We start from the raw sequence: 57,671 nt of genomic DNA on the forward strand, positions 1-57,671 counted from the left end.
CCTGCCCACGGCTCGGTCCACCGCTCCGAAATCATCGCGTCCGGCCGGCCGCCGGGTCGTGCCGCATCTGGTCCTCGACGTCCGTCCGGCCGCCCCGGGCCGGAGCGGGCCTCAGCCCCCGTACGGCCGCTTCCCCCTGGCCTCCTTCAGCGCCCTTGCCCACCAGCCCAGTTGGTCCAGCATCGTCTTCGCCGCCGCCGCGGGGCCCACGGCGTCGCGCGGGTGGCCGGCCTCGTCGAAGGCGGCGCCCGCGCCATGGAAGGACACCGTGTCCCGTACGGTCACCGCGTGCAGTTCGGCGAAGACCTGACGCAGGTGCTCCACGGCCCGCAGGCCCCCGGACACTCCGCCGTACGAGACGAGGGCGACGGGTTTGGCCCGCCACTCGCCGTAGTGCCAGTCGATGAGGTTCTTCAGGCCGGCGGGGAAGGAGTGGTTGTACTCGGGGGTGAGGACGATGAAGGCGTCCGCGTCGGCGAGGGCGGGGGTGACCTTCGCCAGTTCGGCGGCCACCGCGGGGGACGGGGAGTGGGACAGGGCCGTGGGGAGCTCGACGGAGGCGACGTCGAGGACCTCGGGGAGGAAGTCGTCCCGTTCGCCGATGCGGTCCAGCAGCCAGCCCGCGACGACGGGACCGAAACGCCCCTCGCGATTGCTGCCGACCACGACGGCGACCCGTACGGGCGACTCGGACATCTGCTCGGGGACAGTGGATTCAGCTGTGGCTGTCTTCATGAGGGACAGCCTCGTACCTCAACCATTCTTGAGGTCAAGCCGAACCGCGCCCGCCCCGCCCCGGCCTCCGCACGCCGGTCCACATCCGCCCATGCCCCTCGCCTCCCTCCGCCACCACACCCCGCTTCCCGCGCGTCCCGGTCACCCGTTCACACCCCCGGCCCCGCGCCCTTCGGGTTCTCCCGCGCGACACGCCACGCGCACACCGATGACCTGCCGGAATGCCGAGGGCTCCGCCCTTTCCGGCGCCCCGCCTGACACCCGTTCACATCATTTCTGACGATCCATCAGAGAGCGGGCGGGGGCATGTGCCACTTACCTCGGTAAGGCAGGGGTTCGACCGACGCAGCGGCACTTGGGGGTGTCGCGGGCCGCGCCCCCTCGGAGGAGCTAGCACGATGCGACGTACCGCCCGTCTGATGACCGGTACCGCGCTCGCCGTCGCCGCCGCGGGTCTGGCCGCCGCGCCCGTGTACGGCGGAGACACCGGGAGTCTGGAGGTGTTCCCCTCCGCCGTCGTCCCGGGCGCCGAGGTCACCGTCAACACGGCCGCGTGCGGTTCGGACGGCACCGCGAACGGGGACGCCGGGGCGGTGGGCGGCGGTATCTTCACACTCGCCGCCAGCGCACACGAGCAGGACGCGATCGGGCAGTTCCGGGTGCCGCCGAGCGCGCAGCCGGGGACGTACGAGATCGTCGCGCGGTGCTCCCACGGCCGGCGGGTCACCGGGGACCTGATGGTGACCCTGACCTCCACGCGCGAGCAGGTCCAGCCGCGCGGGCATGTGAACACAGGTGTCGGCGGCGCGCTGGGCCCCGACCCCGTACAGACCGCGGCGGGAGTGGCGGCGCTGGCCGTCGCCGCCGCGGGCGGTACCTGGCTCCTGCATCGCCGGGCGAGAGGCGACGGGATCTGACGGGCACCCTCCGCTGCCCGTCCGCCGGTACCGCCGTCCCTCCCCCTCCGTGGCCCGACGCCCCTCGCGGCCCGGAGGGGGACGGGACCGACCCCATCAGCACCCCGGCCGGCACCCTCGGCCGCCGGGGCCCGGCCGGCCGCGGCCCGGGAGAGGAACCGTGAGGAGGCTCGCGTGCGCCGGGTCAGCAATGTCGCCATAGCGTCGATCACCGTCGTCGCCCTCTGCTCCGGTGCCTGGCTGCTGCGCAGCGGCGCCGAGCCGCACCCCCCTCCCCAGCCGTCCCCGGCACAGGCGGCGACCGCCGGGGACGGCGCGCGGTCCGTCGCCCCCGCGATGCCGCACTCCCCGCCGGACCGCATCCGCATCCCCGCGATCGGCGTGGACGCCCCCCTGATGGGGCTCGGCCTCACTCCGCAGGGCAGCCTGAACGTGCCGCCCGCGGAGAAGAAGAACCTGGCCGGCTGGTACGAGGCCGGGACCACCCCCGGTGAGCGCGGCACGGCCGTCGTCGCCGGGCACGTCGACAACGCCGACGGCCCCGCCGTCTTCTACGACCTGGGCGCGCTCCGCAAGGGCGGCACGGTCGAGGTGGACCGGCTCGACGGCAGCACGGCCCGCTTCACCGTCGACGCGGTCGAGGTGTACGACTCCCGCGCCTTCCCCGACGCGAAGGTGTACGGCGCCGCGCGCCGGCCCGAGCTGCGCGTCATCACCTGCGGGGGCGGCTACTCGGAGACGACGGGCTACCAGGGGAACGTGGTCGTCTTCGCCCATCTCACCGGCAGCCGCTGAGCGTTCAGGCGAGCCACTGCTGGTACGCCAGATTCGCCACCAGTGCGAACACCACCGTCAGCAGCACCACCCGGACGAATCCGCTGCCCTTCTTGAGCGCGGTCCGCGCCCCCACCATGCCGCCCGCCAGGTTGAACACGGCCATCAGGGCGGCAAGTTGCCAGAACACCGTGCCCTTCCAGGCGAAGGTCGCGAGGGCGCCCGCATTGGTGCAGCAGTTGACGATCTTGGCGGTGGCGGAGGCGGTCACCAGGTCGAGGTGGAGCAGCGCGGTGAGCGCGAGCACGAGGAACGTTCCCGTGCCGGGGCCGATGAGCCCGTCGTAGAAGCCGATGCCGAGGCCCGCGAGACCGATCGCGGCGAGGACGCGGCGCGGGGAGACCGGGGTGGTCGGCGGCGCCGTGCCGAAGGCGGGCCGCAGGATCACGAAGGTGCCGACCCCGACCAGGACGACCATGACGACCGGCTTGAGCACGTCGGTGCTCAGCCCGGCCGCGACGAACGCCCCCGCCGTGGAACCGGCGAGCGCCGCGACCCCGATCCGTACGGCGAGGCGCACATCGACGGGCGCCTTGCGCGCGTACGTCACCGCGGCTCCCGTCGTACCGACGATCGCCACCGCCTTGTTCGTGCCGAGCGCGTAGGCCGCCGGGGTGCCGCCGGGCAGCCCGAGCAGCATGGCGGGCAGCAGGAGCAGCCCTCCGCCGCCGACCACGGCGTCGATCCAGCCGGCCGCCAGGGCTGCGGCGCAGAGCACAAGGACCATGGTCAGGGATATGTCGGGCATGATCGCGACCCTATGAGACCGGATAGGTGCGCCGGCCACGGGCCCCGGAATCTTGAGCGACTTCTGAGGTTCGCCCCGGCGGGTTCCCGGCACGGCCGTCCCGGGCGCGTGCACCGCATCCGCCAGTTCGGAGCGTCCCGGCCAGGGTGGAACCCGTCCCCGCATTCCCGGACCACGGACACGATCCGTGCCGCCCGGCCGCGGAGCGAACACGGGGAACCAGAACGCCCAGCACCGTTCGGGGCGTTCGGCTGAGCACGGATCCTGGCAACAGGACCCGCAGGCGCCCAGCCCTCAGGAACGGTTCGGCTGACCCCACCTTCCCTACCTCCCGACCCCTCACAGCCCGCCGCCCCCGCCCCCCGAACCTCACAGCCCGCCCCGCACAGGCCCCCCGAACCCTCACACCGCGGTCCCGCCCCCGCTGAGGGCAGCGTTCCTCCCGGGAAACAGACGTGATGCCACCGGGTAACACCGGCACCGCACGGTGTGGGCATGACCTCGAATACGCGTGTGGTGGTGATCGGCGCCGGACTGGCGGGCGTCCGGCTCGCCCGGCGGCTCGACGAGCTCGGCGCGACCGGCGGCGCCCGGTCCGCCGCCTCTCCCGTCTCCGTCACGCTGATCGGCGACGAGGACCACGCCCCGTACAACCGTGTGCTGCTCGCCGAGGTCCTGGCGGGACGGTACGCCCCCGAGGTGATCGCCCTTCCCGGCGTCGACCGCCTCACCCGGGCCCGGGTCACCGGTATCGACCGCGTCACGCGCACGGTGCGCTGCGCGGACGGCGCGGTGATCGCATACGACACGCTGGTCCTCGCCACCGGCTCCAACCCCGTCCTTCCGCCGCTGCGCGGCCTGTTCACCCAGGGTCGGCACGAACTCCCGGAAGGCGTGCACGCGTTCCGCACCATGGACGACTGCCTGGGCCTGTCGAAGGCCGTCCGGCCCGGCACCCGCGCCGTCGTGATCGGCGGCGGACTGCTCGGAGTGTCGGCCGCGCGGGCGCTGGCGTTGCGCGGGGCCCAGGTGGTCCTGGCGCAGCAGGCCGAGCGGCTCATGGAGCGTCAGCTCGACCCGGCCGCGTCCCGTCTGGTGCACCGGCACCTCACGGAGCTGGGCGTCGAGGTGCACACCGAGTGCCGGGTGCGCGACGTGCGCTCGGTCGGCGGCGCGGTCCGCTCGGTCGAGATGGCCGACGGATACGCCCTGGACGCCGACCTAGTCGTACTGGCCTGCGGCGTCCATCCCCGCACGGGCCTCGCCCAGGAAGCGGGGCTCGCCGTCCACAAGGGCATCCTCGTCGACGACGAACTGCGGACGTCCGACCCCCGCATCCGGGCCGTGGGCGACTGCGCCCAGCACGACGGCACGGTCTACGGGCTGGCGACCGCCGCTCTCGAACAGGCCGACGTCCTGGCCGAGTCGATAGCGGCCGAGGCGCTGCCGGCGCAGCGCGCGGCCACCCGCTCCCCCGCCCGCTACACCGGCACCCGTTCCCTCACCCGCCTCACCCTGGCGGGCGGCACCGCCCCCTTCGACCTCGCCGCGTTCGGCGAGACCGATCCCCTGCCCGGCGACGACGTCGTCCAGCTCGCCGACGCCACCCGCGGCACCTACCGCAAGGTCGTGGTCCGCGCCGACCGGCTGGTCGGCGGCGTGCTCGTCGGCGAACTCGGCACCGTCGGCGCCCTCGCCCGCGCCTGGGAGGGAGCGGAGCCGCTCCCCTCGGACGGCGCACCGCTGCTCCACCTGCTCACCAACGACGGAGGCTCCTGAATGTCCCCGGACACGACGACGATGACAGCGGCGGCGACGGCCCCGGACGCCGGGATCGCACCCACGATCGTGCTCGTCGGCCACGGCATGGTCGGCCAGCACTTCCTGGAATCGCTCGCCGAACGCGGCCTGACCGCCACGCACCGCGTGGTCGTGCTCTGCGAGGAGCCCCGCCCGGCCTACGACCGGGTCCAGCTCACCTCGTACTTCTCGGGCCGCACACCCGAAGAACTCTCGCTCACGGACGCGGAGTTCATCAAGGAGCACGGCATCGAGCTGCACCTCGGCGATCCGGCCGAGTCGATCGACCGGGTCGCGCGCACCGTGACCGCCCGGTCCGGTCTGACGGTCGGCTACGACACCCTCGTCCTCGCCACCGGCTCCTACCCCTTCGTTCCGCCGGTGCCCGGCAAGGACGCCGAGGGCTGCTTCGTCTACCGCACGATCGAGGATCTGCTCGCCATCGAGGAGTACGCGAAGGCGCGGGCGACGACCGGCGCCGTGGTCGGCGGCGGCCTGCTCGGTCTTGAGGCGGCCGGCGCGCTGAAGGGACTCGGACTGACCACGCACATCGTGGAGTTCGCGCCGCGCCTGATGCCGGTGCAGGTGGACGAGGGCGGCGGCGCCGCGCTCCTGCGCACCATCGAGGACATGGGCCTGAGCGTGCACACCGGCACGGGCACCCAGGAGATCGTCACCGGCGACGACGGCGCCGTGACCGGCATGAAGCTGTCCGACGGGTCCGAACTCCCCACGGATCTGGTGGTGTTCTCGGCGGGAGTCCGTCCGCGTGACCAGCTCGCCCGCGACATGGGGCTCACGGTCGGCGAGCGCGGCGGCATCACGGTCGACGAGCAGTGCCGCACCTCCGACCCGTCCGTGTTCGCGATCGGCGAGTGCGCCCTGGCCGCCGACGGCCGGGTGTACGGACTCGTCGCCCCCGGCTACGAGATGGCCGCGACGGCCGCCGCGACGATCGCCGCCGACGAGGCGAGCTTCACCGGTGCCGACCTGTCGACGAAGCTGAAGCTCCTCGGTGTCGACGTCGCCTCGTTCGGCGACGCGCACGGAGCCACCGCCGACTGTCTCGACGTCGTCTACGCGGACTCACGCTCGGGCACCTACAAGAAGCTGGTCATCGGCCGGGACGGGCGGCTCCTCGGCGGCATCCTGGTCGGCGACGCGGACGCCTACGGCACCCTGCGCGCCTTCACCGGCTCGGTGCCGCCGATCTCCCCCGAGCAGTTGGTGCTGCCGGCGGGCGCGGGGGCCCCGGTGGCCCTCGGCCCCTCCGCGCTCCCCGACGCCGCGGTCATCTGCTCCTGCCACAACGTCACCAAGGGCACGATCCGGGGAGCGGTCACCGAGCACTCCTGCACGACCGTCCCCGAGGTCAAGAAGTGCACCAAGGCCGGTACGGGCTGCGGGAGTTGCGTCAAGGTCCTCGGTCAGCTCGTCAACGAGGAACTGGCCGCGAGCGGCGTCGAGGTCGACCACGGCCTGTGCGGCTGCTTCGGGCAGACCCGCGAGGAGCTGTACGAGATCGTCCTGGCGCTCAGGATCACCTCGTACCGGACGCTGCTCGACCGGTACGGCCGCGAGGACGCCCGGGGCGGTGACGGCTGCGAGGTCTGCAAGCCCGCCGTCGGCTCGATCATCGCCTCCCTCGCCCCGACCATCGGCGCCGACGGCTACGTCCTCGACGGCGAACAGGCCGGGCTCCAGGACACCAACGACCACTTCCTCGCCAACCTCCAGAAGAATGGCTCGTACTCGATCGTGCCGCGCATCCCCGGCGGCGAGATCACCCCCGAGAAGCTCATCGTGATCGGCGAGGTGGCACGGGACTTCGGGCTCTACACGAAGATCACGGGCGGCCAGCGGATCGACCTGTTCGGCGCGCGGGTGGAGCAACTCCCGCTGATCTGGGCGCGACTGGTCGACGCCGGCTTCGAGTCCGGGCACGCGTACGGAAAGTCGCTGCGCACCGTCAAGTCCTGCGTCGGGCAGACCTGGTGCCGGTACGGCGTGCAGGACTCGGTCCGGATGGCGATCGACCTGGAACTGCGCTACCGGGGTCTGCGCTCCCCGCACAAACTCAAGTCGGCGGTCTCCGGGTGCGCCCGCGAGTGCGCCGAGGCCCAGTCCAAGGACTTCGGCGTGATCGCCACGTCGAACGGCTGGAACCTGTACGTCGGCGGCAACGGCGGCGCGACCCCGCGCCACGCGGACCTGCTGGCCCAGGATCTGAGCGACGCCGAACTGATCCGCCTCATCGACCGCTTCCTGATGTTCTACATCCGCACGGCGGACCGCCTGGAGCGCACCTCGACCTGGCTGGAGCGGATTCCCGGCGGCCTGGACCACGTCCGGGAGGTGGTGGTGGAGGACTCGCTCGGCATCTGCGAGGAGCTGGAGTCGCTGATGACCGCGCATGTCGCGAACTACCGCGACGAGTGGGCCGAGACCATCAACGACCCCGAGAGGCTGGGCCGGTTCGTTTCCTTCGTGAACGCCCCGGACACCCCGGACCCGGTCGTCGGCTTCGTTCCCGAGCGCGACCAGATCAAGCCCGACCTGCCGCTGCTGACCATCGGACACCGTCCCCAAGCTCTCGGCTCCGCTCGAGCAGGGGAGACCCCATTCCTGGAAGGAAGTGCCCAGCGATGACCCTGGCACCCGAGACGACCCGGACGACGGCCGCCCTCACGCTCCAGCTCCTGCTGGAGGACGGCTGGTTCACGATCTGCGAGCTGTCCCTGCTGCTCCCCGGCCGGGGGGTCGCCGCGCTCCTCCCGGACGGCCGCCAGGCCGCCCTGTTCACCGACCGCGCGGGACGGACGTACGCCATCGACAACCGTGACCCGTTCAGCGGGGCGGCGGTGCTCTCCCGCGGGCTGACCGGAACCCATCGGGGCCGCCCGTTCGTGGCCTCCCCGCTGCTCAAGCAGCGCTTCGACCTGGAGTCGGGGCGGTGCCTGGACGACGAGGACGTACGGGTGACGACGTACGAGGTGCGGGCGGCCTGAACCGGGCCCCGCGCGCCGGACCGGGCCGGGACGGACGACCGGGCCTGGACGGACCGGGGCATCCGCCAGGAGTCGGCGTCGCCCGCCGGCCCTCGCGGCGCCGGTGTCTGTCGGCCCTCGCGGCGCCGGTGTCCGCCCTCGATACCCTCGCAGCGGCGCCGGTGTCAGGCCTTGAGCCCCTCGTAGGTGACGCCCGTCAGCCGCTCCGAGGCGGCCCAGAGCCGTTCTCCCGCGAGGTCGTCGCGGGTCCAGCCGGCCCGCCAGGATGTCGCGGGCGAGCCGCGCCACATCGCGAAGGACGGTCCGACGAAGGTGCCGGGCCGCACGCCGGGCGCGGTGGCCGCGTACAGCGTCGGCAGGGCTCCGGCCTCGGCGCTCTGCGCGAAGACGCGGTTGCCGATCTCCATGAACCGCTCGGCGCCCCTGCGCCCCTCCAGCCGGGGACCGGCGGTCTGCAGGTTGGTGGAGGCGTACCCGGGGTGCGCGGCGGCCGCGACGGCGTCGCTCCCCGCGCGGGACAGCCGCCGCGCGAGTTCGTGCGTGAAGAGGAGGTTGGCGGTCTTGGACCGGGCGTAGGCGATCCAGCGGCGATAGGGCCCCTTCTCGCTGTTGAGGTCGTCGATGTCGATGTTCGAGAGCGCGTGGACCATGCTCGACAGCGTGACGATCCGCGCCCCGGGGGTCTCGGCGATCATCGGGAGCAGCAGCCCGGTGAGCGCGAAGTGCCCGAGGTGGTTGACGCCGAACTGGATCTCGAACCCGTCGGCGGTGCGGCCGAGGGGCAGCGCCATGACCCCGGCGTTGTTGACGAGGAGATCGAGCCGGTCGAGCGTCCGCTCGCAGACGCTCGCGAACTCCCGCACGGAGTCCAGCTCCCCGAGATCCAGCCGTATGAACTCGACGTCCGCGCCCGGCACTTCGGCCACGAGCCGGTCCACGGCCTCGGTGCCCCGCACCTCGCTGCGGCAGGCGAGGACGACCCGGGCGCCCTGGCGCGCGAGCTCGCGCGCGGTCACGTACCCGAGGCCGCTGTTGGCCCCCGTGACGACGGCGGTGCGCCCGCGCTGATCGGGGACGGCCTGCGCGTTCCAGCCGGACATGGCGGATTCCTTCCACGGGGGGGGTGAGGGCGGCTCCAGCCTAGAGCGGGTGTCGCAAGGTCGAATTCTGCCGGGGCACGGCCCGTTGCGTCGCCGACCTGGGATTTTCATCCCGGGGAGGCGTTCCGTTCGTCCTCGGGCCTCTTGTCCGGGGCCGTTTGTGTGAGTGGAGTGGCCGAACGGTCATGAACGGTCGTTGCGTCGGTACACCGTCACCCTGCGGCCGCGGACCTGCTCGTCCGCCACCGGCGTGAAGTACTTCTTCAGTACTGAGGTCTTCATGCGGTCTCGTTTCGCCGACACCGGTCTCGCGACCTTCGGTGCGTCCGTCACCAGGAGGATCCGCCGCTGGGTCAGCATCGCGGCGCGGATCCGAGCCGGGCCGGCCTCCACGCCCTTCAGCGTTCCGGACTTCCGCGGGCTCTCGGTCAGCGCTATGTCTCCCAGGCCGGTGAAGGCGTGCGGGGAGACCAACTTGGTGTCGCGGCGCGCTGCCGGTACGAAGAGGACCGCGTCTCCAGGCTCCTTGAGCCGTCGTACGTCCGCCGCCACGGACAGGACGTCGTCCACCCGGCTCGCCGCGGAGCGCTTGGCCAGCGACTGGGGCAGCAGTGCCGTCATCGCCACGGCGATGGTCACGGGGAGGATCCACGGGGCCGCCTTCGGGAGGCGCCGCGCGGCCACCCGTATCGCCGTGCCCAGCGCTGTTCCGATCAGCAGTGCCAGACCCAGCAGGCTGAACAGGACGTACCTGTCCAGGAACAGCGGCTGGACCAGGGAGAGGCCGATCAGGATGAGCTGCGGCACCGCGAGCAGCGGCAGCCCCACGGCCGCCACCGACAGTCGGCCCACGCGCGGGCGGTCCACCAGGACGCCGAGGCCGCCGATCGCTCCCGAGCGAGCGCCTCAACCTAGGTATCCCATGCCGCATCGAGGTATACGTTTCGTCCACGCCGCCGTTCTGGCCTTCTCCGCAGTACTGGCCTTTCTGTTCCTGCGGAGCCTGGACGAGGGCGGGGTCCTGGGAAACTCGGCTCTGATCGACGTGATGGATTCCGACGATTCCGTCAGCAGTGCTCAGGTCGTCCGGGACATCACGGCGTTCTCCGCCGAGCACTCGGTCGGGGTGGCTCGCGAGGTGCCCGATCTGAAGAACTCCGACGGGGTTCGGCATCTGTATCTGGCTCCGGGCGGGCCCCATTCCATGACAGCGGAATGGCTGGACAAGGGATACCCGGAGTTCAGCGGGACCTATGAAACGCGCGTGCATCCGATCTCCGAGATCGGACAACAGGACCCGCGCGGTTCCTACTACGTGTTCGGGCCGCCCGCGGCGGCCGATGCCCTGCGGGCCGAGTTCGAGGATCTCGGCATGACCGTGGCCGTCACCCACCCCTTGTCGTACCGGGAACTGGTCGACCAGTACTCGGGCGATCCCCTGTACCAGGCCCTCTGCGTGGTCGCCCTCGCGGCGCTGACGATGACCGGCGCGAGCGTGCTGCTCAACGCGAAGGCGTACGGAGTCCTTCGGATGCAGGGCCTGTCCTTCGCCGGCATCCTGCTTCGCGATCTGCGGCAGCTGGCGGTGTTCTGGTCGGCGGCGGTCGCCACCGTCACGGTCGCGGCGCTCGCCTTCCTCGGCCTCTACAACGGTCTCGCCTGGCTGGGGCTGTTCGCCTCGCTGGCCGCGGGCATCGCCGCCCTGCTCGGCACCCTGGCGCTGGCCACGCACGCGGCCGCGCTGGCCCTGACGTACAAGGTCGACGTACTGGGCGCCCTGAAAGGCGAACTGCCTTCGCGGGCGGCGTCCATCAGCGTCTACCTCGTCCGCGTCCCCGCGCTGCTGCTCGCTCTCGGTATCGCCACGAATGTCACCCTCGCGAGCCGGGACGTACTGACGCGCCAGGAGAACCGGGACCTCTACGGCACGGTGGGCGACGCGGTCTCGATCCGTCTCAACGGAGCTTTCGCCATGCACATGGACCAGTTGAACGACCATGTCGGTCCGTGGCTGCGCCAGGCCGACAGGCGGGGCAGGGTGATTGTCGCCGGGCGCCGGGATCTCCCGGTCTCCGCCCCCGACGCGCGGCTACCGGCCGGCGAGATTCTCATCGTCAACGACACGTATCTCAGCGAGCAGCCGGTGCTCGACCCGTCGGGACGGCGTCATACCTCTGAGGCCAGGAGCGGAGAAGCGCCGGACTCGCGTCCGGTACGGGTCATCATTCCCGATTCCCTTTCCTCCCACCGGCGGACGATCACCAAGGCGGCCGCCAGGATCATCGACCCGGATCTCAGCCGGCACATCCCGATCGAAACGCGCAACAGCAGGACGGGACAGCGCCTCTTCGGCTACAGCACCGGCACCTACGCCTACAACTCGGCGCACAGTGCGGACGAGGACAGGTCCCTGGTACGCGATCCGATTCTTGTCGTCGTCCCCAATGGTTCGCGTTTCCTCACGAACGACGCCTACACCTCGTTCGCCACTCAGGATGGAGTGATCTTCCCCGACCCCGATGACGTATTCCATGCCATCGAGTCGAAACAGGTCAGCAACTACGTGAATTCTGTGAGTCCGGTCGGACAGAAAACCGCTCTGGACCTCCGGAACTCGGTCAACAAACTTCGCCTTCAGACCTTCAACCTCGTCGTTGCCGTCATCGTGCTCCTCATCGCCGGGGTCGGCGTCTGCCTCATCTATTCGCGAAAGAACGCGCAAAGCATATTCATACGACACATCGGCGGCTGGAGATATGTCGCCAACCATCGCTTTATTCTCGCCGTGGAAGTGGCTGTCGCTGCCGTCTTCGCCACGCGAGTTCCTCTTCAGGCGTGGCAGCGGAATCAGGAACTGGAGAAGTACGCGGCGGCCGGTGCGCCTGCTCCCTTCCAGGCAGCTCACATCACTGCACTGGATCTCACCGTCATCACCGGTCTTGTTGTTTTCGAGCTGGGGGCCGTGCTTCTCGCCCTCGCTTTTTTCCATCGCCGCATCGTGAAGGAAGGGGCGACGGAGACATGAGCCCCGCCGGTACGAAGGCCCCTCTACCGAGCCGGAGTATGTTGTGATCGATATCGAGAATCTTTCGAAGGTCTTCGGCGCCCGGACCCTGTGGCGCGACGTCGACCTCACCGTCCATCGCGGTGAGATGCTCGCCCTCGTGGGACCGAGTGGATCCGGTAAATCGACCCTCCTCAACTGTCTTGGACTGCTCGACAAGCCGAGTACCGGGACCATTCGGTACGAGGGGAAGGACATCACACGATTCGGCCGAGGCGACGTCCGTCGGTTCCGCCGCGACACTCTCGGCCATCTGTTTCAGCACTATGCGCTGATCGAGAACGCGACGGTCGCGGAGAACCTGGACGTGGTGGTCAAGCCACGGCGGTCGGCGCGGAGCGACGGCAGGGGCAAGAACACGGACAAGGGCCGTGCGGCTGTCACCGAAGCCCTTGACCGTGTCGGTCTGGCGGGGCGGGAGAAGGAGAGGATCCACCATCTCAGCGGTGGGGAACAGCAGCGCGTGGCGCTGGCCCGTCTGATGGTCCAGCAGCCGGCCCTGGTGCTCGCGGACGAGCCGACCGGTGCGCTCGACGATGCCAACAGCGCTGTTGTCGTCGACATCCTTCGGGAGATGAGCGACGCCGGATGTGCCGTGGTCATCGCCACCCACGATGCCGGTGTCCGGGACCGGTGCGACGCCGTGTTCGCTGTGCACGAGTCGTCCCTCGTCGGCTCCCGGGCATCGGCCGGCGCGATGGGGTGACCACCCGTCCGCGGTAAGGCCGGCGTGGACGAATCCCCTTGCCGTTCCCTCAGGGCACAACGAGGGCACGACGGCGTCACGCGGGGTTCGCCAGCAGCCGACGACGGCGAACACCGACCTACCTGGCCGGCGACGTGGCTTCACCGTCTCCGCCGACGAAGCCCGAAGGGGCGGCACCCCCGCACAGGGTGCCGCCCCTTCGTTCTGGATGCCGGGGCCGGTGCCGGGTCGATGAGGGTGAGGTGACCGGCGTGGGCTCCGGGGTCTACCGGTGGTCGCTGCCCTTCGAGCTGGAGGCCGCGCGGCCCGCTTCCAGGCGGGCGACCGGGATGCGGAACGGGGAGCAGGAGACGTAGTCGAGTCCCACCTCGTGGAAGAAGTGGACCGACTCGGGGTCGCCGCCGTGCTCGCCGCAGACGCCCAGCTTCAGGTCGGGGCGGGTCTCGCGGCCGGCCTGCACCGCGGACTTCACCAGGGAGCCGACGCCGTCCCTGTCGATCGTCTCGAACGGGCTGACGCCGAAGATGCCCTTCTCCAGGTACGCCGTGAAGAAGGAGGCCTCCACGTCGTCGCGGCTGAAGCCCCACACCGTCTGGGTGAGGTCGTTGGTGCCGAAGGAGAAGAACTCCGCCGCCTCGGCGATCTGGCCGGCCGTCAGCGCGGCCCGGGGCAGCTCGATCATCGTGCCGATCGCCAGCTTCAGCTGCACGCCGGTGGCCGCCTCGACCTCGGCGATGACCTGGTCGGCCTCGTCGCGGACGATCTCCAGCTCCTGGACCGTGCCGACGAGCGGGATCATGATCTCCGCGCGCGGGTCGCCCTTGGCGTTCTTGCGCTCGGCGACCGCCTCCGCGATGGCCCGCACCTGCATGGTGAACAGACCGGGGATGACCAGGCCGAGGCGTACGCCGCGCAGGCCCAGCATCGGGTTCTGCTCGTGCAGTCGGTGCACGGCCTGAAGGAGACGGAGGTCGTTCTCGTTGGAGTCCTTGCGGGACTCGGCGAGCGCGACACGCACCGACAGCTCGGTGATGTCCGGCAGGAACTCGTGCAGCGGCGGGTCCAGGAGACGGACCGTCACAGGAAGCCCGTCCATCGCCTCGAACAGCTCGACGAAGTCCTGCTTCTGGAGAGGCAGCAGCCCCTTCAGGGAGTCCTCGCGCTCCGCGTCGGTGTCCGCGAGGATCAGCCGCTCCACGAGCTCGCGGCGGTCACCGAGGAACATGTGCTCGGTGCGGCACAGGCCGATGCCCTGCGCGCCGAAGCGGCGGGCGCGCAGCGCGTCCTCGGCGTTGTCGGCGTTGGCGCGCACCCGCAGCCGGCGGACCCGGTCGGCATACGCCATGATCCGGTGCACCGCGGCGACCAACTCGTCGGCGTCGTCGGCGCCCGCGTGCATGCGGCCCTCGAAGTACTCGACGACCGGGGAGGGGACCACCGGGACCTCGCCGAGGTAGACCTTGCCGGTCGAGCCGTCGATGGAGATCACGTCGCCCTCCTCGACGACGCGCCCGCCGGGCACGGTCATCCGGCGCCGCTTGGTGTCGACCTCGAGCTCCTCGGCGCCGCAGACACAGGTCTTGCCCATGCCGCGCGCCACGACGGCCGCGTGGGAGGTCTTGCCGCCGCGCGAGGTCAGGATGCCCTCCGCCGCGATCATGCCGTCCAGGTCGTCGGGGTTCGTCTCGCGGCGGACCAGGATGACCTTCTCACCGGAACGCGACCACTTCACGGCCGTGTACGAGTCGAAGACCGCCTTGCCCACGGCCGCGCCCGGCGACGCCGCGATGCCCCGGCCGACCTGCTCGACCTTCGCCTCGTCGTCGAAGCGCGGGAACATCAGCTGCGCGAGCTGGGCGCCCGTCACCCGCTGGAGCGCCTCGGCCTCGTCGATCAGGCCCTGGTCCACCAGCTGCGTGGCGATGCGGAAGGCCGCGCCCGCCGTGCGCTTGCCGACGCGGGTCTGGAGCATCCACAGCTGGCCGCGCTCGATGGTGAACTCGATGTCGCAGAGATCCTTGTAGTGGTTCTCCAGGGTCTCCATGATCTGCATGAGCTGGTCGTACGACTTCTTGTCGATCGACTCCAGCTCCGCGAGCGGGACCGTGTTGCGGATACCGGCGACGACGTCCTCGCCCTGGGCGTTCTGGAGGTAGTCGCCGTACACACCCTGGTGGCCGGAGGCGGGGTCGCGGGTGAAGGCGACGCCGGTGCCGGAGTCGGGGCCGAGGTTGCCGAAGACCATCGAACAGACGTTGACGGCCGTGCCGAGGTCGCCCGGGATGCGCTCCTGGCGGCGGTACAGCTTGGCGCGGTCGGTGTTCCAGGAGTCGAAGACCGCGTGGATGGCGAGGTCCATCTGCTCGCGCGGGTCCTGCGGGAAGTCCCGGCCGGCCTCGGTCTTGACGATCTTCTTGAACTTGGTGACGAGCTTCTTCAGATCGGCCGCTTCGAGGTCCGTGTCGACGGTGACCTTCTTGAGCTCCTTCGCCGCGTCCAGCGCGTCCTCGAAGAGCTCGCCGTCCACACCGAGGACCGTCTTGCCGAACATCTGGATGAGGCGGCGGTAGGAGTCCCACGCGAAGCGGTCGTCGCCGGCCTGCTTGGCGAGGCCCTGGACCGACTTGTCGGAGAGCCCGATGTTCAGGACGGTGTCCATCATGCCGGGCATGGAGAACTTGGCCCCGGAGCGGACGGAGACGAGCAGCGGGTCGTCGGCCTGGCCGAGCTTCTTGCCCATCTTCGCCTCGAGGGCGTCGAGGTGCGCACTCACCTCGTCACGCAGTGCCGCCGGCTCCACGCCACTGTCGAGGTAGGTCTTGCACGCCTCGGTGGTGATGGTGAAGCCGGGCGGGACGGGAAGACCCAGGTTGGTCATTTCGGCGAGGTTGGCGCCCTTGCCCCCGAGGAGGTCCTTGAGGTCCCTGTTGCCCTCGGTGAAGTCATAAACGAACTTCACTTCGCCAACGCCGCTTTCGCCGCTCTCAGCTACGTGGGGATCTTTGTTTTCCGACACGAGTCTCGACTCCTCGACGTCGCGGTGGCTGCCCTGACGACGGGGAACATACCCAGATCGAAGGCGTCTGGGTACGTCCACTTGCGCGTCATGCGCCTGTAACCAGTCGTCCGCCACCGGATCAAAAGTCAAGGCTTGGCAAGCCATCCGGGGGCGGTGTTTTCACTTCTTGAACGAATCAACGCACCCAGACCGCTCTGGGCGCTCAGGTGAGCGAGCTTCGGCACGTCTGAGTTTAATCGATGAACGATCAGAGCGTGGCACTGAGTGCCACCCCTTAGGGAAGTGCAGTCGCTCAAGATCCGCTCATCTGAGCGTGCCCCCTATCAAGGGTGGCGAGAATCACGCCACGTGGAGGAGTCAGATTTCATCATCCGGACCACGATCCGGACACGACACACGGATGTCACACACGGATGTCACATACGGATACCCCGCACGGATGACCCCGGGACGGACGGCCGCGGACGGCGGGCGCCGAAGGACGACCTGAGGGCCGGACAGCACCAGGACCGGCGACCCGCGGACCGGACGGCCCCGGGCCAGCCGGCCCCGGACCGCGGGCGTCCGTCACACGCCGAGGGCCGCCAGGCGTTCCTCGGCCCGCTCCGGCGCGTACAGGTACTCCACGACCATCGCCCCCGCGCCGACGAGCCCGGCCCGCTCACCGAGCCGGGAGGTCACCACGTCCAGATGAGCGGTGGAGCGGGGCAGCGCCCGCTGGTACAGCAGCTCCCGGACGCCCGTGAGGAACGGGGTTCCGGCCAGATCCCCGGCGATCATCAGCACACCCGGGTTGAGCAGCGTCACCACGGTGGCCAGGACGTCCCCGACCTGCCGGCCCGCCTCCCGCGCGAGGGCCATCGCCTCGGGGTGCCCGGCCGCCAGCAGATCCCGTACGTCCGAACCGGACGCGGCCGGGACCCCGGACTCCGCGAGCCGGCGCGCCACCGCGCCGCCACTGGCGACGGCGGCCAGACAGCCGTACGAGCCGCACCGGCACAGCGCGTCGGCGCCCACCCGGATGTGCCCGATGTCGCCGGCCCCGCCGTCGATGCCCCGGTAGACCGTGCCGCCGACGATCATGCCCGCGCCGATACCGGTGGAGACCTTGACCAGCGCGAACGCCGAGCAGTCCGGATAGCCGACGCGCTGCTCCCCGTACGCCATGAGGTTGGCGTCGTTGTCGACGAGCACGGGCACGTCGGCGGTGTCGGCGCCGGTGCCCGCGTGTTCGGCGAAGGCGCGGCCCAGCCGGCCCCTTATGTCGTAGCCGTCCCAGCCGGGCATGATCGGCGGCTGCACCACGCGGCCGGTGTCGCTGTCGACCGGGCCCGGCACCGCGAGCCCGATGCCGCAGACGGCGTCGGCGCGCTGTCCCGACTTCTCCAGCAGCTCGGCGAACCAGCGTCCGAGCTCGCCGAGGACCGCCTCGGGACCGTCGTCGACCACCAGCGGACCCCCGTGCTCGGCGAGGATCTCTCCGGTCAGGGTGAGGACGGCGGCCCGGCCGTGCCGGGTGTCGAGGTCTGCGGCGAGGACGACGGCGTGCTCGTCGTCGAACTCCAGGGTGATGGAGGGACGGCCGCCGAGCGGTGAGTCGACGGGGCCGCCGGCCCCCTCGCGGAGCCAGCCCGCGCGGAACAGCCGGTCGAGCCGCTGGCCGACCGTGGCCCGCGACAGACCGGTGGCCCGCTGGAGCGCCCCTCGTGTGGTCGCCCGGCCGCTGCGCACCAGTTCGAGCAGTTCTCCGGAGCTTGCCTGGTTGCCGGTCTTCACGGTCCTCCCCGCCCTTTCTGTCATGCGCACCCTCTTGCGTTCCCCAACTCTGCATTACATATTGAGTTTTGCGTGTTAAATAGACGTAACCCTACGGTAGCTACTGCCGAACTGGTCGGTCGGACGTCTTCGGGGAGACCTGAGTGGACAGCACAACCCAGCTCACCGCCCTGCGCACGGGGCTCACCACCCCCGTGCGTACCTCCGGCACTCCTGTGCACGCCTCCGGACCACCCTCTCCGCCCGGTCCGGGCGAGATCGCGCGGACCGGACCTCTTGTATACGATCCTGCCGACCTTGCGGGGTCGCTGCACCTCAGGGCATCCCGCGTGCTGAACGGCAACTGGACGGGAACGTCCACGGTGCCCTCGCGCGGTCTGTATCCGCACCAGTGGTCCTGGGACTCGGCGTTCATCGCGATCGGCCTGCGCCATCTGTCCCCGCTGCGGGCGCAGACGGAGCTGGAGACGCTGCTCGGCGCGCAGTGGGCCGACGGGCGTGTCCCGCACATCGTGTTCAACCCCTCCGTCCCGCTCGACGCCTACTTCCCGAGCCCCGACTTCTGGCGCTCCTCGACCGCGGGGCGCGCTGCGGGCGCCCCGCGCACCGTACAGACGTCGGGCATCGTGCAGCCACCGGTGCACGCGCTCGCCGTGTGGCTGGTGCACCGGGCGGACCCGGGGCTGTCCCGGGCCCGCTCCTTCCTCTCCCGGATGTATCCCCGACTGGCGGCCTGGCACCGCTATCTCCTGCACCGCCGGGACCTCGGCGGCGGGGGCCTCGCCTGTGTGGTCCACCCCTGGGAGCAGGGCATGGACAACAGTCCCTGCTGGGACGCCCCGCTCAGCCGTGTCACCCCGGCACCGGCCCGCTCCTTCCGGCGCGCGGACCTCGACCACGGCGCCCCCGAGGACCGGCCGACGGACCTCGACTACGGGCGGTACGTACGGCTGGCCACGGACTACCGGGATCGGGGGTACGCCGACGGCGGCGGCGAGTTCGCCGTCGAGGACCCGGCGTTCAACGCTCTGCTGATCGCGTCGGAACACGCGCTGGCCCGTATCGCGCAGGAGCTGGGCGCGGCGGGGACCGCCCGCCACGCGCGCGCCGAGCGGCTGACTGCGGCACTGGTGGAGCGGCTGTGGGATCCGGCGGAGGGCATGTTCTTCTGCCGCGACGAGCGGAGCGACGGGAACGGCGGGCGCGGTGCCCTGATCCCCGAGCGCAGTGTCGCCGGGCTGCTCCCGCTCATCCTGCCCGCGCTGCCGCGCGACATCGCGGCCACGCTCGTACGGACCGCGGGCGGGCCGCACTTCGGACTGGGCGGGGCGACGCGGCTCGCGCCCAGTTACGACCTGACCGGCGAGGCGTTCGATCCGCACCGGTACTGGCGGGGGCCGGCCTGGTTCAACACCAACTGGCTGCTGGAGCGCGGGCTGCGGCTGCACGGGGAGCACGGACGGGCGGACGGACTGCGGGCCGCCCTGCTGGACACCGCCGGGGAGTCCGGGTTCGCGGAGTACGTGGACCCGTACACCGGCGAGGCCTGCGGAGCGCTCGGTTTCAGCTGGACGGCGGCGCTGACGCTCGACCTGCTGCACGAGCCCTCCGGGGCGGCACCGATCGTGTCCCCGGCGGGGCACGACACGTTAATCGACACGGCACACAGCACTGCGGGACAGCGCGCATTCGCGTTCGAGACGGGCGCCAAGGGAGGGGACCGGGGATGACGGACCGGCATCATCTGCTCGTGCACGGTGGGACGTTCGCCGCCGTGGGCGACGGCGGGGACATCAGCGGAGTACGGGGCGGCAGCTCTCCGGACGGGTTATTCGTCCGGGACGCCCGGCATCTCAGCCGCTGGCAGCTGACGGTGGACGGCGCGGTGCCCGAGGCACTCACGCCGGTCGCGGACGGGGACACGGCACGCTGTGTGCTGGTGCCGCGGGGCGGCCGCAACGAACCGCCCGCGTACACGCTCTTCCGCGAACAGGCCGTCGCCGAGGGCGCGTTCGTGGAGGCGCTGCGCGTCACCAGCAACCGTCCGACGACCACCACGGTCCGCATCGCGGTCACCGCGGACGCCGACTTCACGGACCAGTTCGAGCTGCGCTCCGACTACCGCACGTACGCGAAGACGGGCGTCGTGCGCCAGCGCCAGGTCCTCGACGACGGTGTGGAGTTCAGCTATCGGCGCGGGGAGTGGCAGTCCCGTACGACGGTCACCTCCGAGCCCGCTCCGGACGGGGTGGAGGAGACGGGCACGGGCGCGCGTCGCCTCGTATGGACCCTCGACCTCGAACCGCACGGCTCGGCGGAGCTGGCGCTGCGGGTCGCGGCGCGTCCGCACGGCGCCGCGCACGCGCCGCGGGTGCCCGCCTCCCCCGCCGCGGCCAATGAGCGACTCCTCGCCCTGGAGGGCGAGTTCGCGGAGGGCGTGCCCTTCCCGACCGGCTGGCCGGAGCTGGCCGCGGCCTGTGCGCGAGGCCTGTCGGACCTGGCGGTGCTCCAGGTGCCGGCGACGGGCCCGGACGGCGAGGAGCTGCGGGTTCCCGCGGCCGGAGTCCCCTGGTTCCTCACCCTGCTGGGCCGAGACGCGCTGCTCACCTCGCTCTTCGCGCTGCCCTACCGGCCCCAGCTCGCCGCCGCCACGCTGCCCGCGCTGGCCGCCACCCAGGCGGTCGAGGTGGGAGCGGACACGGTCGCCCAGCCCGGCAAGATCGTGCACGAGGTGCGGCACGGCGAGCTGGCGCACTTCGGGCAGGTGCCGTACGGGCGTTACTACGGTTCGGTGGACGCGACGCCGCTGTTCCTGGTGCTGCTCGGCGCGTACACCGAGCGGACCGGTGATGTGGCGCTGGCCCGCCGGCTGGAGCCCAACGCCCGTGCGGCGATCGGCTGGATGCTGGACCACGGCGGACTGACCTCGCGCGGCTATCTCGTCTACCGGGCGGACGGCGGCGGCCTCGCCAACCAGAACTGGAAGGACTCCCCCGGCGCCATCTGTTCGGCCGACGGCAGCCGCCCGACCGGCCCGGTGATGGCGGCGGGCGCCCAGGGATACGCGTACGACGCGCTGCGCCGCACCGCGCTGCTGGCCCGCACGGTCTGGGGCGACGAGGTCTACGCGGCGCTCCTGGAACAGGCCGCCGCCGACCTTCGCGACCGGTTCCAGCGGGACTTCTGGATGAGTGAACACTCCTTCCCCGCGCTGGCGTTGGACGGCGACGGCCGCCATGTCGACGCGCTCGCCTCGGACGCGGGTCATCTGCTGTGGTCCGGCCTGCTGGACAAGGAGTACGGCGAGCTGGTGGGCCGCCGGCTCCTCGAACCGGACTTCTTCTCCGGCTGGGGCGTGCGCACGCTGGCCTCCGGCCAGCCCGCCTACCATCCGCTGTCGTATCACCGGGGTTCGGTCTGGCCCCACGACAACGCCCTCATCACGCTGGGGCTGGCGCGGTACGGCCTGCACGACGAGGCCCGTACGGTGGCGCACGCGCTCGTGGACGCCGCCACGGCCGCCGGTCACCGCCTCCCCGAGGTTCTCGCGGGCTACGGGCGCGACACCCATGCCGAGCCGGTGCCCTACCCGCACGCCTGTATAAGGGAGTCGAGGTCGGCGGCGGCCCCCCTGGCCCTGCTCACGGCGGTGGGTGGCGCCTGACGGGTCCGGGTCCGGTGCGCGCGCGGGGCGGCGCGCGCACCTCGCGTCCGGCGGCTCAGCCGCCGGACGTGTCCAGTTCCGCGTCCTCGGACACGCCCGCGCAGTCGTAGGGGTCCTTCAGCCAGCCGTCCGGCAGGACGACCCTGTTGTTGCCTGAGGTACGGCCGCGGGGTCCGTCGGCGCCCGACGGCCACGGCTGGTCGAGGTCCAGCTCGGCCAGTCCGTCGGAGAGTTCGGCGAGCGAGGAGGTGATGGCGAGGCGCTTGCGCATCTCCGAGCCGACCGCGAAGCCCTTGAGGTACCAGGCGACGTGCTTGCGGAAGTCGATGACTCCGCGCGCCTCGTCGCCGATCCACTCGCCGAGGAGCGTGGCGTGGCGGACCATGACCGCGGCGACCTCGCGCAGCGCCGGCCGCGCGTAGGCATCGGCGCGGCCCTCGAAGGCCGCTACCAGGTCACCGAACAGCCACGGCCGGCCGAGGCACCCGCGCCCGACCACGACCCCGTCGCACCCGGTCTCGCGCATCATCCGCAGCGCGTCGTCCGCCGACCAGATGTCGCCGTTGCCGAGGACGGGGATCTCCGGCACGTGTTCCTTCAGGCGGGCGATGGCGTCCCAGTCCGCGGTGCCGCCGTAGTGCTGGGCCGCGGTACGGCCGTGCAGCGCGATCGCCGTCACGCCCTCCTCGACCGCGATCCGCCCGGCGTCGAGGAAGGTGATGTGGTCGTCGTCGATGCCCTTGCGCATCTTCATGGTGACGGGCAGGTCCCCGGCGCCGCCGACGGCCTCGCGCAGGATCGCGCGCAGCAGGTGGCGCTTGTACGGGAGGGCGGAGCCGCCGCCCTTGCGGGTGACCTTGGGGACCGGGCAGCCGAAGTTGAGGTCGATGTGGTCGGCGAGGTCCTCTTCCGCGATCATGCGGACGGCCTTGCCGACGGTGGCGGGGTCGACCCCGTAGAGCTGGATCGAGCGCGGCTTCTCGGTCGCGTCGAAGTGGATCAGCTGCATGGTCTTCTCGTTGCGTTCGACCAGCGCCCGCGTGGTGATCATCTCGCTGACGAACAGGCCCTTGCCGCCCGTGAACTCGCGGCACAGCGTGCGGAACGGCGCGTTCGTGATCCCGGCCATGGGGGCCAGGACGATGGGCGGCTGCACCTGGTGGGGACCGATCGACAGCAGGGGGTTCACGGTGGACGTGGGCGTGGACATTCCCCCATTGTGGCGCACGGCGCCGGGTGCTCGCGCGAAAGATCGTGTAGCGGTCATTAGTTAGACACACTATCGACAGCGGCGTACATTGAGGGAATGTCTGAGCTCAGCCACCGTCACCGGATGCTGGTGCTCGCGATCTGCTGCATGAGCCTGCTGATCGTGAGCCTCGACGTCACGGTCCTGAACGTCGCCCTGCCCTCGATGCAGCGGGAACTGCACACGAGCGTCGCGGGCATGCAGTGGGCCATCGACGCGTACACCCTGGTGCTGGCCTCCCTGCTGATGCTCGCGGGCTCCACCGCCGACCGTATCGGCCGGCGCAAGGTCTTCATGGCGGGCCTGGTCCTCTTCACCATCGGCTCGGTGCTCTGCTCCCTCGCCCCGAACCTCGACGCGCTCATCGTCTTCCGGATGGTGCAGGCGGTCGGCGGCTCGATGCTGAACCCGGTGGCGATGTCGATCATCACCAACACCTTCACGGACCCGCGCGAACGCGCCCGCGCGATCGGCGTGTGGGGCGCCGTGGTCGGCATCTCCATGGCCGCCGGACCTCTGGTGGGCGGCCTGCTCGTCGAGACGGTCGGCTGGCGGTCGATCTTCTGGATCAACCTCCCCATCGGCCTCGCCGCGCTCCTGCTGACCCTGCGCTTCGTCCCCGAGTCCCGCGCCCCCAAGGCCCGCCGCCCCGACCCGGTCGGCCAGCTCCTCGTCATCGTGCTGCTCGGCTCGCTGACGTACGCCATCATCGAGGCGCCCACCTCCGGCGCCCTGTGGACCACCGGCTTCGGCGTGATCGCCCTCGCCGCGCTGCTCGGCCTCCTGTGGTACGAACCCCGGCGCGACGAACCCCTCATCGACCTGCGCTTCTTCCGCTCGGCGCCGTTCAGCGGTGCCACCGTCATCGCGGTGAGCGCGTTCGCCGCGCTCAGCGGCTTCCTGTTCCTGTCGACGCTGTACCTGCAGAACGTGCGCGGCCTCGACGCCCTGCACGCGGGCCTGTGGATGCTGCCCATGGCCGCCCTGTGCTTCGTCTGCGCGCCCGTCTCGGGACGCCTGGTCGGCAGCCGCGGCCCCCGCCCGTCGCTGCTGATCGCCGGTGTCGCGATGACCGTGAGCGGGGTGCTGTTCGCCGCGTTCGAAGGGGAGACGTCGAACGTCACGCTCGTCATCGGTTACGTCTTCTTCGGCCTCGGCTTCGGATTCGTGAACGCCCCCATCACCAACACGGCCGTCTCCGGCATGCCCCGCTCCCAGGCGGGCGTCGCCGCCGCCGTCGCCTCGACCAGCCGCCAGATCGGCGGCACCCTCGGCGTCGCCGTCATCGGAGCGGCCCTCGCCTCCGGCATCCACGCCTCCGCCTACCGGGACACCTTCGTCGCGGCGGCCCGCCCCGGCTGGTGGGTCATCACCGGCTGCGGTCTCGCCGTCCTCGTCCTCGGCGCGCTCACCAGCGGGCGCTGGGCCCGCGCGACGGCCGAGCGCACGGCCCGCCTGCTGGAGTCCCCGGAGATCCGGGAGACGGCGGACGTACGGGCACAGGACCGCTCCGCCGTCTGACCGGGCTGGCGCGTCACCGCGTCCGCCGTCTGACCGGGCTGGCGCCTCACCGCGTCCGCCGTCCGTGCGTACCGGCGCCTCACCACGTCCGCCGTCCGTCCGTACCGACGCCCCACCGCGCCGACGATACGGACGGCACCCTCGGCGTCGGCGTCGGCGGCACCCGGATCAGGCCGCCCCCGGCGCCTCCGCGCGGGATGCCGTTCCGGCCTCGGCTGCGGCTGCGGCCTCCGCCTCCGCCTCCGCCTCCGCCTCCAGCGCGATCGCGTGCAGCTTCTCCAGCCGTTCGCGGCTCTCCTCGTCGGAGGGCGCGTACGTCACCATGCGGGCGCCCAGGTCGGGCGCGAGCCACAGGTCGGTGTGATCGACGGTGACGAGACCGACGTACGGGTTCACGAACTTCTTGGTCTTGCCGCGGGCGCCGACCACCTCGTACCGGTCCCAGATCTCGCGGAACTCGGCGGACTCGGACCTCAGGCGCTTCAGCAGCATCTTCCAGGCGGGTTCCCCGAGGTGCCCGGCCATCGAGACGCGCAGCCGCGCGGCCATCAGTCGCATGGTCTCGTCCAGGAGGACGATCGACCGGCGCCACTCCGCGTTGGTGTAGGCGAGGATCATGCAGTTGCGGTCGGCGGGCGGGATCGTGTCGAGGTCGCCCATCATCAGACGCGCGTACGTGCGGTTGTACGCCAGGATGTCGTACCGGCTGTTCTGGATGCAGGCCGGAACCGGCTCCAGCTGGGTCAGGATCTGGCGCAGCGCCGGGGTGATGACCGCGCACTGGGCGGCGGGCGAGGGGTCGACGGCTCCGGCCAGCTGGAAGAGGTGCGCCCGCTCGCTGGAGTCGAGCCGCAGGGTGCGCGCCAGGGCGTCGAGGACCTGCTCGGAGACCTGGATGTCGCGCGCCTGCTCGAGCCAGGTGTACCAGGTGACCCCGACCGCGGAGAGCTGGGCGACCTCCTCGCGGCGCAGGCCCGGTGTGCGCCGACGGCGGCCACGGGGCAGCTGGACCTGCTCGGGCGTGATGCGCTCGCGCCGGCTGCGCAGGAAGGTGGCCAGCTCGTGCCGCCGGATCTCGCTGCCGCGGGACCCCGCGGGGCCCGACGTCCGCGAGGGGCCGGGCGCACTGCCGGGGGCCGCGTCCGCGGGCGGCCGTCCGGAAGCCGCCGGAGCCGGAACCGACCGTCCCGGACCCGGGGCCCCCGCGTCCGGGACGGATCGCGTCCCGCCCGTGGTGGGTCGTGCCGGGTCCGGGGTGGGTCGTGCCGGGTCCGGGCCGGTGGTCGTGTCCCGCACCATGGTCGTCATGCCTCCAGCCTGCCGCTCACCGCAGCCTGTTGCCAGGTAGTGCTTGTACCAGGATAAGAAGACTCTGGTACCCGTCTGAGTACGGGAGAAGTCTGGAGGACGTGACAGAAACCGGAACTCTCACCACCGCAGTCCGCGCCCCCACCGCGCCACCCGCACTGGGCGGCCTCGGTCTGTTCACCGTGCTGCTGGGCGCGGCACTGCCCCTGATCGACTTCTTCATCGTCAACGTAGCCCTCCCGACCATCGGGCATGACCTGAACGCGAGTGAGGCCGTCCTCGAACTGGTCGTCGCCGGCTACGGGGTCGCGTACGCCGTCCTGCTGGTCCTCGGCGGACGGCTCGGCGACCTGTTCGGCCGGCGCCGGCTCTTCCTCGGCGGCATGGCGGCCTTCGGCCTGACCTCACTCGCCTGCGGCCTCGCGCCCACCGCGTGGACGCTGGTGGCGGCACGTGTCGCCCAGGGCGCGGCGTCCGCGGCGATGCTGCCGCAGGTCCTCGCCACCATCCAGTCGGCGACCTCCGGGCCCCGCCGCGCCAAGGCGATGGGCCTGTACGGCGCCACGGCCGGCCTGTCCATGGTGGCCGGGCAGATCCTCGGCGGCGTCCTGGTCGCGGCCGACATCGCGGGCACCGGCTGGCGCTCGGTGTTCCTCGTGAACGTGCCCGTCGTCGTCCTCGGTCTGGTCCTGGCCACCCGTGCCGTCCCCGAGACCCGCTCGCAGCACCCGGAGCCGATCGACACCCCCGGCACCGTCCTGCTCGCGGTCGCCCTGCTGGCCCTGCTCGCCCCGCTCACCGAGGGCCGGGCGGCGGGCTGGCCGCTGTGGACCTGGGTGTCCCTCGCCCTGTTCCCGCTCGCGGCCGCCGCCTTCTGCCTCGTCGAACGCCGCGCGGACCGGCGCGGCCGGACCCCCCTGGTACCGCCGAGCCTGCTCAAGCTGACCTCGCTGCGCCGGGGCCTGATCATGATCGTGCCGTTCTCGATCGGCTTCAGCGGCTTCATGTTCGTGATCGCGGTGGCTCTGCAGCGCGGCGCGGGGCTCGGTCCCGTCTCCGCGGGGATGGCCCTCGCTCCCATGGCGGTCGTCTTCTTCATCACGTCCCTGTGCGGCCCGCGGCTGATCGCCCGCTACGGCACCCGGGTCGTCACCGCCGGCGGGCTGATCCAGGCGGTGGGCGTGGCGCTCATCGCGCTGGCCGCCTGGCGGTCCTGGCCGGACCTCGGGGTGGCGGAACTGCTGCCCGGCGCGGCGGTCGCCGGCGCGGGTCAGGCGCTCCAGCTCCCCGTCCTCATCCGGATCGTCCTCTCCGAGGTGCCGGCCGCCCGGGCCGGCGTCGGCAGCGGCGTGATGGCCACCACCCAGCAGGCGGCCCTCGCCGTCGGGGTGGCCACCCTCGGCACCCTGTTCCTGTCCCTCGTCCCGGCCCACGGCATGCGCGACGCCCTGGTGACGACACTCCTGGTCCAGCTGGTGGGCGTGGCCCTGACCACGGCACTGAGCCTGCGGCTGCCGCGCACGATCAGCTGAGGCGCCCGTCCCGACCGGCCGGCCGACCGCGCGAACCGGCGGCCGGCCGGCCACCAGGTCACCCGGCCACCCGGCCACCCGGCCACCCGGCCACCCGGCCACCCGGCACATCATCCAGATCTCCCTGCCCGGCACGGACGTCGGCGGCACCTTCGTCCGCCCGGTCCGGACGCCGGCTTCAGCATGCACCGGGCCGTGGCCGAAACGCTGCGCGCAGGCGGCCCGTTGGCCCCCAGCCGGGACCCCCGCGCGCCCGTCCTTCACGCCGCTGCCCGCTCTCACCCGCGCCCGCGCGGCCGGCATCGAGGCTTCGCCCGGCGCACCCCGCTCCGGGCCGCGGCCATGCTGCCGCACCTCCTGGACGAATACGCGCCGACTCCGGGGACCGAGCCCCAACGCGCCGAACTGGAAGCCCTCGTGACGCGCTGGTGCGCCGCCTGCTCGGCGAGTTTCACGGCGACCTGGGTTCCCGTGAACCGGCGGACAGAACACCAGGTCAACGTCACCACCACCGCCGACGAGCCCGCCGAAGGACACCTCGCCGCCTCCTGAGAGCGACCGCGCCCTCACCGAACTCACCGCCGAAGAACCCCCGTTGATCTTCACCATGCTGCACACTCCTTGCTGCGCAGACGAAGCGGGAGAACCAGGAGGCGTCATGCTGCAGATCAACACGAGCAAAGTAAGCCGCTGGGACCAGCACGGCCGCGAACACACCGTCCGCGTGCAACGAGCGGGTGTGCAGCGCACCATCAGATGCGACACCTGCGGCTGGCGCAAAAGCGCCCAGTTCCTCCCCTGGTTGAAGGCGGAGGAGCACCTGGCCGAGGAACACCAGGCGACGGTCGACCCCAAAGAGGCCTGAGGGCGGTCACCCGGATCACACCGCGGACGCGGTGCGCGCCGGGGCCTGGGTCGGCGGGTCGGGTCCGGGGTTCGAGGTCCGGGGGGCCCGGTTGGGGTCCGAGGTCCGGGTCGGGGTCCGGGTCCGAGGTCCGGGTCGAGGTCCGAGGTCCGGGTCGAGGTCCGGGTCAGGGTTCGAGGTCCGGAAATTCAGTCGCCGGGTCCGGCTCCACGGGCGGAGACTGAGGGCACCACAGCGGCGGACAAAAGGGCGGGCCCGGCACTGACGTACCACCGAGACACCTTGCCCTTCCCCGAGAACCTCGTACCCCCCGTCTCCTACGAGACCGTGCGGAACTGGAGGCATCTCGACCCGGCCCGCCACCCCTTCACCTGGGACGAGGACGAGGAGGCGCGCCTGCGCGCACTGGTCCGCCCATGGGTTCCGCCCGTGCTCTCCGGCCCGGCAGGTTGGTGGCAGGGCGAGTCCTGGTGCGAGCAACAGGTGGACGCGATCATCCGTGAGCGCTACGGCAGTTGGGCCTTGGGCTGGAGGTGGGACTACCAGTACGGCGGAGTCCCCGGCGGCTGGGGCCACGCGTCCACCTCGGTCACGACTCCCGACGAGACCGCGGCCCGCGCGGCGGCCGCGCTGGTCCAGTGGCGCGGGGTGCTGGAGTGGCTGGCCCTGCGCTTCGCGGAACTGGCGCCGCCGCCCGACGCCTCCCCCGAGGACCGCAGCTGGCACCTGGAGCGGGCCTGCGTCCGGCTCGTGACGCTCGCGCTGGACTCGGGCGTGGCGGGTGCGCTGCCGGGGCAGGCCGGACGGCTCCTGCTCTGGTTCCTCATCAGCACCGGCATGAGCCCGGACGACGCCGACCAGGTGGTGGAGGCCGCGATCGGGGGCCGGTTCGAGAGCTGGGTCACTCCCGCGCAGACCCTGATCGATTCGGTCGCCGAGGATTTCGCCGTCGCCCTCACCGGCCATGCCCCCTACCAGGAGCACCGCGAGCGGGCCGCCCTGGAAGAGCTCCACGACCGCCACTGAAAGCCTCACGGCCCGGCTGCGCGTGCGCCGCGAGGCCGGGTGACACCGAGCGCCCGCCCGGGGGCCGGGGCCGCCCGCGCACGGCGGGTCCCGGCCTGGTGCGCCGGGCTCCGGACCTGCCCACCGGCGCGTACCCCGTCCGCCCCGCGCGGGCCGACCCCGTCCGCCCCGCGCTCACGGCCGGCCGCCGGTGAACCGCGGGCCATCGCCCGGAGTCACCGGCGTCACTTTGGTCCAGACCTATTGACGAAAGGTCTGGACCGCGCGACTGTCATGCCTACGACACCTCACCGCACCCCCACCGGGAGGCCTCGCATGATCCGTCGGAAGCTGCGCCTGCTCGCCGTCGCCCTGGCGGCGGCCGTCCTCACCCCGCTGTCGATCGCGGGCGCCCCCAGCGCCTCCGCGGCGGACACCTGCGCCGTCAAGTCCCGCCCCGCCGGAAAGGTTCTCCAGGGGTACTGGGAGAACTGGGACGGCTCCGCCAACGGTGTGCACCCGCCCTTCGGGTGGACGCCGATCACCGACTCCCGTATCGCCGCACACGGCTACAACGTGATCAACGCGGCGTTCCCCGTCATCCGCTCGGACGGCACCGCGCTGTGGCAGGACGGGATGGACACCGGCGTGAAGGTCGCGACGCCCGCCGAGATGTGCGCGGCCAAGGCGTCGGGGCAGACGATCCTGCTGTCCATCGGTGGCGCGGCCGCCGGGATCGACCTGAGTTCGTCCGCGGTCGCCGACCGTTTCGTCGCGACGATCGTTCCCATCCTGAAGAAGTACAACTTCGACGGGATCGACATCGACATCGAGACGGGGCTCGTCGGCAGCGGGAACATCGGTCAGCTCTCCGCCTCCCAGGCCAACCTGATCCGCATCATCGACGGGGTGCTGGCGCAGATGCCGGCCGGCTTCGGGCTGACCATGGCGCCGGAGACGGCGTACGTCACCGGTGGCAGCGTCGCGTACGGCTCGATCTGGGGCGCCTATCTGCCGATCGTCAAGAAGTACGCGGACAACGGGCGTCTGTGGTGGCTGAACATGCAGTACTACAACGGGAGCATGTACGGCTGCTCCGGTGACTCGTACTCCGCGGGCACGGTGCAGGGCTTCACCGCTCAGACCGACTGCCTGAACAAGGGGCTCGTGGTGCAGGGGACCACCATCAGGGTTCCCTACGACAAGCAGGTGCCGGGGCTGCCCGCGCAGTCCGGTGCCGGCGGTGGCTACATGTCACCGAGTCTCGTCTCCCAGGCCTGGCGCCACTACGGCACCGGTCTCAAGGGTCTGATGACCTGGTCCGTCAACTGGGACGGCTCGAAGAGCTGGACGTTCGGCGACAACGTGAAGGCCCTGCAGGGCCGTTGAGGCCGGCCCGGCCGACGGTGCCGGGAGGAGGCGCCGCCACCGGTGCCACCCACGCCGCACCGGTGCCGCCCGGCAGCCGGTGCCATCGATGCCCGGACACCCCATGGTCCGGGACGACGCGAAGCCCCCGGTTCCCTGCTCGGGAACCGGGGGCTTCGTGAGCGGCGGGTGATCAGCAGCCGATGAGGCGGCCGGCCAGGTAGCCCTCGATCTGGTCGAGCGAGACGCGCTCCTGCTTCATCGAGTCGCGCTCGCGCACCGTGACGGCGTTGTCGTCGAGGGTGTCGAAGTCGACGGTGACGCAGAACGGGGTGCCGATCTCGTCCTGGCGACGGTAGCGGCGGCCGATGGCGCCGGCGTCGTCGAACTCGATGTTCCAGTTCTGGCGCAGCGCGGTGGCCAGACCCTTGGCCTTGGGCGAGAGCTCCGGGTTGCGCGACAGGGGCAGCACGGCGACCTTGACGGGCGCGAGGCGCGGGTCGAGGCGCAGCACGGTGCGCTTCTCCATCTTGCCCTTGGCGTTCGGGGCCTCGTCCTCGACGTAGGCGTCGAGGAGGAAGGCGAGCATGGCGCGGCCGACACCGGCGGCGGGCTCGATGACGTACGGGGTCCAGCGCTCTCCGGCTTCCTGGTCGAAGTAGGAGAGGTCCTGGCCGGAGGCCTTGGAGTGCGCGCCGAGGTCGAAGTCGGTGCGGTTGGCGACGCCCTCCAGCTCACCCCACTCGTTGCCGCCGAACTGGAAGCGGTACTCGATGTCGGCGGTGCGCTTGGAGTAGTGGGAGAGCTTCTCCTTGGCGTGCTCGTACCAGCGCATGTTGTCTTCGCTGAGGCCGAGGCCGGTGTACCAGTTCCAGCGCTCCTGCATCCAGTACTCCTGCCACTTCTCGTCCTCGCCCGGCTTGACGAAGAACTCCATCTCCATCTGCTCGAACTCGCGGGTGCGGAAGATGAAGTTGCCGGGCGTGATCTCGTTGCGGAAGGACTTGCCCATCTGCGCGATGCCGAAGGGCGGCTTGCGGCGCGAGGTGGTCTGCACCTGGGCGAAGTTGGTGAAGATGCCCTGGGCGGTCTCGGGGCGCAGGTAGGCGACGGAGCCGCTGTCCTGGGTGGGGCCGAGGTGGGTGCTGAGCAGGCCGGAGAACTGCTTGGGCTCGGTGAACATGCCCTTGTTGCCGCAGTTCGGGCAGTTGACGTCCGAGAGGCCGTTCTCGGGGAGGCGGTGGTGCTTCGCCTCGTAGGCCTCCTCCAGGTGGTCTGCGCGGTAGCGCTTGTGACAGGAGGTGCACTCGGTGAGGGGGTCGGTGAAGGTGGCGACGTGGCCGGAGGCGACCCAGGTCTCGGTGGCCAGGATCACCGACGAGTCGATACCGACGACGTCCTCACGGGAGGTGACCATGTAACGCCACCACTGGCGCTTGATGTTCTCCTTGAGCTCGACGCCGAGCGGGCCGTAGTCCCAGGCGGCACGCTGTCCGCCGTAGATCTCACTACTGGGGAAAACGAAGCCACGGCGCTTGCTCAGGCTGACGATGGTCTCGATCTTGTCGGCGGCCACGGTGCTCTCTTCATTACGAACGGACGGCAGCGAATGCTTCAGGTTACCGGCGTCGCCCACCCCTGTATCAAATCGGTTCGCGGAGTGGGCCGCTTGCTGCCGCTTACATCCACTTGATGCCTCTTGTCGGGGGGTGCGAGACCACTCCGACGAGGGCTTGTTGACAATCGTTTCCAGATTTGTTGAAAATGAGTGTCATGAACGTACGACGACGCCTCATATCGGGGTCCGCGGTCGTGGCGGCCACCGCCCTCGGTCTCGGCGCTCTCACCGCCTGCTCGGGCTCCGCCTCGGCCGACGGCAGGAGCAACGGAAAATTCGACGTTGTGGCGTCGTTCTACCCCCTTCAGTACCTCGCCGAGCAGATCGGCGGGACGCATGTGAACGTCACGAACCTGACCCAGCCCGGCAAGGAGCCGCACGACCTGGAGATCAGCGCCCGGCAGACGGCGCAGCTCCAGGAGGCGGACGCCGTCCTCTACCTCAAGAACCTCCAGCCGGCCGTCGACGACGCGGTGGCCCAGGCCGAGGTGAAGACCAAGATCGACGCCGCTTCGCTGACGACGCTGGAGAAGCACGGCAACGAGGTCGGCGGGCACGCGGCCGCGCACGACGACAGCGAGGGCGAGGAGAGCGGCGCCACCGACCCGCACATCTGGCTCGACCCGGTGCGGTTCGCGGAGGTCGCCGAGGGGGTCTCCGACGAGCTGAAGAAGGCCGACCCGAAGCACGCCGCGGACTACGAGAAGAACATGTCGGCGCTGCGGAGGAAGTTCGTCGCGCTGAACACCGACTTCCACAACGGCCTCGCGGACACGAAGACCAGGACCTTCATCACCACGCACGCCGCGTTCGGCTACCTCGCCGAGCGTTACGGGCTCACCGAGGAGGCCATCAACGGCCTGGACCCGGAGTCGGAGCCCAGCGCGAACCGGGTGAAGGGCCTGGAGACGACGGCGAAGGCCGACGGCGTCACGACGGTGTTCTACGAGACGCTCGTCAGCGACAGGACGGCCAGGACGATCGCCGACGACACGGGTCTTCGGACGGATGTCCTCGACCCGCTCGAAGGCATCACCGACAAGTCCAGGGGCAGCGACTACATGCAGGTCATGGAGTCGAACCTGAAGGCGCTGCAGAAGGCTCTCGGCGCCAAGTGACCAGTGTGGAGGACGTCGTGAGCGAGTCCGTCGTATCCCTGCGCGGTGTGCGGGCGGAGCTGGGTTCGCGCCCGGTCCTGCGCGGCATCGATCTCACCGTGCGCCGCGGCGAGGTCGTCGCGCTGCTCGGCGCCAACGGCTCCGGCAAGTCGACCGCGGTGCGCGGTGTCATCGGCCAGGTCGCCGTCAGCGCCGGCGAGATCGAGATCTTCGGCGTCCCGCGGCGCCGCTTCCGCGACTGGCACCGGGTCGGGTACGTCCCGCAGCGCACCACGGCGGCGGGCGGTGTGCCGGCGACGGTGACCGAGATCGTCGCATCCGGGCGGCTGTCCCGCGCGCGCTTCGGTGTGCTCCGCAAGGCCGACCACGCGGCCGTACGGCGGGCCCTGGAGCTCGTCGGGATGGCGGACCGCGCGAAGGACTCCGTGAACGCCCTGTCGGGCGGGCAGCACCAGCGGGTCCTCATCGCCCGCGCGCTGGCCTGCGAGCCCGAGCTGCTGATCATGGACGAGCCGATGGCCGGCGTGGACCTCGCCAGCCAGGAGGTGCTGGCCGCGACCCTGCGCGACCAGGTCGCCCAGGGCACCTCCGTCCTGCTCGTGCTGCACGAGCTGGGCCCCCTGGAGCCGCTGATCGACCGCGCGGTCGTCCTGCGGGACGGCTGCGTGCTGCACGACGGCCCGCCGCCGCGGGCGGTCGGCCAGCACGCGCTGCCCGGCCACGACCACGTACACCCGCACGCGGCTCATGACGCCGAACCCCTCCGGACGGGACTGCTGAGCTGATGGACATCCTCGACTACGCCTTCATGCAGCGGGCCCTGCTCGCCGCCGTCCTGGTGGGCATCACCGCGCCCGCCGTCGGCATCTATCTGGTCCAGCGCCGCCAGGCCCTGATGGGCGACGGGATCGGCCATGTGGCCATGACGGGTGTCGGCCTCGGTTTCCTGCTGTCCACGTCACCGGTGTGGATGGCGATGGCCGTGTCCGTGCTGGGCGCCGTGCTCATGGAGCTGATCCGCTGGTACGGCAGGACGCGCGGGGACATCGCGCTGGCCATGCTCTTCTACGGGGGCATGGCGGGCGGCGTGATGTTCATCAACCTCGCGCCGGGTGGCTCGAACGCCAACCTGACCTCGTATCTCTTCGGCTCCCTGTCGACGGTGAGCGAGTCCGACGTGACGGCGATCTGCCTGCTGGCCGCCTTCGTCGTGGCCGTCACGGTGGGACTGCGCCGCCAGTTGTTCGCGGTCAGCCAGGACGAGGAGTTCGCGCGGGTGACCGGTCTTCCGGTGCGGGCCCTGAACCTGCTGACGGCGGTCACGGCGGCGGTCACGGTGACCGTCGCCATGCGGGTGGTCGGGCTGCTGCTCGTGAGCGCGCTGATGGTGGTGCCGGTGGCGGCGGCCCAGCAGCTCACCCGGAGCTTCGCGGCGACCTTCGCCGTCGCGGTGGCGATCGGGGTGACCGTGACGATCGGCGGCACCGTGACGTCGTACTACCAGGACGTGCCGCCCGGCGCGACGATCGTGCTGCTGACGATCGGCGTGTTCATCGCGCTGACCGCGCTCGCGGCGCCGCTGGCCCGGCGCCGGGCCCGGGCACTGGCCGCGGCGCAGGCCTCCGGAGACCCCGCGGAGTGCACGATTCCGGCCGCGCGCGGCACGGAGAGCACCGTCGGCGTCTGACCGGGCACAGCCCGGACTGGCACAATGGCCGGGCAAGGGCAGACGCGAGGAGGCAACGGTGACAACCGCTGGATCGCCCGTCCGGGGCCGTTCCACCCGGCAGCGTGCCGCCGTGGCGGCCGCGCTCGACGAGGTGGACGAGTTCCGCAGCGCGCAGGAGCTTCACGACATGCTCAAGCACAAGGGCGACTCGGTCGGGCTCACCACGGTCTACCGCACGCTGCAGTCCCTGGCCGACGCCGGCGAGGTCGACGTCCTGCGTACGTCGGAGGGTGAGTCCGTCTACCGGCGCTGCTCCTCCGGCGAACACCACCACCACCTCGTCTGCCGTGTCTGCGGCAAGGCGGTGGAGGTGGAGGGCCCGGCCGTCGAGAAGTGGGCCGAGGCCATCGCTACGGAGCACGGCTATGTGAACGTGGCCCACACGGTGGAGATCTTCGGCACGTGCGCGGAGTGCGCGGCGGCGAAGGGCTGAGCCGAGGGCCGCCCGAGCTCGCGGCGGACTTCCTCGCGAGAGATCGCGGAGTGCGCGGCGGCCACCGGCCGACCCGCCGCACCAGGGCGGTCAGACGCGGGTCGTGTTGCGGTCGAGGATCGTCCGCAGCCGGTCCACGTCGTCGGGAGTGCGCACGGCGCGCTTGGGCAGCACGGTGAAGCACGAGGCGTTCTTGTCCGCGCTGAACAGGACGAAGAGGTCCGGCCTCTCGCGGTAGCGGGGCTGGGCGGCCCAGTCGACCGTGGCCGTCGTGTTCTCGGTGGCCACGGACACCCCGGCGGCGTCCGTCACGGTCACCCGGAAGGTGCCCCGCTGCTGCGAGACGCGGTGCACCTGGCGGGCCTGGAGCCAGGGCATGAACACGACCAGGAGCACGCAGAGGGCGATCCAGACCAGCGCGAAGTCCGGCGCCTCTCCGCTGACCAGCGAGGCCACGATCGCCATGGTGACGAAGAAGCCCCCGAGACCGAACATCCGGCGCTGGATCCGGCCCGCCCGGCTGACCCCTCTTCGCGCTCTCAGCGCCGACGTGTAGTCCGCGACGGTCGGCAGGTACTCCAGCTCGACGCCGTCGGCCCCTTGCCCGTGCTCCCGCGATTCCTGCTGCGGCAACTCCTGCGACCGCGCAGCACCCTGGCCCTCGACCACGGCCCCTCCCCGGTTCGGTGGTGATGAGCCATGATCGTAGGGCCAGGTCCGGACAACGCCCCGGGCGGCGGGTGTTACGAGCCGTCGCCCCGCATGCCCTGCTCCATGGCGAGCAGGTCCTCGTTCGGGACGGCGCCGCCGAAACGCCGGTCGCGCTGCGCGTATTCGACGCAGGCACGCCACAGGTCACGCCGGTCGAAGTCGGGCCACAGCACGTCCTGGAAGACCATCTCGGCGTAACTCGACTGCCAGATGAGGTAGTTGGAGGTGCGCTGCTCGCCGCTGGGGCGCAGGAACAGATCGACGTCCGGCATGTCCGGGTAGTACAGGTACTTCTGGATGGTCTTCTCGGAGACCTTGTCGGGGTCGAGCCGGCCGGCGGCGACATCGGCGGCCATCGCCTTGGCGGCGTCCGCGAGCTCGGCACGACCGCCGTAGTTGACGCAGAAGTACAGCGTCATGGCGTCGTTCTGCGTCGTCTGCTCCTGGGCGATCTGGAGCTCCTGGACGACGGACTTCCACAGCTTTGGCATGCGGCCGACCCAGCGGATCCGGATGCCGAGCTCGTCCATCTCGTCGCGGCGGCGCCGGATGACGTCCCGGTTGAAGTTCATGAGGAAGCGCACCTCGTCGGGCGAGCGCTTCCAGTTCTCGGTGGAGAAGGCGTAGAGGGAGAGGTTCTTCACACCCATCTCGATGCAGCCCTTGAGGACGTCCATGACGACGCCCTCGCCGACCCGGTGCCCCTCGGTGCGCGGCAGCCCGCGCTCCTTGGCCCATCGGCCGTTCCCGTCCATGACGACCGCCACATGGTTCGGGATGAGCTCGCCGGGGAGTTTGGGCGCGCGGGCACCGGAGGGGTGCGGTTCCGGCGTCTTGTACTCGCGGCGCTGGCGTCCCAGGATCCCGCGTACGACCATGTGCTTCTCGTCTCCCTCTTGCTTGCGCTCGGCGCTCGTCTTGCTGTGGCTCTGCTTGCCGTTGGTGCTGTTCTCGTCGTTCCCGCGTGCCCGGGTGGCGCCTACTTCTCCACGAAGCGCAGGGAACGCAGTCCGCGCTCCAGATGCCAGTGCAGATAGGCCGACACCAGCCCGCTGCCCTCCCGGACGTGCCGCGGCTCGCTCGCGTCCGCCGTCTCCCAGTCTCCCGTGAGCAGCGCACCGAGGAGTTCGAGGGCCTGAGGCGAGGGTACGACGCTGCCGGGCACCCGGCAGTCGACGCAGACGGAACCTCCCGCCGCGACCGAGAAGAACCGATTCGGTCCCGGCATGCCGCATTTGGCACAGGCGCTGAAGCTGGGCGCGTAGCCGTTGACGGCGAGGGAGCGCAGCAGGAAAGCGTCGAGGACGAGGTGCGGCTCGTGCTCGCCCCGGGCGAGGGTGCGGAGTCCGCCGACCAGCAGCAGATACTGCTGCACCGCGGGCTCCCCCTCGTGGTCGGTGAACCGCTCGGCGGTCTCCAGCATGGCGGTGCCCGCGGTGTAGCGCGCGTAGTCGGTGACGATTCCGCCACCGTACGGAGCGATCGTCTCGCTCTGCGTGCACAGGGGCAGGCCGCGGCCGATCAGTTCGCTGCCGCGCGCGAAGAACTGCACGTCCACGTGGGAGAAGGGTTCGAGGCGCGCCCCGAACTTGGACTTGGTCCGCCGGACGCCGCGTGCCACCGCCCGTACGCGCCCGTGACCGCGGGTGAGCAGCGTGATGATCCGGTCCGCCTCACCCAGCTTCTGGGTGCGCAGCACGATGCCGTCGTCGCGGAACAGACTCATGCGGCCCATTCTCGCCTACGGCGCCCGCGCCCCGGTCCCGATGGGCCTCTTTGCGCCCGGGCACCCCCACGACGCGCCTCACGCCGACCGCGGGCGGCTCCGCGCGGAAGGGTCCCGGCCCGCCCGGCATGGTCCCGGTCCGCCCACCGAGGGTCCCGGCCCACCCGAAGGTTCCGGCCCGCCGCCGAGCGCCCGGGCGGCGGCCTTCGTCTCCGGTCAGGCGACGCGTTCCAGGCCGGCCTCCACGGACTGCCGAGTGCCGTTCCGCTTGGTCGACTCGTAGGCGAAGTCCATGGTGTCCCCGGGGTTCAGCGTGAGGGTGATGCGGCCGTTCGTGACGCAGTTGCCGGACTGGATGTTCTCCCCGAGCGTCACCTGGTCGCCGCCGCTGACCGTCGTCAGGGTGACGACGCCGTAGCAGTCGGAGGACTCCATCGCGTAGTGGATGCTGCCGACCTGTTCCCGCCGGGTCCCCCCGCCCAGCTCCACGGTGACGCGGTAGTGGTCGGTCCTGGAGGCGTCGACCTCCTCGGCGTAGCCCTGCCAGCGTCCGAGGAATTCCTCCGGCAGACCGACGGCCGCCGGAGCCGTGGAGGCCCCTTCGGACACCGCGGGCGCGGCGGACACCTCGGGTGCGGCGGACGCGCTCGGCGGCCCCGACGTACGGGGAGCACCGGCTTCATCGGGCCCGCCCGGTGTGCCCGAGGCGGAGGACGCGCCGCCGAGTGACGGACGGGAGTCGCGCTGTTCCACCTCCCCGCTCAACTGCACGAACAGTCCGATCAGAGCCGCGACGACCGTGGCGGCTGCGCCGATCAGGGCCACGACGAGCGCGGTCCGATGGGAGTCGCCCGGGACCGGTTGGGCCGGGCGCTGAGGCCTCGCGTAGGGATCCGTCGGGGACTGCGGTCTGGTCATGGCGCTGCCTCGGGTCCGTGGTTCTGAGGAAGATCAGGCCATATTGCCGCCCAGACACCGCGGTTGTGCGACTTTCACGCAAAACTACGGAATAGATCATGGTGAATCGATTCGCCCGGCTTGCGTCACCGGCGTCGCGGCCAACACCGGCGCCATCGGGCCCGGACATCCGGTGCGCACCCACCCGGTGCGCGGTCCTCCCGCCCTCACCGGTTCACGGACACCAGCCCCGCCTCGTACGCGATGATCACCAGCTGGACGCGGTCCCGGGCGTCCAGCTTCGAGAGCAGGCGGGTGAGGTATGTCTTCGCCGTGGCCACGCTGATGAAGAGCCGCTCGGCGATCTCCGTGTTGGACAGCCCGGTACCGACCAGCGTCAGGACCTCACGCTCGCGTTCGGTGATGCCCTTCAACTCGCGCTGTGCACGCGCCAGTTCTGGCCGGGAGGCGGTGAAGTCCCGGATGAGCCGGCGCGTGACGCCGGGGGCGATGAGAGCGTCCCCGGCCGCCACCACGCGGACCGCCGCGATGATGTCGTCCAGCGCCATGTCCTTGACCAGGAACCCGGACGCGCCGGCGCCCAGCGCCCTGTAGACGTAGTCGTCGTCGTCGAAGGTCGTGAGGACGACGATCCTCGTCTCGTTCCGCGGCTCGGCAGCGTCCGCGGCGATCCGGCGCGTCGCCTCGATGCCGTCCATGCCGGGCATGCGGATGTCCATGACGACGACGTCGGGGCAGAGTCGCGCGGCAAGGGCCACCGCCTCCGCGCCGTTCTCCGCCTCGCCCACCACCTCCAGGTCCTCGATATCGGCGATGACCATGCGCAGGGCCGTGCGGATGAGCTGCTGGTCGTCGGCGAGGACCACCCGGACCGTCATCGTGCGGCCGCCGTGCTCGTGGCCGGGAGCGGAAGGCGGGCGCTCACCCGGAAGCCGCCCTCGGGGCGCGGGCCCGCGGTGAACTCACCGTGCAGCAGGGCTGCCCGCTCACGCATGCCGATGAGGCCGAATCCCGTGTCCGTCGTACTGCCCCTCCCCCGGCCGTCGTCGGTGATCTCGACGGCGACCTCGGTGTCGCGGAGGTCGACGGTCACCCGGCAGGCGGTCGTCGCCGCGTGCCGTACGACGTTGGTGACGGACTCCTGGACGATCCGGAACGCGGACAGGTCGATGTCCGGCGGGAGTTGAGGCCGCGCGCCCGTCCAGTGGACGTCCACGCGGACCCCCGCGGCCGTCGTCGCGGCGGCCAGCCGGTCGAGGTCGGCGAGTCCCTCGGCGGAGCGCAGTGGCGCGGCCTCGGGGACGCGGGACCGGTTGTCGGCGGGCGCGGGGCTACGGCCCGGCCCTCCGGGACCGTGTTCGGGAGACCGGCCGGGCGCGTCGGAGTCGCCCTGTCCGCGCGATCCGCCCGGCGCGTCGGAGAACACACCCAGGGCTCCGGGCGGGTGGGGCCGGTCGGCCTGGTCGGCCTCGCGCAGCGCGACGAGCATGCGTCGCAGTCCGGCGAGGGTCTCCCGGCCGGCCGTCTCGACCGCCGTCATCGCCTCGCGGGCGGCATCCGGCTGGGTGTGCACGACCCGGGCCGCCGCGCCCGCCTGGAGGGCGATGATGCCGATGCTGTGGGCGACCATGTCGTGCATCTCCCGTGCGATGCGCAGACGTTCGTCGGTGACGGCCTGGCCCGCTGCCCGGACGCGCAGTTGCTCGGCGTGGGCGCGGGTGCGGTGGGTGGCGTCGCCGAGCAGCCAGGAGACGACGACGGTCAGGGCCACGGTCAGGGCGACGAGTGTGCCGACGCCCCATCCGTGCAGCAGCCTCACCGTCAGCCAGGCGACCAGAAGGGCGAGCGCCAGGGTGAGCGCGGCGACTCCGGTACGGCGGGGACGGCCGGCCGCGATGAAGTAGAGGGCGATGTCGACGGCCAGGTACTGGGCGAGCTGGATCGCTCCCACGGCGAGGTTGACGGTGATCAGGGCGGCCGCCGCGAGCAGCAGGGTGAAGGCGGTGAGGGGCCGGCGCGCGAGCAGCCGGCTGCCTGCCAGGGCCAGGGCGCATGCCACCGCGAGGAACAGCAGTCCGTCCCAGCGGTAGAACTGAGCGGCGACCAGCTCGTTCGCCGCCGTCTCGCCGGGCAGCCGAACGCGCGCGAGGAACGTGAACAGGGTGCTGGCGCACCAGGCCAGGGCCACCCAGGCGCCGGGCGGCACGCGCTTGAGCGGGGGAAGCGGCGGCGTGACATGCATGCGCCGATCGTAGGCAGGCGGTGCGGCGCGGGCATCAGCCCGTGGACGTACAACCGGGGTCGACATACCAGTTTCTCCGGGCACCGTTTCGGCCTGGATGTCGGCGGTCACCGTGTGCGTGCAGACATGGCAGTTCCCGTCGACGGGCGGCAAGGGAGTGCCGTACACGGCGGGGTACTTCGGGCCGCACCACCGAAGCGGGGCCCTGGCCGGGGGCTGTGCCGCCCGGCCAGGGCCTCTCTGTGCGGCGGGAGGGCCGTCCGTGGGCTCAGGCGGCGATGGCCACCCGGACCCGGATCGGAGCCAGAGCGGCACCCCCGGAAAGAGGCGTGGGCAGCACTCACCCCAGCTCACCTCACGCCGAACCGGCGGACGTACGCGCGCTGCCACGGTGTCTCCACCGCGTGCCGGTCGTAGTGCCGGCGTACGTACGCCACCGCCTCCCCGGGCGGTACGCCGTCGAGGACGGCGACGCAAGCCAGGGCCGTGCCGGTGCGGCCCCGGCCGCCGAAGCAGGCGATCTCGACGCGTTCGCCGGCCGACCGCCGCCAGGCCTCGGTGAGGACCGCGCGGGCCCCGGCGCGGTCGGTCGGCAGCCAGAAGTCCGGCCAGCGCAGCCAGTGCGCTTCCCAGGGGACCGGAGGCGGCTGTCCGCCGAGCAGGTGAACGGCGTACGTGGGCGCCGGGCCGCCGTCGGCGGGGAGCGGCCGGCGCAGGGCCCGGCCCCGTATCAGTCGCCCGGAGGGCAGGGACAGCACACCGGCGCCACCCGGGTCCCAGGCACCACCGTCGGCACCGCTGCCGACACCACCGTCGGCATCGCTGCCGGACCGCGCGCCGGGGTGCGATCCAAGGTCAGCGTCAGGTTCGATTTCGGCCACGGGACCAGCGTAGGGCGGGGCCGCGTCGCCCCGAGGGCCAAGGGGCAGAAGAACGGGCCCGGGAAGCGCAGGGGCGGGGAGCAGGGTCGGGGCAGGGGCGGGGAGAGCAGGGTGGGGAAGCGCAGGGCCGGGGAGCAGGGTCGGGGAAAGCAGGGTGGGGAAGCGAGGGCCGGCCGGGGCGGGGAGCGCAGGGCCGGGAAAGCAGGGGCGGGAAAGCAGGGCGGGTCAGCTCACCCCGCGCGATCCCTGGGCGGCGCGGGCCTCGATCCCGCGGAAGTGGTCGGACATCGCGCGCTGGGCGCCCTCGACGTCCCGTGCCCGCAGGGCGGTGAGGATGTCGCGGTGGCGGCGGGCCGTCACCTCCGGGGTGATGTCGTCGGTCCAGCCGCGCACCACGGCGACCCGCCGGAAGACGGTCCAGAAGGCGCCGAGCAGCTGGGGCACCAGCGGGTTGCCGAGCGACGCGTACAGCAACTCGTGGAACTCGCTGTCGAGTTCGGGGAAGGAGCGCCCGTCGCTGCCCGCCGACTCCATCTCCGTGACGACGGATTCGAGCCGGTCCAGCTCCTCCTCGGTCAGCAGCTCCGCCACGCGGCTTATCAACCCCTCCTCCAGCACCTCGCGGACCTGGAGGATCTCGGCGAGCGCCCCGGTCGGATCGTCCGGACGGGCGAGCGTGCGGAAGGTCAGTCCGTCGACGAACGGCGTCATGGACGCCTCGCCGACATAGGTGCCGTAGCCGTGCCGGATCTCGACTATGTCGAGTGCCTGGAGGGCCTTGAGCGCCTCACGGACCGAGTTGCGGCTCACGCCGAGATCGGTCATCAGCTCGGTCTCGGTGGGCAGCGGCGCACCGGCCGGAAGTCCCTGGTCGAGGATCAGCTGCATGACCTCGCGCTGGATCTGACTGCTCACCCGCCGCTCGGGACGACGCCGGTTCCCGGTCTCCTCAGGCATGCGCCGCATCGTACGCTCGCTGGACATCGGACGTCCCACCTCCGGGCTGATTAAACGCCAAGTTCGGCCAACTACCCCTGTTTCAGACCGTCATTGGTCGCACCGTTGGAAGATACGCCATTCGTGTGCGATCCCTTGACCCCCTCCGCGCCCCCTCCTATGGTCACGCTGCCCCCTATGACGTAGGACGTCGTATCTCCTGCTCCAGGGCCACCGAACCGACCGCTCCACCGGACCGCTCCACCGGACCCACTCCTTGCTGGAGGAACCGTGCGCGACGTGCCCCCCACTCCGGCGCTGCACCGCCGGTCGTTCCTGAAGTACACCGGCGCCCTGGGCGTGGCCGCCGCCGTCTCCTCGTCCCTGGCCGCCTGCTCGTCCGGGCCGGAGTCCACGAACGACACCGGCGGCTCGGGCAGTGGCAGGAACGCCACGCTGACGGCCGTGATCGGCTACGGGAACGACGGCAGCTGGGACCCGACGCAGACCGCGTCGGCCTTCTGCATGGCCGCCAACAACCACATCTACGAGGGCCTGCTCGACACCGACCCGATCTCCCGCGAGCCCTACGCCGCGCTCGCCACCCAGGTGCCCGCCGACCTCACCGGCACGTCCTGGAAGTTCACGCTGCGGGCGGGTGCCACGTTCCACGACGGGAAGCCGGTCACCGCCGACGACGTGGTCTTCGTCTTCGACCGGATACTGGATCCGAAGACCCAGACCCTCGCCAAGGGCTTCTTCGCCCCCTGGCTGAAGGAAGTGCGCAGGATCGACGCGCGGAACGTCGAGCTGGTCCTCAAGTTCCCCTTCCCGGAAGGGATCTCCCGGCTCACCCTGGCGAAGATCATGCCCCAGCACGTCTTCTCCCGGCCGGGCGCCTGGGACGACGCGATCAAGGGCAAGGCGATCGGCTCGGGGCCGTACCGGCAGACCGCGCACCACCCGAAGTCGAACACGACCTTCGAGGCGTTCGCCGCCTACAACGGGCCGCGCAAGCCCGCGTTCCAGAAGATGAACTGGCTGACCATAGTGGACGCCGCGCCCCGCGTCGCGAAGATCTCGGGAGCGAGCGCCGGTGCCCAGATCGCCGACAACATCCCGTACGCCAACATCGCACAGCTCCGCAAGGGCGGCATGAGCGTCCAGGGCGGCGCCGGCATGAACAACCTGTTCCTGATGTTCAACACCCGGCACAAGCCCTTCGACGACGTGCGCGTGCGGCAGGCCCTGCACTACGCCATCGACACCGGGAAGATGGTCGAGGTCGCCCTCAAGGGGCACGGCAGGCCGTCGACGTCGTTCCTGAACGAGGCCAACCCCTCCTACCGGCCCGCGAAGACCGTCTACGCCTACGACCCGGAGAAGGCGAAGAAGCTCCTGAAGGAGGCCGGGGTCGAGGGGCTGAGGATCGAGATCCTGTCGGTGAACGTCAGCTGGATCGTGGACTGCCTGCCGACCGTCAAGGCGTCCTGGGACGCGATCGGCGTGCGGACCACGCTGTCCCCGCAGGAGACCACGGCCGTGTTCACCAAGATGGACCAGAAACAGGACTACCAGGTCGTCGCCGCCGCCTCGAACCCCAACCAGTTCGGCCTCGACGCCGACCTGATCATGCATTACAACTACGGCCCCCAGAACCTCTGGATGGGCTACGCCCGCTGGGCCGGTGACCCGGTCGCCAAGAAGCTCTTCAAGGACATGGACCGGGCGACGCGGGAGCCGGACGCCGACAAGAAGAAGACGATGATCCAGGACTACATCGACGTCGTCGCCGAGCAGGCCGTGCTCTACCCGGTCGTGCACAACGAGCTGATGACGGCGTGGAATCCGCGGCGGCTCGCGGGGATGAGGCCGCAGCCCTACCCGGGCATCAACCTGCTGCAAGCCAAGTGGGTCTAGGCGACAGGGGAGTTCGTACGTGGTCGCCATCGTCAGGATCCTGCTGCGCCGCATCGCGCTGCTCGTTCCGCTGATGCTCGGGATCGTCCTGTTCGTGTTCCTGGTGATGCGGTTCTCGGACGTCGATCCGGCGTCCGCGTTCTTCCAGGGCGCCAACCCGACCCCGCAGCAACTGCACGACTTCCGGGAGCAGAACGGCCTGCTCGATCCGCTGCCCGTGCGCTACTTCCACTTCGTGGCGGACCTGGTGCACGGGGACATGGGCACCAGCGCGCTGACCCGGGCGCCGGTCGTCGAGCAGGTCACCACCGCGCTGCCGCTCACGCTCCAGCTGACCTTCCTGGGGCTCGGTGTCGCGGTGGTGCTGTCGCTGCTCGGCGGGATCACGGCCGCCATCCACCGCGACCGGCTGCCCGACCAGATCATCCGGGTCGTGTCCCTGACCGGGGTCGCCGCACCGGGCTTCTGGCTGGCCCTGTTGATGATCCAGTATCTCGCCGTCGACCAGGGCTGGTTCCCGACCGGCGGTTACATCAACCCGGCCGACTCGCTCTCCGGCTGGCTCAAGACCATGGCGCTGCCCGCCCTCGCGCTCTCCCTGCCGGTCGCGGCCCAGCTCACCCGGATCGTCCGGACGTCCGTGGTCGAGGAACTCGACAAGGACTATGTGCGCACCGCGATCGGCAGCGGGCTGCCGCCCCGGGTGGTCGTCGGCCGCAACGTCCTGCGCAACGCCCTGATGAACCCGCTCACCGTGCTGGGCCTGCGCGTGGGCTATCTGCTGGGCGGCGCGGTCGTCATCGAGACGATCTTCTCGCTGCCCGGCATGGGCAAGTTGATGATCGACGCCGTGAAGAACGGTGACCCGGCGGTCGTGCAGGGCGTCGTCCTGACCACGGCCATCGGCTTCGTGGTGGTGAACCTCGTCATCGACATCCTGTATCTGCTGGTCAACCCGCGACTGAGGGAGGCGACCCGATGATCACGCGGAAGGAACTGGCGAGGGTCCTCGCCCGGCCGGGTGTCCGGCTGCGCGGCCGGCGCAGGCTGCCGCCGCTGCCGAGGATCGCGGTCTGCTTCCTGGCCGTGGTCGTCCTGGCGGCACTGTTCGCCCCCCTGCTCGCGCCGCACGACCCGCTCGACCAGCAGCCGCCGGTGGACGGCACCGGGCATCCGTCGTCCGGTCACTGGATGGGGCAGGACAGTCTCGGCCGGGACATCCTCAGCCGGCTGATGTACGGGGCGCGTTGGTCGCTGGCGATCGGTCTCGGCGCCACCGCGCTCGCCCTGGTCGTGGGGGCGCTGCTCGGCGCGCTCGCCGCGACCTCGCGCAAGGCGGTCGACGAGACGCTGATGCGCTGCCTGGACGTCGTGATGGCGTTCCCCGGCATCGCGCTCGCCGCCGTGCTCGTCGCCGTGTTCGGCGGCGGCATCACCGTCCTGATCTGCGCGATCGCGTTCCTGTTCACCCCGCCGGTCGCCCGGGTCGTCCGGGCGAACGTCCTCGACCAGTACGGGGAGGACTACGTCACGGCCGAGCAGGTGATCGGCGCCCGCACCCCGCACATCGTCCTCAGGCACGTGGCCGTCAACTGCGCTGCGCCGATCCTGGTGTTCTGCACCGTGCAGGTCGCCGAGGCCGTCGTCTTCGAGGCCTCGCTGTCCTTCATCGGCGCGGGCGTACGGCCCCCTGACCCGTCCTGGGGCAGTGTCATCGCCGACGGCAAGAACATGGTGCTGACCGGCGGCTGGTGGGCCACCGTCTTCCCCGGCCTGCTGATGCTGGCCACCGTCCTGTCGCTGAACATCCTCTCCGAGGGTGTCTCCGACGCGTGGGCCGCTCCGGCGGCCCGGGAGGGGTCCCTGCCCCCCGCCGAGGACCGTCTCGAAGCCCCCGAACCGGGCAGCGGCACGGTCCTCGAACTCCCCGGTCTGGCGGAGGCCGCCGCGCGGCTGCGCGCACGGGCCCGTCCGCTCCCCTCGGGACGGCAGCCCGTCCTCGCCGTGGAGCACCTGGCCATCGGCTTCGACCACCGCCACAGCGGTGTGGACATCGTCGACGGCATCAGTTTCGAGGTGTATCCCGGTGAAGTCCTGGGCCTGGTCGGCGAGTCGGGCTGCGGGAAGTCGCTGACCGCCCTGACGGTGATGGGCCTGGAACCGAAGGGCGCCCGGGTGCGCGGCCATGTCCGTTTCAACCAGCGACAGTTGGTGGGCGAGCCGATGCGCGTACGACGCCGGCTGCTGGGCCACGAGATGGCGATGGTCTACCAGGACGCGCTGTCGTCCCTGAACCCGGCGATGACGATCAGGACGCAGCTGAAGCAGGTGATACGGCGGGGCGGCAGGCGCACGGCGGCCGAGCTCCTCGAACTGGTCGGCCTCGATCCCGAACGCACCCTGCGCAGCTACCCGCATGAGCTCTCCGGCGGACAGCGCCAGCGCGTCCTGATCGCGATGGCGCTGTCCCGCGAGCCCCGGCTGATCGTCGCGGACGAACCGACGACGGCCCTGGACGTGACGGTCCAGGCACAGGTCATGGAGCTGCTGCTGCGGCTGCGGGCGGAACTGGACTTCGCCCTGATCCTCGTCTCGCACGACCTGGCGCTGATCTCGGCGGTGACCGACCGGGTGGTCGTGATGTACGGCGGCCAGATCGTGGAGACGGGGGTGACGGCGGACCTGGTGGAGTCCCCGGCGCACCACTACACGCGCGGGCTGCTCGGCAGCGTGCTGTCTTTGGAGTCGGCGGCGGAGCGCATGACGCAGATCAAGGGAGTCGTCCCCTCCCCCGCCGACTTCCCGGCCGGCTGCCGCTTCGCCGACCGGTGCCCGATGGCGAGCGAGGTGTGCCGGACGACGGCACCGGACCTGGTCGGGCCGCACACGCACACGGCGGCCTGTCATCACCCGGCCGTCGACCTGGTGACCACGGAGAGCGAGGCCGTGACATGACGATTCCGCCGATGGCGCCCGGGGCGGTCCGATGACCGCGCCGGTGCGGGAGGGCGAGGTCCACCGGACGGACGCGCTCGTCCGGCTCACCGACGCGCATGTCGTCCACAAGGCCCGCAGCGGCGGTGTGTTCACCCGGGACCGGGTGTACGCCCTGACCGGCGCCGATCTCACCGTCGTGCCCGGCGAGACGATCGGCGTCGTCGGCGAGTCGGGCTGCGGCAAGTCGACTCTCGCGAAGGTGCTCGTGGGGGTGCAGCGGCCGACCTCCGGCACGGTGACCTTCCGCGGCCGTGACCTGTGGTCCCTGAAGCCGGACGAGCGGCGCGCCGCCGTCGGCGGCAGCACGGGCATGATCTTCCAGGACCCGTCGACGGCTCTGAACCGCCGACTGCCCGTACGCCGGATCCTGCGCGACCCGCTGGATGTGCACCGGCGCGGCACCGCGGCCGAACGGGCGGACCGGGTCAAGGAGTTGATGTCCCTGGTCGGTCTGCCCCGGGCCCTCGCGGACGCCCTTCCCGGCCGGCTCTCCGGCGGTCAGCGCCAGCGTGTGGCGATCGCCCGCGCCCTGGCCCTGGATCCCGACCTGGTGGTGGCCGACGAACCGACGAGCGCGCTGGACGTGTCGGTGCGCGCGCAGATCCTCAACCTCCTCCTCGATCTGAAGGAACGCCTGGGCCTGGCAATGGTGTTCGTGTCCCACGACATCCAGACGGTACGGCGGATGAGCGACCGGGTGATCACGATGTACCTCGGCCGGATCGTGGAGGAGTCGCCGGCCGACGAGGTCACCGACCGTTCCCGTCACCCGTACACCCGGGCCCTGTTCTCGGCGACTCCGGGCCTGCTGGATCCGATCGACCCGATTCCGCTGACCGGACCCGTCCCTTCGGCGACCCGCCCGCCGAGCGGCTGCCCCTTCCGCACCCGGTGCTGGAAGGCGGACGAGGAGTGCGCGACCCGGATGCCGGAGTTCACGGCCGCGTCGACCCCGGGTCACCGCTTCCGCTGTCACCATCCTGTGGAGGAGGGCCGGCCGACGCGCACCCTGGTCGCGCAGGCCGAGTCCGCCGCCGCGGCCGCCGCCCTGGCCGATCTTCCGTTCCAGCAGCACATCCGGGAGCCTTCATGACCTTCCCCGCCCCGCTGACCGGTGTCGTACCGCCCGTCTGCACGCCCCTGACACCGGACCGCGAGGTGGACGTCCCGTCGCTCACCCGGCTGATCGACCACCTGGTGGACGGCGGGGTGCACGGCCTGTTCGTCCTCGGCTCGACCTCCGAGGTGGCCTATCTGACGGACGCGCAGCGCAGGCTCGTGGTGGAGACGGCGGTGGGGCACGTCGCCGGCCGGCTACCCGTCCTGGCCGGTGCGATCGACATGACGACGCCGCGCGTCCTGGACCACGCGCGGGCCGCCCGCGCCGCGGGCGCGGACGCGATCGTCGTCACGGCCCCGTTCTACACACGCACCCATCCCGCGGAGATCGCCCGCCACTTCCGCGCCGTCGCCGCCGGCGCGTCGCTCCCCGTCTTCGCGTACGACCTGCCTGCCTCCGTCCACACCAGACTGAGCCCCGAACTGGTCCTCGAACTCGCCGCCGACGGCGTCCTGGCCGGGCTCAAGGACTCCAGCGGTGACCTCGGCTCCTTCCGCGCGGTCGTCAGCGGCGCTCGCAACCACCCCGGCATCAGCGGCTTCACCGCGCTCACCGGCTCCGAGGTGGTCGTCGACTCGGCGCTGGCCCTCGGCGCGGACGGCGCGGTCCCCGGCCTGGCCAATGTGGACCCGGCGGGCTACGTGCGCCTGTACGACCTGTGTGTGGCGGGCGACCGGGAGCGGGCCCGGGCGGAGCAGGAGCGGCTGTGCGAGCTGTTCGGCATGGTGGGCGTCGGCGATCCCGCCCGGATGGGCGGCAGTTCCTCGGCCCTCGGCGCCTTCAAGGCCGCGCTGTTCCTGCGCGGCGTCATCGACTGCCCCGCGACAGCGGAACCCCAGGTGCCGCTGTCGCAGGAGGAGGTCGAGCGGGTCGGGAAGTATCTGGCGGGGGCGGGACTGCTCTAGCCGAGCGGGACTGCTCTGGCCGGGGGGTCTGCTCTGGCCGCCGGGACTGATCGGGCCGGGGCCGGGCGCCCTGCCCCGGCAGGCACCCTGCCCGGCGGGGACCCGCTACCCCCGCAGCCCGTTCACCGGCAGGCGTCGGAACTCGATCGTCTCGTACGGTCCCGCGACGCCGGTCTCGTAGAGGACGCCGACCCGGGAGGCTCCGAGCTGGACGAGGTCCGAGTACGCCGCACGCTGTGTGGACAGGGTGGTCGCCTTCACGAAGGCCGCGCCGCCCGTCGTACTGCGCCAGACGGCCATCGACTGGCGGGCGGTGGGGACGGAGGGGCCGGAGAAGAGGAGCGGGGCGGAGCGGCCGGTCAGCTGGAGGACGCTGCCCTGGACGACGGGGACGTCGTCCAGGGTGGGCTGGACGGCGAAGGGGCGGTCCAGGGTCTCGGCACCGTCGCTGGAGTAGGCGTCGAGGCGGTTGCCGGGTCTCGTGCCGTTCTGGTCGCGCGAGCTGAAGTAGAGCCTTCCGTCGGGGAGTTCGGCCACCGTGCTCTCGTTGGCGTTGACGGTCCCGTCGTACGAGTCGTCGATGAAGCCGAGCCGCCAGTGGAGCCCGCCGTCGTCGCTGTAGAGCGCGTGCGCCCCGTAGTACTTGGACTCCTGACCGGTGTCGGCGGACCCGGCGGGCGGGGCGGCGGAGTGGTCGGCGGGCACGACCAGGCGCCCGGCGTGCGGTCCGTGGCGCAGGGCGATCGCGTGACCGGGGCCGGTGGCGTACCAGCGCCAGCCCGGCAGCTTCGCCCGATCCGTGATGTCCCGCGGGGCGGAGAAGTGCCGCCCGTCGTCGCGGCTGGTCTGGACGAAGACGCGCCGGCTCTGGTCCACGGTGACCTCGCCCCGCATGATCTGCGCCTCGGTCACGGCACCGCTGTTGTAGGACGTGAGGAGGACGATCCGGCCGGTCCGGGGATCCACCACCGGCGCCGGGTTGCCGCGGGTGTCGCCGCCGCCGGACGCGACGACCCGGAGCGGGCCCCAGGTGCAGCCGCCGTCGGACGAACGTCTGAGGACGACATCGATGTTCCCGGTGTCGCCCGCGCCGCTGTGCCGCCCCTCGGCGAAGGCGAGCAGCGTGCCGGCCCGGGTCGTGACGGTCGCGGGGATGCGGTACGTGTCATAGCCCTCCTGGCCCGCGGTGTACGGGACGGAGGAGGTGCAGCCCCGGCCGGCCAGGGGCGCGGCGGAGGCGGTGCCGCCGGTGGCGGCGAGGACGGTGAGGAGTCCGGCGGCTGCTGCGAACGCGACCATGCGGCTCATGCTGGTCATGGCACTCCCTGGACTACGTCGGACATAGGACGTGGGATGTCCTGGAGAACCTAATGTGCCCCAGGTGTCACAGCAATACCCGGGTTTCCACGGCGTGTTGACGGGACGTCAGTGCACTCTGACGTCATGTCGGACCGGTGCGGCCACCCGCCGGGGCTCGTCCGCGCGCCGCCGGATCAGGCCCGGCCCGCGTCTCCCGGGGTCACCAGGCCCGACTCGTACGCCACGATGACCAGCTGGGTCCGGTCGCGGGCGCCCAGCTTGCCCATGATGCGGCTGACGTGGGTCTTCGCGGTGAGCGGACTGAGCCCGAGCGCCGTCGCGATCTCGGTGTTGTTGAGTCCGCGCGCGACCAGGCCGAGCACCTCGCGCTCGCGCTCGGAGAGCCCCTCGGGGCCGCCCACCACGAGTGCGGGAACCGAGGGGGCGCGCAGGAAGCGGGCGACCAGGCGGGCCGTCGGACCCGGTGAGAGCAGCGCGTCCCCGGCGGCCACCGTACGGATCGCGTCGAGGAGTTCGGCGGGCCGGGTGTCCTTCACCAGGAAGCCGGAGGCGCCCGCGCGCAGGGCCTCCACGATGTGCTCGTCGGTGTCGTACGTGGTGAGGACGAGCACCTTGACCCCGGCCAGGCTCTCGTCGGCCGCGATGAGCCGGGTCGCCTCGATGCCGTCCAGGTCGGGCATGCGGATGTCCATCACGATCAGGTCGGCCCGCTCGCTGCGCGCCAGTTCGACGGCTTCCCGCCCGGTGGCCGCCTGCCCGACCACCTCCATGTCCCGTGCCGACTCCACGAGCATGGCGAACGCGGCCCGCACGAGGTTCTGGTCATCGGCCAGGAGCACACGGATGGTCATCGGGCCTCGCCCCTTCCGGCTTCGACCGCGGCCGAAGGACCGGGTCCTGGCACGGAATCGAGGAGGGCCGTCTGCTGTTCGGGCACGCTCCCCAGGGGCAGCACCGCCAGCACCTCGAATCCGCCCCCTTCCCGTGTCCCGGCCTCCACCGTGCCGCCCACACTACGAGCCCGTTCCCCCATGCCCATCAGGCCGAAGCCGGGCGGGCCGCCCGCGTCGCCGATGCCGTCGTCGGTGACCGTCACGCGCAGGGCCCAGCCGTCCGTGCGCAGGTCCACCCGGACCGTCACGCCGGGGCCCGCGTGCCGTACCGCGTTGGTCAGCGCCTCCTGGACGATGCGATAGGCGGCGGCGCCCACGGCGGAGGGAACGTTGTCCGCCCGTACCCCGGTCGGCGCCTCCACCTTCGCGCCCGCCGAACGGGCCGCCGCCACGAGATCGGGCACCCCGTCGAGGCCGGGCAGCGGGCCCCGCCCGTCGCTTCCGCCGTGCTCGGAGGCGCGCAGCACCTCCAGCGTGGTCCGCAGTTCACCGCGCGCGGTCCGGCAGGTCTCGGAGATGTCGTCGAGGGCCTCGGCGACGGCCGTCCGGTCGAGGCGGTCGGGGTCGGCGGCCAGGACGTGCGCGGCGACGGAGGTCTGCACGCCGATCAGGGTGATGCTGTGGGCGAGCAGATCGTGCAGGTCACGGGCGATGCGCAGGCGTTCCTCGGCGACCCGGCGGCGGGCCTCCTCCTCGCGGGTGCGTTCGGCGCGCTCGGCACGTTCGACGACCTCGGCGAAGTACTGCCCGTGCACCCGGACGTACACGCCGAGGACGATGAACGCGACGATCCAGCCGGTGACGCGCAGCGCCTCGGCGCCCTCGGCGGCGCCCTGCCCGAACTTGACCGCGAGCATGATGCCGACGACACCGGTGCCGATGACCAGGGAGCGCAGCGGGCGCCCCGTGACGGCGACGGTGAACAGCGCGGTCATCGAGACGAGCAGCGGCGCGCTGTGGTTGAAGTCGAGTGCGTGGTAGGGGCCGACGCAGGCGACGAGCGCGAGGAACGCGGCGAGCGGGGCGCGCCGTCGCCAGACCGGCGGGAGGTGCGCGGCGGTCAGCAGGGTCCAGCCGAGCGCGTCCGGACGCCGGCCGTCCGCGTGCACGGTCAGCGCCACGGTCACGTCGGCGAGCAGCAGCGCGACGGCGAGCAGCGCGTCCTGGCGCAGGATCCGCGCCGGGTCGACACTCCCCCGGTACCCGAAGCCGGTGAGGTGCAGCATGCGTTTGACGTCCACCGCTTCATCCTCCGTGAGGGGGCGCCCCTCCGGGAGAGGAGGGGCGCCCGATGTCCGTTGTGCGAGGGCCGGCCGGCTCGGCGTCCGGAGTCCGAAGGCCATGTCGGCCCGGCGGCCGGGGCCGAGCCGGGCGGCTCAGCCGACGGGGACGGGCTCCTGCCGCCCCGCCTCCTCGGTGTCCGGCTCGCGCGAGAGGCCGCCCGGCCACCACACCTTCCGTCCCAGCGCCACGCTCGCGCTGGTCACCAGGTACGTACGGACGAGGAAGGTGTCGAGCAGCACCCCGACCGAGATGACGAAGCCGAGCTCGACGAGCTGGAGGAGCCCCATGTTCGTGAGCACCGCGAAGGTGGCCGCGAGGACGAGGCCGGCCGAGGCGATCACGCCTCCCGTGGTGCGCAGCGCGGTGAGCGCGGCGGCGGCCGGTTCGGCGCCGGACAGGGATTCCTCCCGCATCCGGTGCATGAGGAAGATCCCGTAGTCGACGCCTAGGGCGACCAGGAACACGAAGGACAGCAGGCCGAGGCCGGGATCGGTCCCCTCGAACCCGAACAGCGGTCCGAAGACGAGGCCGCCGATGCCGAGTGCCGCGCCCCACACCGCGATCACGGCGGCGACGAGCAGCAGCGGGGCGACCAGGCTGCGCAGCAGTGCGACGAGGATCAGCAGGACGGAGGCGAGCACGATGGGCACGACGACGAGCCGGTCGCGGGCGTTGGTGTCCTGGAGGTCGATCTGCTGGGCGCTCGGGCCCCCGACGTACGATCCGCCGAGGTCCTCGCGCAACGCCTTGATCGTGGCGGTCTCGGCCGCCGACTGGGGCGCGCCGCGCGCGATGACGGAGATCTCCGTCCAGCCTCCCTCGCTCCGCCCGCGCTCGGCGCTCGCGACCCCGGCGTGGCCGCGCACCGCGGCCAGCGCCGCGTCCGCCCGGCCGGTGGGGGTGATCACGGTGATCGGCTGGGTGCCCTTGCCCGGGTAGGCGCGGGCGAGTATCTCCATCGCGGCGACCGAGTCGGGCCGGTCGACGAAGGAGTCCTGCTGCTTGAGCGGGCCCGGCAGGTTCAGGGTGCCGAGGGCGAGTGCGCCGAGCAGGACGGCTCCGCTCGCGAGGACGACGAGCGGCCGGCGTCCGGCGGAGGACCCCATCGCGGCGAACAGGCCGCGCCGCGCCTTGGGCTCGGCGCCGTAGGCGGGGACCAGCGGCCAGAACACCCGGCGCCCGAGCAGGACGAGCACGGCGGGCAGCAGGGTCAGCATGGCGAGCAGGGCGCAGAGCACCCCGACCGTGCCCGTCGGGCCCATGCCCCGGCTGCTGTTGAGGTCGGCGGCGAGCAGGCAGAGCAGTCCGGCGGCGACGGTGCCGGAGGAGGCGAGCACGGCGGGCCCGCAGCCGCGCAGGGCCTCCTTCATGGCGTCGTAGGGCCGTTCCACGCGCCGTAGTTCCTCGCGGTAGCGGGAGATGATCAGCAGCGCGTAGTCGGTTCCGGCGCCGAAGACGAGGATCGTCATCACGCCCGAGCTCTGGCCGGAGACGCTGGTGCCGAACGCCTGGTGGAGTCCGTAGGCGACGCCCATCGACAGATAGTCGGCGACGCCCGCGACGGCGAGCGGCACGAGCCACAGCAGCGGGCTGCGGTAGATGAGGATCAGCAGGACGGCGACCACGCCCACCGTGGTGTAGAGCAGCGGTCCGCCGAGGGAGTTGTACACCTCGCCGGCGTCGGTGGCGAGGGCGCCGGGCCCGCCGACGTCGACGCTCATCCCGTCCGCGTCCCGGGCGACGTCGCGTACGTCGTTCACGAACGCGTCGCGCTTCTTCTCGTCGGTGCCGGGCGCGGTGCTGGCGACGGCGTACATCAGCGTGCTGCCGTCCCGGGAGGGCACGGCCTCGGGGGTGCCGGTGAGGGGGTTGGCCCGGGTCACCTGGGAGACCTGGCGGGCCGCCGTGGCCCGGTCGGCGGCGCGGAGTCCTCCGTCGCGGTGGTAGACGAGGACCAGTTCGGTGGCCTCGCCGCCGGGCAGCCGGTCCTCGATCCTGGCGGCCTGGGTGGAGTCGGCGCTCGCCGGCAGATAGTCCACGGCACGGTCATGCTGCACGTCCGCGAGCTTCGCCGCGAACGGCCCGACGGCGGCCAGTACGGCCACCCACAGCCCGAGCAGCACCCAGGGCACGGCGGTCCGCCGTCCTGGGCCTCTCCTCGTCTTTCCGGCCTTCTCGGGCCCCATGGCGGGGTCCTCCCCTTCTCGCGGAATGTCTGGACAGACACCAGACTCCCGGCGCGAGGGGCGGCATTCGTCGCGCGGAAGGGCGAGTTCGCGGGTACTGCGAGGGGTGGCCCGGGGGCCGGACTACTCCCCGGGGAGTAACGGTGCGGCGGGGTGGAGCGGGCCTACGACGGCGTCCGTGCCGTCGCCAGGAGGCGGGTCACGTCGTCCGAGCAGATCGTCAGGGCCGCGCCCACGGTGGCCAGGACGTCCCGTTCGGCGGGGGTGTACGGCCCGTCGGCGAGGGCGATGCGGGCACCCTGGAGGAGGATCGCCTCGCGGCCGGTCGGGGCGAGGTGCGGGGCCAGCGGGTCCAGGGCCTCGTGGAGTTCTATGGCCAGGCTCGCTCCGCAGGGCTCGCCGAAGAAGCGGCCCGTGTCGGCGGCGAGGGCCTCGACGAGGGCGCCGAGCTGGTCCTCCGTGCAGTCGTCGAAGCCGGCCGAGCGGACGGCCGCGGCGGCGGTCTCCAGGGACGAGCGGGCACAGCCGCCCCCCGCCGCGAGGACCGCGAGGGCGACGGTGTGGACGGCGTCGCGGAGCATCGCGGAGAAGCGGGTGGTGGTCGGGTGGTCCAGGACGTCGGCGCCGTAGTGGTGTCGGCAGGCGGCGCATTCGACGACGGGCCCGGTCTCGCCGCGCGGAATCACCGGAACGCCCAGAAGGGTGAAGCGGCGGCGGCCGGCCAGCCGTTGGTAATTGCGGTCGCCTCCGCAGCCGGGGCAGAAGAACTCACCGTCACCGACCGTGTTCCATGCCGTACGGGTGCCCAGGATGCGGGGAACCTGAACTGCACGACCGTTTCGTCCCCATCCTGGCAGCACGTCGCACACCTCCGTAATGCCACGGCAACATCGCCGTGTTGGCGTGATGTTAGCCACATTGTTGAGGCTGAGTCAGTACCCAGGACGAGACCTGCTCGTGACCTGCACATGGATTGGCCGGTATACGACCGGGCCCCGCCCGCCTCGGAAGGCGGACGGGGCCGGAAAGAACCAGGTGAACGAGGTCAGCGGGCCGCGCGGTTGACGGCGGAGACGACGGCCTTCAGCGAGGCGCGTGTCGTATTCGCGTCGATGCCGATTCCCCACAGAACCTTGTCGCCGATCGCGCATTCGATGTACGAGGCGGCCTGCGCGGAGGCACCCTCGCTCATCGTGTGCTCCTGGTAGTCGAGCAGGCGTACGTCGACGCCGATGGACTGCAGGGCGTCGAAGAAGGCGGAGATCGGACCGTTGCCGGTGCCGCTCAGGACGGTGTCCGTGCCGTCGACCGTGGCCTCGACGGTCAGGGTGTCGACGCCGTCCTTGTCCGTGGTGGACTGGCCGGTCCTGACCTGGATACGGCCCCACGGGTTCTCGGGGTTGGGCAGGAACTCGTCCTGGAAGGCCGCCCAGATGTCCTTCGGCGTGACCTCGCCGCCCTCGGCGTCCGTCTTGGCCTGGATGATCTTCGAGAACTCGATCTGCATCCGGCGCGGCAGGTCCAGCTTGTGGTCGTTCTTCAGGACGTACGCGATACCACCCTTGCCCGACTGCGAGTTGACGCGGATGACGGCCTCGTAGGAGCGGCCGACGTCCTTCGGGTCGATGGGCAGGTACGGGACGGCCCACTCGATGTCGTCGACGGTGACGCCCCTGGCGGCCGCGTCGGCCTCCATCGCGTCGAAGCCCTTCTTGATGGCGTCCTGGTGGGAGCCGGAGAAGGACGTGTAGACCAGGTCGCCCACGTACGGGTGGCGCGCGTGGACCTCCATCTGGTTGCAGTACTCCCACGTACGACGGATCTCGTCGATGTCGGAGAAGTCGATCTGCGGGTCGACGCCCTGCGAGAACAGGTTCATGCCCAGGGTGACCAGGTCGACGTTGCCGGTGCGTTCGCCCTGGCCGAACAGGCAGCCCTCGACACGGTCGGCGCCGGCCATCAGCGCCAGCTCGGCGGCGGCGACGGCCGTGCCGCGGTCGTTGTGGGGGTGGATCGACAGGCAGACGTACTCGCGGCGGGACAGGTGGCGTCCCATCCACTCGAAGCGGTCCGCGTGCGTGGAGGGGGTCGAACGCTCCACGGTGGCGGGCAGGTTGAGGATGATCTCGCGGCCCGGGCCGGGCTGCCAGACGTCCATGACCGCCTCGCAGACCTCCAGGGCGAAGTCCAGCTCGGTGTCGGTGAAGATCTCGGGGCTGTACTGGTAGCCGAACTCGGTCTCGGGGCCCAGCAGCTTCTCCGCGTACTCGACGACCAGGCGCGTGCCGTCGACGGCGATCTGCTTGATGTCGTCCTTGGAGCCGCGGAAGACGACGCGGCGGAAGACCGGGGCGGTCGCGTTGTACAGGTGCACGTTGGCGCGCTTGGCGCCCTTCAGCGACTCGACGGTCCGCTCGATCAGGTCCTCGCGGGCCTGGGTCAGTACGGAGATCGTGACGTCGTCCGGGATCGCGGTCTCGTCCTCGATGATCGAGCGGACGAAGTCGAAGTCCGT

General features: G+C 71.5%; 46 protein-coding genes and 1 pseudogene (1 of these 47 running past the window's edge). 24 read left to right on the forward strand and 23 right to left on the reverse strand.

Annotated features, from left to right (window positions below):
• Nucleotides 1–111 precede the first annotated feature (111 nt).
• Complete coding sequence (locus tag ACFWBT_RS01245; RefSeq protein WP_385694344.1) at nucleotides 112–735, reverse strand: NADPH-dependent FMN reductase; 624 nt, start codon at nucleotides 733–735, stop codon at nucleotides 112–114.
• Nucleotides 736–1,133: 398 nt separating this feature from the next.
• Here ACFWBT_RS01245 and ACFWBT_RS01250 point away from each other — a divergent pair, with 398 nt between their 5' ends.
• Nucleotides 1,134–1,652 (forward strand): hypothetical protein, encoded by a 519-nt coding sequence (locus tag ACFWBT_RS01250; RefSeq protein ID WP_385694346.1) that lies wholly within the window; start codon nucleotides 1,134–1,136, stop codon nucleotides 1,650–1,652.
• Nucleotides 1,653–1,826: 174 nt separating this feature from the next.
• Entirely contained in the window at nucleotides 1,827–2,447 is a 621-nt protein-coding gene (locus tag ACFWBT_RS01255) for a class F sortase (protein WP_385694348.1), read from the forward strand.
• Between the two features lie 4 nt (nucleotides 2,448–2,451).
• Here the strand turns inward: ACFWBT_RS01255 and ACFWBT_RS01260 are convergent, their stop codons facing one another.
• On the reverse strand, nucleotides 2,452–3,234 hold the full coding sequence (locus tag ACFWBT_RS01260; RefSeq protein ID WP_266758488.1) for a TSUP family transporter: 783 nt from the start codon (nucleotides 3,232–3,234) through the stop codon (nucleotides 2,452–2,454).
• Between the two features lie 495 nt (nucleotides 3,235–3,729).
• Here ACFWBT_RS01260 and ACFWBT_RS01265 point away from each other — a divergent pair, with 495 nt between their 5' ends.
• From ACFWBT_RS01265 to nirD, 3 genes are read left to right on the forward strand one after another with little or no spacing between them, the layout of a single operon-like run.
• Nucleotides 3,730–5,013 (forward strand): NAD(P)/FAD-dependent oxidoreductase, encoded by a 1,284-nt coding sequence (locus tag ACFWBT_RS01265; RefSeq protein ID WP_385694350.1) that lies wholly within the window; start codon nucleotides 3,730–3,732, stop codon nucleotides 5,011–5,013.
• Entirely contained in the window at nucleotides 5,014–7,683 is a 2,670-nt protein-coding gene (nirB, locus tag ACFWBT_RS01270) for a nitrite reductase large subunit NirB (RefSeq protein ID WP_385694353.1), read from the forward strand.
• Nucleotides 7,680–8,042: a nitrite reductase small subunit NirD gene (nirD, locus tag ACFWBT_RS01275; protein ID WP_385694354.1), complete on the forward strand. Its 363-nt coding sequence runs from the start codon at nucleotides 7,680–7,682 to the stop codon at nucleotides 8,040–8,042. Before nirB ends, nirD begins: the two co-directional genes overlap by 4 nt.
• A gap of 164 nt (nucleotides 8,043–8,206) precedes the next feature.
• Here nirD and ACFWBT_RS01280 read toward each other — a convergent pair whose 3' ends face one another.
• Complete coding sequence (locus ACFWBT_RS01280; RefSeq protein ID WP_385694356.1) at nucleotides 8,207–9,142, reverse strand: oxidoreductase; 936 nt, start codon at nucleotides 9,140–9,142, stop codon at nucleotides 8,207–8,209.
• 183 nt (nucleotides 9,143–9,325) lie between these two features.
• Nucleotides 9,326–10,033 (reverse strand): annotated as a pseudogene (locus tag ACFWBT_RS01285) (hypothetical protein); the annotation flags it as partial.
• Between the two features lie 31 nt (nucleotides 10,034–10,064).
• Between ACFWBT_RS01285 and ACFWBT_RS01290 the strand changes: the two are divergent.
• Both ACFWBT_RS01290 and ACFWBT_RS01295 read left to right on the forward strand, forming a co-directional pair.
• Nucleotides 10,065–12,167, forward strand: coding sequence for a hypothetical protein (locus ACFWBT_RS01290; protein ID WP_385694358.1), 2,103 nt, complete (start codon nucleotides 10,065–10,067; stop codon nucleotides 12,165–12,167).
• A gap of 43 nt (nucleotides 12,168–12,210) precedes the next feature.
• Nucleotides 12,211–12,912 (forward strand): ABC transporter ATP-binding protein, encoded by a 702-nt coding sequence (locus ACFWBT_RS01295; RefSeq protein WP_385694361.1) that lies wholly within the window; start codon nucleotides 12,211–12,213, stop codon nucleotides 12,910–12,912.
• Between the two features lie 265 nt (nucleotides 12,913–13,177).
• Here the strand turns inward: ACFWBT_RS01295 and ppdK are convergent, their stop codons facing one another.
• Nucleotides 13,178–15,928 carry a pyruvate, phosphate dikinase gene (ppdK, locus tag ACFWBT_RS01300; protein WP_385694363.1) on the reverse strand — a complete coding sequence of 917 codons (2,751 nt, stop codon included), beginning with the start codon at nucleotides 15,926–15,928 and terminating at the stop codon, nucleotides 13,178–13,180.
• Between the two features lie 570 nt (nucleotides 15,929–16,498).
• Entirely contained in the window at nucleotides 16,499–17,731 is a 1,233-nt protein-coding gene (locus ACFWBT_RS01305) for an ROK family protein (RefSeq protein ID WP_385694365.1), read from the reverse strand.
• Nucleotides 17,732–17,964: 233 nt separating this feature from the next.
• On the opposite strand from ACFWBT_RS01305, the gene ACFWBT_RS01310 reads away from it, so the two are divergent.
• Entirely contained in the window at nucleotides 17,965–19,437 is a 1,473-nt protein-coding gene (locus tag ACFWBT_RS01310; protein WP_385694558.1) for a hypothetical protein, read from the forward strand.
• Nucleotides 19,434–21,371 (forward strand): glycogen debranching N-terminal domain-containing protein, encoded by a 1,938-nt coding sequence (locus ACFWBT_RS01315; protein ID WP_385694366.1) that lies wholly within the window; start codon nucleotides 19,434–19,436, stop codon nucleotides 21,369–21,371. The genes ACFWBT_RS01310 and ACFWBT_RS01315 overlap by 4 nt, the downstream gene beginning before the upstream one ends.
• A 55-nt stretch (nucleotides 21,372–21,426) precedes the next feature.
• Here the strand turns inward: ACFWBT_RS01315 and dusB are convergent, their stop codons facing one another.
• Nucleotides 21,427–22,581 carry a tRNA dihydrouridine synthase DusB gene (dusB, locus tag ACFWBT_RS01320; RefSeq protein ID WP_385694368.1) on the reverse strand — a complete coding sequence of 385 codons (1,155 nt, stop codon included), beginning with the start codon at nucleotides 22,579–22,581 and terminating at the stop codon, nucleotides 21,427–21,429.
• 96 nt (nucleotides 22,582–22,677) lie between these two features.
• Here dusB and ACFWBT_RS01325 point away from each other — a divergent pair, with 96 nt between their 5' ends.
• Complete coding sequence (locus tag ACFWBT_RS01325) at nucleotides 22,678–24,141, forward strand: MFS transporter (protein WP_385694370.1); 1,464 nt, start codon at nucleotides 22,678–22,680, stop codon at nucleotides 24,139–24,141.
• A 168-nt stretch (nucleotides 24,142–24,309) separates the two neighbouring features.
• Here the strand turns inward: ACFWBT_RS01325 and ACFWBT_RS01330 are convergent, their stop codons facing one another.
• Nucleotides 24,310–25,440, reverse strand: coding sequence for a helix-turn-helix domain-containing protein (locus tag ACFWBT_RS01330; RefSeq protein WP_385694561.1), 1,131 nt, complete (start codon nucleotides 25,438–25,440; stop codon nucleotides 24,310–24,312).
• A gap of 110 nt (nucleotides 25,441–25,550) precedes the next feature.
• Between ACFWBT_RS01330 and ACFWBT_RS01335 the strand changes: the two genes are divergently transcribed.
• The 5 genes from ACFWBT_RS01335 to ACFWBT_RS01355 all read left to right on the forward strand — a co-directional run bounded on the left by ACFWBT_RS01335 (nucleotide 25,551) and on the right by ACFWBT_RS01355 (nucleotide 30,240).
• A complete protein-coding gene (locus ACFWBT_RS01335; RefSeq protein WP_385694373.1) occupies nucleotides 25,551–26,981 on the forward strand; it encodes an MFS transporter in 1,431 nt (476 codons plus the stop codon).
• 342 nt (nucleotides 26,982–27,323) lie between these two features.
• Nucleotides 27,324–27,533: a hypothetical protein gene (locus ACFWBT_RS01340; protein WP_385694376.1), complete on the forward strand. Its 210-nt coding sequence runs from the start codon at nucleotides 27,324–27,326 to the stop codon at nucleotides 27,531–27,533.
• A 106-nt stretch (nucleotides 27,534–27,639) separates the two neighbouring features.
• Entirely contained in the window at nucleotides 27,640–27,846 is a 207-nt protein-coding gene (locus ACFWBT_RS01345) for a hypothetical protein (protein WP_266758517.1), read from the forward strand.
• Nucleotides 27,847–28,128: 282 nt separating this feature from the next.
• Nucleotides 28,129–28,872: a hypothetical protein gene (locus ACFWBT_RS01350; RefSeq protein ID WP_385694379.1), complete on the forward strand. Its 744-nt coding sequence runs from the start codon at nucleotides 28,129–28,131 to the stop codon at nucleotides 28,870–28,872.
• A gap of 315 nt (nucleotides 28,873–29,187) precedes the next feature.
• Nucleotides 29,188–30,240 carry a chitinase gene (locus tag ACFWBT_RS01355; RefSeq protein WP_385694381.1) on the forward strand — a complete coding sequence of 351 codons (1,053 nt, stop codon included), beginning with the start codon at nucleotides 29,188–29,190 and terminating at the stop codon, nucleotides 30,238–30,240.
• Between the two features lie 172 nt (nucleotides 30,241–30,412).
• Here the strand turns inward: ACFWBT_RS01355 and ACFWBT_RS01360 are convergent, their stop codons facing one another.
• Nucleotides 30,413–31,795 carry a glycine--tRNA ligase gene (locus ACFWBT_RS01360; RefSeq protein WP_385694383.1) on the reverse strand — a complete coding sequence of 461 codons (1,383 nt, stop codon included), beginning with the start codon at nucleotides 31,793–31,795 and terminating at the stop codon, nucleotides 30,413–30,415.
• Nucleotides 31,796–31,992: 197 nt separating this feature from the next.
• Between ACFWBT_RS01360 and ACFWBT_RS01365 the strand changes: the two genes are divergently transcribed.
• The 4 genes from ACFWBT_RS01365 to ACFWBT_RS01380 are packed head-to-tail and all read left to right on the forward strand — an operon-like array spanning nucleotide 31,993 to nucleotide 35,117.
• Nucleotides 31,993–32,955, forward strand: a complete 963-nt coding sequence (locus ACFWBT_RS01365) for a metal ABC transporter substrate-binding protein (RefSeq protein ID WP_385694386.1) — start codon at nucleotides 31,993–31,995, stop codon at nucleotides 32,953–32,955.
• A gap of 17 nt (nucleotides 32,956–32,972) precedes the next feature.
• On the forward strand, nucleotides 32,973–33,740 hold the full coding sequence (locus tag ACFWBT_RS01370) for a metal ABC transporter ATP-binding protein (protein WP_385694389.1): 768 nt from the start codon (nucleotides 32,973–32,975) through the stop codon (nucleotides 33,738–33,740).
• Nucleotides 33,740–34,642: a metal ABC transporter permease gene (locus tag ACFWBT_RS01375; RefSeq protein ID WP_385694391.1), complete on the forward strand. Its 903-nt coding sequence runs from the start codon at nucleotides 33,740–33,742 to the stop codon at nucleotides 34,640–34,642. Before ACFWBT_RS01370 ends, ACFWBT_RS01375 begins: the two co-directional genes overlap by 1 nt.
• Nucleotides 34,643–34,700: 58 nt before the next feature.
• Complete coding sequence (locus ACFWBT_RS01380; protein ID WP_385694392.1) at nucleotides 34,701–35,117, forward strand: Fur family transcriptional regulator; 417 nt, start codon at nucleotides 34,701–34,703, stop codon at nucleotides 35,115–35,117.
• A gap of 90 nt (nucleotides 35,118–35,207) precedes the next feature.
• Here the strand turns inward: ACFWBT_RS01380 and ACFWBT_RS01385 are convergent, their stop codons facing one another.
• The 8 genes from ACFWBT_RS01385 to ACFWBT_RS01420 all read right to left on the reverse strand — a co-directional run bounded on the left by ACFWBT_RS01385 (nucleotide 35,208) and on the right by ACFWBT_RS01420 (nucleotide 42,561).
• Complete coding sequence (locus tag ACFWBT_RS01385) at nucleotides 35,208–35,786, reverse strand: YcxB family protein (protein WP_385694393.1); 579 nt, start codon at nucleotides 35,784–35,786, stop codon at nucleotides 35,208–35,210.
• 74 nt (nucleotides 35,787–35,860) lie between these two features.
• The gene (locus ACFWBT_RS01390; protein ID WP_266758536.1) at nucleotides 35,861–36,706 is read right to left on the reverse strand and encodes an isoprenyl transferase; all 846 of its coding nucleotides are present in this window, start codon (nucleotides 36,704–36,706) and stop codon (nucleotides 35,861–35,863) included.
• A 101-nt stretch (nucleotides 36,707–36,807) separates the two neighbouring features.
• The gene (gene recO, locus ACFWBT_RS01395; RefSeq protein ID WP_266758538.1) at nucleotides 36,808–37,554 is read right to left on the reverse strand and encodes a DNA repair protein RecO; all 747 of its coding nucleotides are present in this window, start codon (nucleotides 37,552–37,554) and stop codon (nucleotides 36,808–36,810) included.
• Nucleotides 37,555–37,770: 216 nt separating this feature from the next.
• Nucleotides 37,771–38,472 carry a hypothetical protein gene (locus ACFWBT_RS01400; protein WP_385694396.1) on the reverse strand — a complete coding sequence of 234 codons (702 nt, stop codon included), beginning with the start codon at nucleotides 38,470–38,472 and terminating at the stop codon, nucleotides 37,771–37,773.
• Between the two features lie 206 nt (nucleotides 38,473–38,678).
• On the reverse strand, nucleotides 38,679–39,350 hold the full coding sequence (locus ACFWBT_RS01405; protein WP_385694399.1) for a response regulator: 672 nt from the start codon (nucleotides 39,348–39,350) through the stop codon (nucleotides 38,679–38,681).
• Nucleotides 39,347–40,714, reverse strand: a complete 1,368-nt coding sequence (locus ACFWBT_RS01410) for a sensor histidine kinase (RefSeq protein WP_385694401.1) — start codon at nucleotides 40,712–40,714, stop codon at nucleotides 39,347–39,349. The genes ACFWBT_RS01405 and ACFWBT_RS01410 overlap by 4 nt, the downstream gene beginning before the upstream one ends.
• Nucleotides 40,715–41,064: 350 nt before the next feature.
• Entirely contained in the window at nucleotides 41,065–41,472 is a 408-nt protein-coding gene (locus ACFWBT_RS01415; RefSeq protein ID WP_385694562.1) for a protein phosphatase, read from the reverse strand.
• A gap of 348 nt (nucleotides 41,473–41,820) precedes the next feature.
• On the reverse strand, nucleotides 41,821–42,561 hold the full coding sequence (locus tag ACFWBT_RS01420) for a FadR/GntR family transcriptional regulator (protein ID WP_385694565.1): 741 nt from the start codon (nucleotides 42,559–42,561) through the stop codon (nucleotides 41,821–41,823).
• Nucleotides 42,562–42,822: 261 nt separating this feature from the next.
• Here ACFWBT_RS01420 and ACFWBT_RS01425 point away from each other — a divergent pair, with 261 nt between their 5' ends.
• Genes ACFWBT_RS01425 through ACFWBT_RS01445 form a run of 5 tightly spaced genes read left to right on the forward strand, consistent with a single transcriptional unit; the run spans nucleotide 42,823 to nucleotide 49,473 of the window.
• Nucleotides 42,823–44,451 carry an ABC transporter substrate-binding protein gene (locus tag ACFWBT_RS01425; protein WP_385694404.1) on the forward strand — a complete coding sequence of 543 codons (1,629 nt, stop codon included), beginning with the start codon at nucleotides 42,823–42,825 and terminating at the stop codon, nucleotides 44,449–44,451.
• A 19-nt stretch (nucleotides 44,452–44,470) separates the two neighbouring features.
• Entirely contained in the window at nucleotides 44,471–45,433 is a 963-nt protein-coding gene (locus tag ACFWBT_RS01430) for an ABC transporter permease (RefSeq protein ID WP_385694407.1), read from the forward strand.
• The gene (locus ACFWBT_RS01435; protein WP_385694409.1) at nucleotides 45,430–47,406 is read left to right on the forward strand and encodes a dipeptide/oligopeptide/nickel ABC transporter permease/ATP-binding protein; all 1,977 of its coding nucleotides are present in this window, start codon (nucleotides 45,430–45,432) and stop codon (nucleotides 47,404–47,406) included. Before ACFWBT_RS01430 ends, ACFWBT_RS01435 begins: the two co-directional genes overlap by 4 nt.
• A gap of 31 nt (nucleotides 47,407–47,437) precedes the next feature.
• On the forward strand, nucleotides 47,438–48,541 hold the full coding sequence (locus ACFWBT_RS01440; protein WP_385694411.1) for an oligopeptide/dipeptide ABC transporter ATP-binding protein: 1,104 nt from the start codon (nucleotides 47,438–47,440) through the stop codon (nucleotides 48,539–48,541).
• Nucleotides 48,538–49,473 (forward strand): dihydrodipicolinate synthase family protein, encoded by a 936-nt coding sequence (locus ACFWBT_RS01445; RefSeq protein WP_385694413.1) that lies wholly within the window; start codon nucleotides 48,538–48,540, stop codon nucleotides 49,471–49,473. The genes ACFWBT_RS01440 and ACFWBT_RS01445 overlap by 4 nt, the downstream gene beginning before the upstream one ends.
• Before the next feature lie 105 nt (nucleotides 49,474–49,578).
• Here the strand turns inward: ACFWBT_RS01445 and ACFWBT_RS01450 are convergent, their stop codons facing one another.
• The 6 genes from ACFWBT_RS01450 to leuA all read right to left on the reverse strand — a co-directional run.
• Nucleotides 49,579–50,790, reverse strand: a complete 1,212-nt coding sequence (locus ACFWBT_RS01450; protein WP_385694416.1) for an exo-alpha-sialidase — start codon at nucleotides 50,788–50,790, stop codon at nucleotides 49,579–49,581.
• A 176-nt stretch (nucleotides 50,791–50,966) separates the two neighbouring features.
• Nucleotides 50,967–51,644: a response regulator gene (locus ACFWBT_RS01455; RefSeq protein ID WP_385694419.1), complete on the reverse strand. Its 678-nt coding sequence runs from the start codon at nucleotides 51,642–51,644 to the stop codon at nucleotides 50,967–50,969.
• On the reverse strand, nucleotides 51,641–52,912 hold the full coding sequence (locus tag ACFWBT_RS01460) for a sensor histidine kinase (protein ID WP_385694567.1): 1,272 nt from the start codon (nucleotides 52,910–52,912) through the stop codon (nucleotides 51,641–51,643). Before ACFWBT_RS01460 ends, ACFWBT_RS01455 begins: the two co-directional genes overlap by 4 nt.
• A gap of 150 nt (nucleotides 52,913–53,062) precedes the next feature.
• Entirely contained in the window at nucleotides 53,063–55,156 is a 2,094-nt protein-coding gene (locus ACFWBT_RS01465; protein ID WP_385694421.1) for an MMPL family transporter, read from the reverse strand.
• Between the two features lie 164 nt (nucleotides 55,157–55,320).
• Nucleotides 55,321–56,016 carry a TerB family tellurite resistance protein gene (locus ACFWBT_RS01470; RefSeq protein WP_385694423.1) on the reverse strand — a complete coding sequence of 232 codons (696 nt, stop codon included), beginning with the start codon at nucleotides 56,014–56,016 and terminating at the stop codon, nucleotides 55,321–55,323.
• 185 nt (nucleotides 56,017–56,201) lie between these two features.
• On the reverse strand, nucleotides 56,202–57,671 hold the 3' portion of the coding sequence (leuA, locus tag ACFWBT_RS01475) for a 2-isopropylmalate synthase (RefSeq protein WP_385694425.1). It continues 282 nt past the right edge of the window; 1,470 of the gene's 1,752 nt are visible here — the last part of the coding sequence; its start codon lies off the right edge, out of view; it ends in the stop codon at nucleotides 56,202–56,204.

The organism is Streptomyces sp. NPDC060027 (genome assembly GCF_042737005.1).
Lineage (GTDB): Bacteria > Actinomycetota > Actinomycetes > Streptomycetales > Streptomycetaceae > Streptomyces.

Bases quoted from the DNA above. Each gene is read 5' to 3' on its own strand.
- ACFWBT_RS01245 (WP_385694344.1), bottom strand. From the start codon at position 735: ATGAAGACAGCCACAGCTGAATCCACTGTCCCCGAGCAGATGTCCGAG.
- ACFWBT_RS01250 (WP_385694346.1), top strand. From the start codon at position 1,134: ATGCGACGTACCGCCCGTCTGATGACCGGTACCGCGCTCGCCGTCGCC.
- ACFWBT_RS01260 (WP_266758488.1), bottom strand. From the start codon at position 3,234: ATGCCCGACATATCCCTGACCATGGTCCTTGTGCTCTGCGCCGCAGCC.
- ACFWBT_RS01265 (WP_385694350.1), top strand. From the start codon at position 3,730: ATGACCTCGAATACGCGTGTGGTGGTGATCGGCGCCGGACTGGCGGGC.
- nirB (WP_385694353.1), top strand. From the start codon at position 5,014: ATGTCCCCGGACACGACGACGATGACAGCGGCGGCGACGGCCCCGGAC.
- nirD (WP_385694354.1), top strand. From the start codon at position 7,680: ATGACCCTGGCACCCGAGACGACCCGGACGACGGCCGCCCTCACGCTC.
- ACFWBT_RS01280 (WP_385694356.1), bottom strand. From the start codon at position 9,142: ATGTCCGGCTGGAACGCGCAGGCCGTCCCCGATCAGCGCGGGCGCACC.
- ACFWBT_RS01290 (WP_385694358.1), top strand. From the start codon at position 10,065: ATGCCGCATCGAGGTATACGTTTCGTCCACGCCGCCGTTCTGGCCTTC.
- ACFWBT_RS01305 (WP_385694365.1), bottom strand. From the start codon at position 17,731: ATGACAGAAAGGGCGGGGAGGACCGTGAAGACCGGCAACCAGGCAAGC.
- ACFWBT_RS01315 (WP_385694366.1), top strand. From the start codon at position 19,434: ATGACGGACCGGCATCATCTGCTCGTGCACGGTGGGACGTTCGCCGCC.
- dusB (WP_385694368.1), bottom strand. From the start codon at position 22,581: ATGTCCACGCCCACGTCCACCGTGAACCCCCTGCTGTCGATCGGTCCC.
- ACFWBT_RS01325 (WP_385694370.1), top strand. From the start codon at position 22,678: ATGTCTGAGCTCAGCCACCGTCACCGGATGCTGGTGCTCGCGATCTGC.
- ACFWBT_RS01330 (WP_385694561.1), bottom strand. From the start codon at position 25,440: ATGGTGCGGGACACGACCACCGGCCCGGACCCGGCACGACCCACCCCG.
- ACFWBT_RS01340 (WP_385694376.1), top strand. From the start codon at position 27,324: ATGCTGCCGCACCTCCTGGACGAATACGCGCCGACTCCGGGGACCGAG.
- ACFWBT_RS01345 (WP_266758517.1), top strand. From the start codon at position 27,640: ATGCTGCAGATCAACACGAGCAAAGTAAGCCGCTGGGACCAGCACGGC.
- ACFWBT_RS01355 (WP_385694381.1), top strand. From the start codon at position 29,188: ATGATCCGTCGGAAGCTGCGCCTGCTCGCCGTCGCCCTGGCGGCGGCC.
- ACFWBT_RS01365 (WP_385694386.1), top strand. From the start codon at position 31,993: ATGAACGTACGACGACGCCTCATATCGGGGTCCGCGGTCGTGGCGGCC.
- ACFWBT_RS01375 (WP_385694391.1), top strand. From the start codon at position 33,740: ATGGACATCCTCGACTACGCCTTCATGCAGCGGGCCCTGCTCGCCGCC.
- ACFWBT_RS01390 (WP_266758536.1), bottom strand. From the start codon at position 36,706: ATGGTCGTACGCGGGATCCTGGGACGCCAGCGCCGCGAGTACAAGACG.
- recO (WP_266758538.1), bottom strand. From the start codon at position 37,554: ATGAGTCTGTTCCGCGACGACGGCATCGTGCTGCGCACCCAGAAGCTG.
- ACFWBT_RS01400 (WP_385694396.1), bottom strand. From the start codon at position 38,472: ATGACCAGACCGCAGTCCCCGACGGATCCCTACGCGAGGCCTCAGCGC.
- ACFWBT_RS01405 (WP_385694399.1), bottom strand. From the start codon at position 39,350: ATGACGGTCCGGGTGGTCCTCGCCGACGACCAGCAGCTCATCCGCACG.
- ACFWBT_RS01410 (WP_385694401.1), bottom strand. From the start codon at position 40,714: ATGCATGTCACGCCGCCGCTTCCCCCGCTCAAGCGCGTGCCGCCCGGC.
- ACFWBT_RS01420 (WP_385694565.1), bottom strand. From the start codon at position 42,561: ATGCGGCGCATGCCTGAGGAGACCGGGAACCGGCGTCGTCCCGAGCGG.
- ACFWBT_RS01435 (WP_385694409.1), top strand. From the start codon at position 45,430: ATGATCACGCGGAAGGAACTGGCGAGGGTCCTCGCCCGGCCGGGTGTC.
- ACFWBT_RS01440 (WP_385694411.1), top strand. From the start codon at position 47,438: ATGACCGCGCCGGTGCGGGAGGGCGAGGTCCACCGGACGGACGCGCTC.
- ACFWBT_RS01445 (WP_385694413.1), top strand. From the start codon at position 48,538: ATGACCTTCCCCGCCCCGCTGACCGGTGTCGTACCGCCCGTCTGCACG.
- ACFWBT_RS01450 (WP_385694416.1), bottom strand. From the start codon at position 50,790: ATGACCAGCATGAGCCGCATGGTCGCGTTCGCAGCAGCCGCCGGACTC.
- ACFWBT_RS01455 (WP_385694419.1), bottom strand. From the start codon at position 51,644: ATGACCATCCGTGTGCTCCTGGCCGATGACCAGAACCTCGTGCGGGCC.
- ACFWBT_RS01460 (WP_385694567.1), bottom strand. From the start codon at position 52,912: ATGCTGCACCTCACCGGCTTCGGGTACCGGGGGAGTGTCGACCCGGCG.
- ACFWBT_RS01465 (WP_385694421.1), bottom strand. From the start codon at position 55,156: ATGGGGCCCGAGAAGGCCGGAAAGACGAGGAGAGGCCCAGGACGGCGG.